At 62.2% G+C, this 53,913-nt stretch carries 66 protein-coding genes, 1 tRNA gene and 2 pseudogenes (2 of these 69 running past the window's edge); 59 read left to right on the forward strand and 10 right to left on the reverse strand.

The features are described 5' to 3' along the window. On the forward strand, positions 1–1,169 hold the 3' portion of the coding sequence (gene ybaL, locus ASG87_RS10165; protein ID WP_056004607.1) for a YbaL family putative K(+) efflux transporter. 541 nt of this gene lie to the left of the window's left edge; 1,169 of the gene's 1,710 nt are visible here — the last part of the coding sequence; its start codon lies beyond the left edge, outside the window; the stop codon is at positions 1,167–1,169. 18 nt (positions 1,170–1,187) lie between these two features. Here the strand turns inward: ybaL and ASG87_RS10170 are convergent, their stop codons facing one another. After that, positions 1,188–1,448: a hypothetical protein gene (locus ASG87_RS10170; protein WP_056004609.1), complete on the reverse strand. Its 261-nt coding sequence runs from the start codon at positions 1,446–1,448 to the stop codon at positions 1,188–1,190. Positions 1,449–1,689: 241 nt separating this feature from the next. On the opposite strand from ASG87_RS10170, the gene ASG87_RS10175 reads away from it, so the two are divergent. Both ASG87_RS10175 and ASG87_RS10180 read left to right on the forward strand, forming a co-directional pair. Then, positions 1,690–1,917: a hypothetical protein gene (locus ASG87_RS10175; protein WP_056004611.1), complete on the forward strand. Its 228-nt coding sequence runs from the start codon at positions 1,690–1,692 to the stop codon at positions 1,915–1,917. A 798-nt stretch (positions 1,918–2,715) separates the two neighbouring features. Beyond that, a complete protein-coding gene (locus ASG87_RS10180) occupies positions 2,716–4,305 on the forward strand; it encodes an MASE1 domain-containing protein (protein WP_056004613.1) in 1,590 nt (529 codons plus the stop codon). On the opposite strand, the gene ASG87_RS10185 is transcribed toward ASG87_RS10180, so the two are convergent. The 5 genes and pseudogenes from ASG87_RS10185 to ASG87_RS10190 all read right to left on the reverse strand — a co-directional run bounded on the left by ASG87_RS10185 (position 4,298) and on the right by ASG87_RS10190 (position 8,384). Beyond that, positions 4,298–4,708 (reverse strand): hypothetical protein, encoded by a 411-nt coding sequence (locus tag ASG87_RS10185; RefSeq protein WP_056004615.1) that lies wholly within the window; start codon positions 4,706–4,708, stop codon positions 4,298–4,300. The genes ASG87_RS10180 and ASG87_RS10185 overlap by 8 nt on opposite strands. Positions 4,709–5,231: 523 nt before the next feature. After that, a complete protein-coding gene (locus ASG87_RS20045) occupies positions 5,232–7,247 on the reverse strand; it encodes a hypothetical protein (protein WP_157511012.1) in 2,016 nt (671 codons plus the stop codon). A gap of 71 nt (positions 7,248–7,318) precedes the next feature. Then, complete coding sequence (locus ASG87_RS20050) at positions 7,319–7,606, reverse strand: hypothetical protein (protein WP_157511013.1); 288 nt, start codon at positions 7,604–7,606, stop codon at positions 7,319–7,321. A 230-nt stretch (positions 7,607–7,836) separates the two neighbouring features. Beyond that, positions 7,837–8,146: pseudogene (locus ASG87_RS20915) on the reverse strand (Arm DNA-binding domain-containing protein); the annotation flags it as partial. Between the two features lie 162 nt (positions 8,147–8,308). Then, positions 8,309–8,384, reverse strand: a tRNA-Phe gene (locus ASG87_RS10190). 275 nt (positions 8,385–8,659) lie between these two features. On the opposite strand from ASG87_RS10190, the gene ASG87_RS10195 reads away from it, so the two are divergent. From ASG87_RS10195 to ASG87_RS20075, 19 genes are all read left to right on the forward strand, one after another. Continuing rightward, positions 8,660–10,291 carry an integrase family protein gene (locus ASG87_RS10195; RefSeq protein WP_056004618.1) on the forward strand — a complete coding sequence of 544 codons (1,632 nt, stop codon included), beginning with the start codon at positions 8,660–8,662 and terminating at the stop codon, positions 10,289–10,291. A 174-nt stretch (positions 10,292–10,465) separates the two neighbouring features. Next, positions 10,466–11,617 carry an MT-A70 family methyltransferase gene (locus tag ASG87_RS10200; protein ID WP_056004620.1) on the forward strand — a complete coding sequence of 384 codons (1,152 nt, stop codon included), beginning with the start codon at positions 10,466–10,468 and terminating at the stop codon, positions 11,615–11,617. After that, positions 11,614–12,111, forward strand: coding sequence for a hypothetical protein (locus ASG87_RS10205; protein WP_056004621.1), 498 nt, complete (start codon positions 11,614–11,616; stop codon positions 12,109–12,111). Before ASG87_RS10200 ends, ASG87_RS10205 begins: the two co-directional genes overlap by 4 nt. Before the next feature lie 146 nt (positions 12,112–12,257). Then, positions 12,258–12,992, forward strand: coding sequence for a hypothetical protein (locus ASG87_RS10210; RefSeq protein ID WP_157511014.1), 735 nt, complete (start codon positions 12,258–12,260; stop codon positions 12,990–12,992). A 171-nt stretch (positions 12,993–13,163) separates the two neighbouring features. Continuing rightward, the gene (locus ASG87_RS20055) at positions 13,164–13,367 is read left to right on the forward strand and encodes a hypothetical protein (protein WP_157511015.1); all 204 of its coding nucleotides are present in this window, start codon (positions 13,164–13,166) and stop codon (positions 13,365–13,367) included. A 62-nt stretch (positions 13,368–13,429) separates the two neighbouring features. Then, positions 13,430–15,145: a phage/plasmid primase, P4 family gene (locus ASG87_RS10220; protein ID WP_082582898.1), complete on the forward strand. Its 1,716-nt coding sequence runs from the start codon at positions 13,430–13,432 to the stop codon at positions 15,143–15,145. A 584-nt stretch (positions 15,146–15,729) separates the two neighbouring features. Beyond that, positions 15,730–16,374, forward strand: coding sequence for a type 4 pilus major pilin (locus tag ASG87_RS10225; RefSeq protein WP_056004629.1), 645 nt, complete (start codon positions 15,730–15,732; stop codon positions 16,372–16,374). Between the two features lie 15 nt (positions 16,375–16,389). Beyond that, positions 16,390–16,746 carry a hypothetical protein gene (locus tag ASG87_RS10230; RefSeq protein WP_056004631.1) on the forward strand — a complete coding sequence of 119 codons (357 nt, stop codon included), beginning with the start codon at positions 16,390–16,392 and terminating at the stop codon, positions 16,744–16,746. A gap of 282 nt (positions 16,747–17,028) precedes the next feature. After that, a complete protein-coding gene (locus tag ASG87_RS10235) occupies positions 17,029–17,451 on the forward strand; it encodes a hypothetical protein (protein ID WP_056004633.1) in 423 nt (140 codons plus the stop codon). 52 nt (positions 17,452–17,503) lie between these two features. Next, positions 17,504–17,818 carry a hypothetical protein gene (locus ASG87_RS10240; RefSeq protein ID WP_056004635.1) on the forward strand — a complete coding sequence of 105 codons (315 nt, stop codon included), beginning with the start codon at positions 17,504–17,506 and terminating at the stop codon, positions 17,816–17,818. A gap of 27 nt (positions 17,819–17,845) precedes the next feature. Continuing rightward, the gene (locus tag ASG87_RS20060; protein WP_157511016.1) at positions 17,846–18,040 is read left to right on the forward strand and encodes a hypothetical protein; all 195 of its coding nucleotides are present in this window, start codon (positions 17,846–17,848) and stop codon (positions 18,038–18,040) included. Between the two features lie 132 nt (positions 18,041–18,172). Continuing rightward, positions 18,173–18,448: a hypothetical protein gene (locus ASG87_RS10245; RefSeq protein WP_056004637.1), complete on the forward strand. Its 276-nt coding sequence runs from the start codon at positions 18,173–18,175 to the stop codon at positions 18,446–18,448. A gap of 23 nt (positions 18,449–18,471) precedes the next feature. Continuing rightward, positions 18,472–18,981, forward strand: a complete 510-nt coding sequence (locus ASG87_RS10250; RefSeq protein ID WP_056004639.1) for a hypothetical protein — start codon at positions 18,472–18,474, stop codon at positions 18,979–18,981. 79 nt (positions 18,982–19,060) lie between these two features. After that, complete coding sequence (locus tag ASG87_RS10255) at positions 19,061–19,681, forward strand: AAA family ATPase (RefSeq protein ID WP_162258352.1); 621 nt, start codon at positions 19,061–19,063, stop codon at positions 19,679–19,681. Continuing rightward, positions 19,678–20,337 (forward strand): hypothetical protein, encoded by a 660-nt coding sequence (locus tag ASG87_RS10260; protein ID WP_157511017.1) that lies wholly within the window; start codon positions 19,678–19,680, stop codon positions 20,335–20,337. The genes ASG87_RS10255 and ASG87_RS10260 overlap by 4 nt, the downstream gene beginning before the upstream one ends. 236 nt (positions 20,338–20,573) lie before the next feature. Next, complete coding sequence (locus ASG87_RS20065) at positions 20,574–20,903, forward strand: hypothetical protein (RefSeq protein WP_157511018.1); 330 nt, start codon at positions 20,574–20,576, stop codon at positions 20,901–20,903. Positions 20,904–21,109: 206 nt separating this feature from the next. Continuing rightward, on the forward strand, positions 21,110–21,403 hold the full coding sequence (locus tag ASG87_RS10265) for a hypothetical protein (RefSeq protein ID WP_056004642.1): 294 nt from the start codon (positions 21,110–21,112) through the stop codon (positions 21,401–21,403). 73 nt (positions 21,404–21,476) lie between these two features. Then, a complete protein-coding gene (locus ASG87_RS20070; protein ID WP_157511019.1) occupies positions 21,477–21,653 on the forward strand; it encodes a hypothetical protein in 177 nt (58 codons plus the stop codon). Then, positions 21,641–21,934, forward strand: a complete 294-nt coding sequence (locus ASG87_RS20075; protein WP_157511020.1) for a hypothetical protein — start codon at positions 21,641–21,643, stop codon at positions 21,932–21,934. The genes ASG87_RS20070 and ASG87_RS20075 overlap by 13 nt, the downstream gene beginning before the upstream one ends. Before the next feature lie 14 nt (positions 21,935–21,948). Here the strand turns inward: ASG87_RS20075 and ASG87_RS10275 are convergent, their stop codons facing one another. Beyond that, positions 21,949–22,569 carry a hypothetical protein gene (locus ASG87_RS10275; RefSeq protein ID WP_056004644.1) on the reverse strand — a complete coding sequence of 207 codons (621 nt, stop codon included), beginning with the start codon at positions 22,567–22,569 and terminating at the stop codon, positions 21,949–21,951. A 222-nt stretch (positions 22,570–22,791) separates the two neighbouring features. On the opposite strand from ASG87_RS10275, the gene ASG87_RS20080 reads away from it, so the two are divergent. The 8 genes from ASG87_RS20080 (at position 22,792) to ASG87_RS10300 (ending at position 27,575) form a co-directional block, all read left to right on the forward strand. Next, a complete protein-coding gene (locus ASG87_RS20080) occupies positions 22,792–23,262 on the forward strand; it encodes a GNAT family protein (protein WP_235499626.1) in 471 nt (156 codons plus the stop codon). A gap of 281 nt (positions 23,263–23,543) precedes the next feature. After that, on the forward strand, positions 23,544–23,774 hold the full coding sequence (locus ASG87_RS20085) for a hypothetical protein (RefSeq protein ID WP_157511022.1): 231 nt from the start codon (positions 23,544–23,546) through the stop codon (positions 23,772–23,774). Between the two features lie 43 nt (positions 23,775–23,817). Next, positions 23,818–24,339 carry a helix-turn-helix domain-containing protein gene (locus ASG87_RS10285; protein WP_056004646.1) on the forward strand — a complete coding sequence of 174 codons (522 nt, stop codon included), beginning with the start codon at positions 23,818–23,820 and terminating at the stop codon, positions 24,337–24,339. Further along, the gene (locus ASG87_RS20090; protein WP_157511023.1) at positions 24,336–24,818 is read left to right on the forward strand and encodes a hypothetical protein; all 483 of its coding nucleotides are present in this window, start codon (positions 24,336–24,338) and stop codon (positions 24,816–24,818) included. The genes ASG87_RS10285 and ASG87_RS20090 overlap by 4 nt, the downstream gene beginning before the upstream one ends. Positions 24,819–25,802: 984 nt before the next feature. After that, positions 25,803–26,234: a DUF6573 family protein gene (locus tag ASG87_RS10290; protein WP_056004647.1), complete on the forward strand. Its 432-nt coding sequence runs from the start codon at positions 25,803–25,805 to the stop codon at positions 26,232–26,234. Positions 26,235–26,573: 339 nt separating this feature from the next. Then, positions 26,574–26,861, forward strand: coding sequence for a hypothetical protein (locus tag ASG87_RS10295; protein WP_056004648.1), 288 nt, complete (start codon positions 26,574–26,576; stop codon positions 26,859–26,861). Positions 26,862–26,930: 69 nt separating this feature from the next. Then, a complete protein-coding gene (locus tag ASG87_RS20095; protein WP_157511024.1) occupies positions 26,931–27,170 on the forward strand; it encodes a hypothetical protein in 240 nt (79 codons plus the stop codon). 33 nt (positions 27,171–27,203) lie between these two features. After that, positions 27,204–27,575 (forward strand): hypothetical protein, encoded by a 372-nt coding sequence (locus ASG87_RS10300; RefSeq protein WP_056004649.1) that lies wholly within the window; start codon positions 27,204–27,206, stop codon positions 27,573–27,575. Between the two features lie 68 nt (positions 27,576–27,643). Here the strand turns inward: ASG87_RS10300 and ASG87_RS10305 are convergent, their stop codons facing one another. Next, complete coding sequence (locus tag ASG87_RS10305; RefSeq protein WP_157511025.1) at positions 27,644–28,051, reverse strand: GIY-YIG nuclease family protein; 408 nt, start codon at positions 28,049–28,051, stop codon at positions 27,644–27,646. A gap of 35 nt (positions 28,052–28,086) precedes the next feature. Continuing rightward, a complete protein-coding gene (locus ASG87_RS20100) occupies positions 28,087–28,881 on the reverse strand; it encodes a hypothetical protein (RefSeq protein WP_157511026.1) in 795 nt (264 codons plus the stop codon). Positions 28,882–29,684: 803 nt separating this feature from the next. On the opposite strand from ASG87_RS20100, the gene ASG87_RS10315 reads away from it, so the two are divergent. From ASG87_RS10315 to ASG87_RS10440, 29 genes and pseudogenes are all read left to right on the forward strand, one after another. Continuing rightward, on the forward strand, positions 29,685–30,065 hold the full coding sequence (locus ASG87_RS10315; RefSeq protein WP_056004652.1) for a hypothetical protein: 381 nt from the start codon (positions 29,685–29,687) through the stop codon (positions 30,063–30,065). 10 nt (positions 30,066–30,075) lie between these two features. After that, entirely contained in the window at positions 30,076–30,507 is a 432-nt protein-coding gene (locus ASG87_RS10320) for a hypothetical protein (RefSeq protein ID WP_157511027.1), read from the forward strand. Positions 30,508–30,533: 26 nt separating this feature from the next. Beyond that, on the forward strand, positions 30,534–31,178 hold the full coding sequence (locus ASG87_RS10325; protein WP_056004654.1) for a hypothetical protein: 645 nt from the start codon (positions 30,534–30,536) through the stop codon (positions 31,176–31,178). A 65-nt stretch (positions 31,179–31,243) separates the two neighbouring features. Continuing rightward, positions 31,244–31,468 carry a hypothetical protein gene (locus ASG87_RS10330; protein ID WP_056004655.1) on the forward strand — a complete coding sequence of 75 codons (225 nt, stop codon included), beginning with the start codon at positions 31,244–31,246 and terminating at the stop codon, positions 31,466–31,468. Between the two features lie 86 nt (positions 31,469–31,554). Then, the gene (locus ASG87_RS10335) at positions 31,555–32,235 is read left to right on the forward strand and encodes a hypothetical protein (RefSeq protein ID WP_056004656.1); all 681 of its coding nucleotides are present in this window, start codon (positions 31,555–31,557) and stop codon (positions 32,233–32,235) included. Further along, positions 32,235–32,402, forward strand: a complete 168-nt coding sequence (locus ASG87_RS20105; RefSeq protein ID WP_157511028.1) for a hypothetical protein — start codon at positions 32,235–32,237, stop codon at positions 32,400–32,402. The genes ASG87_RS10335 and ASG87_RS20105 overlap by 1 nt, the downstream gene beginning before the upstream one ends. Continuing rightward, complete coding sequence (locus ASG87_RS10340) at positions 32,399–33,343, forward strand: hypothetical protein (RefSeq protein ID WP_056004657.1); 945 nt, start codon at positions 32,399–32,401, stop codon at positions 33,341–33,343. The genes ASG87_RS20105 and ASG87_RS10340 overlap by 4 nt, the downstream gene beginning before the upstream one ends. Then, a complete protein-coding gene (locus ASG87_RS20640; RefSeq protein ID WP_200949062.1) occupies positions 33,340–34,071 on the forward strand; it encodes a hypothetical protein in 732 nt (243 codons plus the stop codon). The genes ASG87_RS10340 and ASG87_RS20640 overlap by 4 nt, the downstream gene beginning before the upstream one ends. A gap of 62 nt (positions 34,072–34,133) precedes the next feature. Continuing rightward, entirely contained in the window at positions 34,134–34,424 is a 291-nt protein-coding gene (locus ASG87_RS10345) for a hypothetical protein (RefSeq protein WP_056004658.1), read from the forward strand. Positions 34,425–34,438: 14 nt separating this feature from the next. Further along, a complete protein-coding gene (locus tag ASG87_RS10350) occupies positions 34,439–37,012 on the forward strand; it encodes a type IV secretion system DNA-binding domain-containing protein (RefSeq protein WP_056004659.1) in 2,574 nt (857 codons plus the stop codon). A gap of 184 nt (positions 37,013–37,196) precedes the next feature. After that, complete coding sequence (locus ASG87_RS10355; RefSeq protein ID WP_056004660.1) at positions 37,197–37,850, forward strand: murein L,D-transpeptidase catalytic domain-containing protein; 654 nt, start codon at positions 37,197–37,199, stop codon at positions 37,848–37,850. Next, the gene (locus ASG87_RS10360) at positions 37,847–38,311 is read left to right on the forward strand and encodes a hypothetical protein (RefSeq protein ID WP_056004661.1); all 465 of its coding nucleotides are present in this window, start codon (positions 37,847–37,849) and stop codon (positions 38,309–38,311) included. Before ASG87_RS10355 ends, ASG87_RS10360 begins: the two co-directional genes overlap by 4 nt. A gap of 50 nt (positions 38,312–38,361) precedes the next feature. Continuing rightward, entirely contained in the window at positions 38,362–40,245 is a 1,884-nt protein-coding gene (locus tag ASG87_RS10365) for a DUF262 domain-containing protein (RefSeq protein WP_056004662.1), read from the forward strand. Positions 40,246–40,256: 11 nt separating this feature from the next. Continuing rightward, positions 40,257–40,790, forward strand: a complete 534-nt coding sequence (locus ASG87_RS10370) for a hypothetical protein (RefSeq protein WP_157511029.1) — start codon at positions 40,257–40,259, stop codon at positions 40,788–40,790. 83 nt (positions 40,791–40,873) lie between these two features. Next, the gene (locus tag ASG87_RS20115; RefSeq protein ID WP_157511030.1) at positions 40,874–41,074 is read left to right on the forward strand and encodes a hypothetical protein; all 201 of its coding nucleotides are present in this window, start codon (positions 40,874–40,876) and stop codon (positions 41,072–41,074) included. Further along, positions 41,028–41,969: pseudogene (locus tag ASG87_RS10380) on the forward strand (zincin-like metallopeptidase domain-containing protein); the annotation flags it as partial. The gene ASG87_RS20115 and the pseudogene ASG87_RS10380, both read left to right, overlap by 47 nt. A gap of 107 nt (positions 41,970–42,076) precedes the next feature. Continuing rightward, on the forward strand, positions 42,077–42,484 hold the full coding sequence (locus ASG87_RS10385; protein ID WP_056004666.1) for a hypothetical protein: 408 nt from the start codon (positions 42,077–42,079) through the stop codon (positions 42,482–42,484). Further along, positions 42,481–42,930 carry an ankyrin repeat domain-containing protein gene (locus tag ASG87_RS10390; protein WP_056004667.1) on the forward strand — a complete coding sequence of 150 codons (450 nt, stop codon included), beginning with the start codon at positions 42,481–42,483 and terminating at the stop codon, positions 42,928–42,930. Before ASG87_RS10385 ends, ASG87_RS10390 begins: the two co-directional genes overlap by 4 nt. A 3-nt stretch (positions 42,931–42,933) precedes the next feature. Further along, positions 42,934–45,078 carry a type IV secretion system DNA-binding domain-containing protein gene (locus ASG87_RS10395; protein ID WP_157511031.1) on the forward strand — a complete coding sequence of 715 codons (2,145 nt, stop codon included), beginning with the start codon at positions 42,934–42,936 and terminating at the stop codon, positions 45,076–45,078. A 212-nt stretch (positions 45,079–45,290) separates the two neighbouring features. Beyond that, the gene (gene mobF, locus ASG87_RS10400) at positions 45,291–48,344 is read left to right on the forward strand and encodes a MobF family relaxase (protein WP_056004669.1); all 3,054 of its coding nucleotides are present in this window, start codon (positions 45,291–45,293) and stop codon (positions 48,342–48,344) included. 98 nt (positions 48,345–48,442) lie between these two features. Then, positions 48,443–49,135 (forward strand): hypothetical protein, encoded by a 693-nt coding sequence (locus ASG87_RS20120; RefSeq protein WP_157511032.1) that lies wholly within the window; start codon positions 48,443–48,445, stop codon positions 49,133–49,135. Positions 49,136–49,258: 123 nt separating this feature from the next. Continuing rightward, positions 49,259–49,573 carry a hypothetical protein gene (locus ASG87_RS10415; protein WP_056004672.1) on the forward strand — a complete coding sequence of 105 codons (315 nt, stop codon included), beginning with the start codon at positions 49,259–49,261 and terminating at the stop codon, positions 49,571–49,573. 2 nt (positions 49,574–49,575) lie between these two features. Further along, a complete protein-coding gene (locus ASG87_RS10420) occupies positions 49,576–49,824 on the forward strand; it encodes a hypothetical protein (RefSeq protein ID WP_056004673.1) in 249 nt (82 codons plus the stop codon). Further along, a complete protein-coding gene (locus tag ASG87_RS10425; protein WP_157511033.1) occupies positions 49,821–50,126 on the forward strand; it encodes a hypothetical protein in 306 nt (101 codons plus the stop codon). The genes ASG87_RS10420 and ASG87_RS10425 overlap by 4 nt, the downstream gene beginning before the upstream one ends. Beyond that, positions 50,123–50,305: a hypothetical protein gene (locus ASG87_RS10430; protein ID WP_056004675.1), complete on the forward strand. Its 183-nt coding sequence runs from the start codon at positions 50,123–50,125 to the stop codon at positions 50,303–50,305. Before ASG87_RS10425 ends, ASG87_RS10430 begins: the two co-directional genes overlap by 4 nt. Further along, a complete protein-coding gene (locus tag ASG87_RS20125; protein ID WP_157511034.1) occupies positions 50,302–51,234 on the forward strand; it encodes a hypothetical protein in 933 nt (310 codons plus the stop codon). Before ASG87_RS10430 ends, ASG87_RS20125 begins: the two co-directional genes overlap by 4 nt. Beyond that, complete coding sequence (locus ASG87_RS20130) at positions 51,231–51,812, forward strand: hypothetical protein (protein ID WP_157511035.1); 582 nt, start codon at positions 51,231–51,233, stop codon at positions 51,810–51,812. Before ASG87_RS20125 ends, ASG87_RS20130 begins: the two co-directional genes overlap by 4 nt. A 70-nt stretch (positions 51,813–51,882) precedes the next feature. Next, a complete protein-coding gene (locus ASG87_RS19410) occupies positions 51,883–52,242 on the forward strand; it encodes a helix-turn-helix domain-containing protein (RefSeq protein ID WP_082582902.1) in 360 nt (119 codons plus the stop codon). Then, positions 52,239–53,549, forward strand: coding sequence for a type II toxin-antitoxin system HipA family toxin (locus ASG87_RS10440; protein WP_082582903.1), 1,311 nt, complete (start codon positions 52,239–52,241; stop codon positions 53,547–53,549). The genes ASG87_RS19410 and ASG87_RS10440 overlap by 4 nt, the downstream gene beginning before the upstream one ends. 45 nt (positions 53,550–53,594) lie before the next feature. Here ASG87_RS10440 and ASG87_RS10445 read toward each other — a convergent pair whose 3' ends face one another. Next, on the reverse strand, positions 53,595–53,913 hold the 3' portion of the coding sequence (locus ASG87_RS10445; RefSeq protein ID WP_056004678.1) for a hypothetical protein. 56 nt of this gene lie beyond the right edge of the window; 319 of the gene's 375 nt are visible here — the last part of the coding sequence; the start codon falls outside the window, past its right edge; its stop codon occupies positions 53,595–53,597.

Genomic DNA, 53,913 nt, shown 5'->3' on the forward strand with positions numbered 1-53,913 from the left:
GCGTCGGCCAGGTGGCCGGCACGCTCGGGATCACCATCGGCAAGGTCGCGCTGTTCGTCGCGCTGATGCTGGTGGTCGGCAAGCGGCTGATCCCGTGGACGCTCAAGGTGGTCGCGCAGACCGGCTCGCGCGAGCTGTTCCGGCTGGCGGTGCTGGCGATCGCGCTGGGCGTGGCGTTCGGCGCGGCGGGGCTGTTCGGCGTGTCGTTCGAGCTGGGCGCCTTCTTCGCCGGCATGATGATGGGCGAGTCGAAGCTGGCGCAGCGCGCCGCCGAGGAGACGCTGCCGCTGCGCGATGCCTTCGCGGTGCTGTTCTTCGTCTCGATCGGCATGCTGTTCAACTACCAGATCGTGCTGACCGACCCGTGGGTGGTGCTGGCGGCGCTGGCGATCATCGTGATCGGCAAGTCGCTGGCGGCGCTGGGCATCGTGCTGGCCTTCGGGCGCCCCCTGCGCACCGCATTGACGATCTCCACCAGCCTGGCGCAGATCGGCGAATTCTCGTTCATCCTGATCGGCGTGGGCGTCGCCCAGGGCATGGTCTCGAAGGAGGCGCAGGACGTGCTGCTGGCCGCGGCGATCGTCTCGATCCTGCTCAATCCGCTGCTGTTCATGCTGCTCGACCGGGCCATGCCGAGGCTGGACGAGCGCGAATCGCAGCGCAAGGCGGCGGGCGAGCCCGGCGGCCAGCCGGCCGAGGCGCCCGACGCGGTGGCGGCGCCGACCGACCTGTCCGGTCACGTGGTGGTGATCGGCTACGGCCGGGTCGGGCAACTGGTCTGCGCGAAGCTGCACCAGGCGGGCGGGCCGCTGCTGGTGGTGGAAATGGAAAAGGAGCGGGTGGCGCAGTTGCGCGAGCAGGGCTTCGAGACGGTGAGCGGCAATGCCGCCAAGGACGAGGTGCTGGCCCTGGTCAACCTGCCCGGGGCGCGCTCGCTGGTGGTCGCCGTGCCCGACGCGTTCGAGGCGGGCGAGATCGTGCGCGTGGCACGCCTGGCCAATCCGCAACTGGACATCGTGGCGCGCGCCAACACCGACGCCGGCGCGGCACACCTGCGCGAGCAGGGCGCCAACCTGGTAGTGCTCGGCATCCACGAAATGGCCCAGGGCATCCTGGACCACCTGCATGCCGACGCGGCGGACACGGCGGCGAGCCAGCCTGCGGGCTGAAAAGCGGCGAGGCCGGCCTCAGCCGGCCAGGCGCCACCCGGGCATGGCCTTGTGCGCGCGCCGCGCGGGTGCCGCGGCGGGGCCGGGCAGGTATCGCCAACGATTGAGCTGGCTGGGCAGCCGGGCCGCCGGCCATGCGCCGAGCAGGTCGTCCAGTGCCGATTCGGCCGTGTCGTGCCGGCCCTGTTCGCGTTCGCCGAGCAGGCTGCGCCAGCGATGGCCGTGCCGCACGATGCGGAACAGCCCGAGCTTGGATGGATACACGTACTGAGCCAACACGGCAGCGGTCCCGGGGAGTGCGCGCATATCCTGGCGACGGCGGGTGACCGGCCGGTTATCGCTTTGCGGCGCGACGATGGCGGAAAAGGGCGTGGCCCGGCGCGCGGCCGCAGGGGCGCCGACAGTCGGTGCACCGAATCGCTATAGGGGAAGGACTACACGACGAGAAGCCGCCAGCCGCTACGCCGCAGGCACGCTCCGGCGCACCATGCACGCGATCAATGCATCGGGATCGGGTTACATGAAGATCGTGTTCTCGCTCAAGGAATGCGCCGGAGGGCAATGGAGCGTCTGCCGCGGTTCGATCACCCTGTTCAGCCAGTTGCGGCTCGGCCCGGCGATCCGGCTGGCGCGCGAGGTGGCCCGCGACGAGCACCTGCGCTCGGGCCGCAGCGTCAGCGTCGAACTGCCCGGCCCGACCTCGGCGATCGAGCTTGCCAACTACGTACGGGCTTCCGTCGCCGCCTGAACGCGGCCGCGCTCAGTCATCCGGCGAAACGCGCGTGATGCGCGACTTCCGTTGCCGGTGATGGCTGAGAAACGTTCCGGTCGAACCGAACACGACGTACAAGGTGGCGCGAAAAGCCGCCGTCACCGGCGAGCAGAACCAACTTCGTATTTTTCGATACGCCCACAACCAACCGCGATCCCCCTGACAAGCCGTGCTATCCCTAAGCATGGTGATACCCATGTCTTTGTCAGTCCGCGGATGCTTGCACAGGCGTATTGCAGCTTGGTGAGTGCCCCATGAACAGTCGTCCCTTCGCGAGGCGCCCGATGGCTTTCGCGCAGGCACGTCGCAGGCTCTCCGTGCGCGACTTCCCGCTGTGCGTACGGCGCAGTCGAGCGCATCCCCTGTGCTCCGGACAGGACGTACCTGCGCTCCAGGCGGGACGCAGCGATGGAAGATGAACGGGGCGATCCCCGCTCGCCGCGGCCGGCGGCCCTGCCGGAGCGCGGAACGGCGGCGGCATGCGACCCCGGGCCTGCCGCTACGGCATCCATACGGGAGCGTCTGGTCGATGCGCCAAGCGTTGCGATGAAGGTGGCGGTGTAGGACCATCGGGGCGGCAGAGTCTTCCCGGGCAGGCTGCTCCGTGTGTGACGTCGCAGTTTCTTTACCGTTTCGCGGGCATGATCGCGCGTGTGGGCTTTGCCAGCCTCGGCGAGGCCGGGGGATATCCGATCGTCTAGGGGTCTGCGGATGAATCAAGGATCACGATGGAACGTATGGCTGCGGCATGGTGCGATCGCCGCGGCTTATGCCTTGGGTTACGTGTTGCTGCGGCAGGTATCGTGGTCGCACTGGATACTGTTCGCCGGCTATCGCTTCGCGGTGCTGCTGCTGGTGCCCTACCGCTACTGGCCGGCGCTGCTGGCCGGCGAGATGGGGCCGGTGGGCTATGCAAGCCTTTCCTGCCTTGGGGACTTCGGCTGGGTCTGGTCCGCGCTGATGCTGGTGCCGCCGCTGGGCTTGGCGATGCCCATCGTGCGGTTCGGCCGCGAGCACCTGAAGATGGTGCCTGCCACGGGGCCGGTGCGCGTGGGCGCGGTCATGGCGTGCACGTTGGCGGTGTCCGCGGTCTGGACGCTGGCCTATGTGGTCACGCTGTCGACCGCGCGCGTTCCGGCCTCCCTTGAGCCGATCGATTACGGCGTCGAGGCTGCGCGCTGGTTCATCGGCAACTACCTCGGCATCCTCACGCTGGTCCCCCTGGTGCTCCTGGCCTGGGAGCAGCGCGCGAAGTGGATGGCGAAGCCGCGGGCCGGGTTCGCGCGCGCGATGCAGAGCCCGCTCGCATTGGAAACGGCGACCTTCGTGCTGCCCGCGCTGGCCATGCTGGTCTGGCTGGGGCTCGCGGCTCCGGGCGAAAGCTCGCGGTCGCTTGCGCGCCTGCTGATGTTCGCGCCCGTGGTCTGGCTGGCCCTTCGCCATGGCTGGTACGGTGCGGCCATCGGCGTCACCGCCGCGAGCGTGTCGGTGTCCCTGACGATGCCGGCGCTCTACGACCCGACGACGCTGCGTGCCGAGGTGCTCGTGGCATTCGCGGCCAGTTCCATGCTGCTGTTCGGCGGAAGGATCGCGGTGCTGCGCCGGCAGGCGGGCCCGGAAGGGCGGGGAGGGCATCCGCTGGCCCTGGCCCGGCGGATCCAGGCGCAGTGCGAAGCCCAGTTGCGCCAGGGCGCGCTGGGGGTCGAGTCGGTCAGCAGCACGGTGCACGCCACGGAGGAACTGCTGTTCGACCGCCTGCGGGAATACCGGCCCCTGATCGATACCCGTGAACTGCGCCGCCGCACCACGTTGACGCGCGAGCAGTTGTTCCAACTGGCCGACGGCCTGTATCCGGCCTCCCTGCGCGAGTACGGCCTGGTCGCGGCGTTGCGCCACGGCGGCCTGGCTCGGGCGCTGAACGCCCATCGCATCGGCTACTGGTGCCAGATGCGCGGCGCCATCCAGCAATTGTCGGAGCCGCTCCAGCTCACGCTGCACCGCCTGGTGTGCGAGGGGGCCAGCTACCTGTGCGCCAGGCACAGCGTGCAGGACGTCACCGTGTACCTGCGCCATGGCCAGCGCGACGGATGGCAGTGGGTGGTGGTCCGGATCGATGCGCTGTTCTCCGACGATCCCGGATTGCAGATCCGCGGGGAATCGCTGGCGCAGCGGCTGGCGGCCACCGGCCTGGGCGTCGAGGCGATCCGCGACCGTGCGGCGCTCTACGAGGGGGTGACGCACGTGCGTTCTTCGGCGCACGGCGAATGCATCAGCGTCCTGTTGCGCGAACCCTGCGCCAGCCAGCCGCAGCGGGTGGCGCCGTTCGAGCGCGCCACCCGCGGGGCGATGCCTAATTTTAGTTGACGTGCGTGGTGCATTCGACCGGGTTGGTGCAGGTCGCCTCCGCCTTGAACACCATCGCCCCGTCGTCCTGCGGCATGGCGGTGATCTGGACCGAACCGTCCTGGTAGATCGCGACTCCTGCGGCGCCGCCGGTGGCCGTCGTGCCGTCCTGAGGCGTCTGCAGCAATTTCGCGCTGCGTCCCATGGGCAGGGGCAGGAAGATGCCGTTGGCCGTCGCCACGGCCACCAGGACGTTGCCGGCCGCATCGTTGATCTGCACGTATTTCACGCCGGACTTGACCCAGACGTAGGCGTGGAAGCCGGGTGCGAGGCTCACGTCCGGCGTGTCGGTGGGCCAGGTGCTGCCCAGTCCGGTATTGAGCTGCTGTTGCGCGAAGGCAGGTCCGGCGAAAGCGGTAGCCATCAACCCCGCGAGCATGGCTTGCCGAACGGTAGATCCAAGACGTTTCATCGGTGCATCCCCTTTTCGTCGGTGGTCGAGACCCGAATGTAGCACCGCCCGCCGTAGGCGAACGTGGTATGGGGCGACGTTCCCCCACCTTTGAGTAGCACAGTGGTTTGTAGTCCAATCCCCCATCCGAAGGAGATTGGACGGGTTTCGGCATCCGCTCGATCACAAACCTGGGCGGTGAAAGCCTCCTGCTGCTCGATTGGCCGGGCATGGTGTTGCCCGAACGCCGACCGGCTTTCGTACCGGCGAAGTGGACCTTGCTGGCTGCAGATCGCCTAACGGCGGAGGCCGCGGCGAATGAGCTGGAGCTGTTAAGTCAGGTGATTGCCGAAGTAGCTCTAAGTTATAGCAATTGCAAATTGCTGCAAGCCGCGACGAAAAGACTTCTCACAGGTCGCATAGCGTTGCAATTTACTTGTTGGCATACAGTGATCACTGCCGTGAAAGTAATCGGAAGTTTGATTGTCTCCTGCCATCATGTCGGGCAATGACGCGCCCTATCCGGGTAACCGCAGATGCCACCATTGCGCGGGAACGGTCTAGGTTGCGTGGGGCGAGGCATAGATGTCGACGAATTGAAGTTGCGCGTTTTGTCCATGACCGGGTCTTTTAACGGATCGATGACGTACGCTTGTAGCCAGCTCACATCGGCACACAAGACGCCATTTTCGTTTGCTTCGCACGCACCTGATGACTCGGGGAATATTCGCCCGTATTTTATCCATCCGAGAATCGTATTTTTCCTACGACAAAACAAAGAAGAGCAATTGTCCGATTTTTCTGCATTATCCGAGGGGGTATCAACGGCGAATCCCTGCGGGCTGCCACAATCTCCATTCGCCACACCTTGCATAGCATTCCGCTTTAGACAAAGCGCAACCGCCATGCCCAATTCGTCGGCATTCCAGTCGACGTTGTCTTTCCTGAAGGGCGCTCGAGCCAAATAGTCATAGTACGTGAGGGCGTACCCATCGGGGCTCATCGCGTGATTGAGCTCGCGAAGAGCTTCCGGAGGAGTGCCGGCGGACTTCAGCGTCCATGTAACCTCATTGTTCAAAACAGTCCAAGGTCCCTTCAATACCTTCCCAAAGTCGCCTCGCGCCAAAGACTGCCCATCGCTGCCCGCATCAGCATTTCGAGCTTGTTTTTGAAGTATTTCCATGAGCTTCGAGCCTCTCGCTACATCGCTTCCGGGAAGCATGGCCAGGATGCGTGTGAGTTGCTCTGGCGTGTAGGCGATGCTGTTTCGACCCCCTGTCAGAGCCGACGCTGGGCAGAGCTGTGGCACGGTGCTTTTGGAAAGCGCCGTGAAGTCACATTCGCCTGTTTCACGACACTGGAGAATAATCTGCTCAAGACAGCGTCGAATGGTTGATAGAGCTGTGTAGTCATTTGACAGATCTGGAATAGTCGAATAGGGTAGATAGAATGAAGCGGGGTCTCTCAGTGCGGCATTATAGACATTCTCTAATTTCTTGGTCCTGGCGATGGACGCAGAAAGGGAGCGAATGTCATCGGAGTGCGTATCGACGAGGTTGGCAGACGGAGCTACAACTAAATAAGGCGTAACGACGATCTTATATGGAACTGCTTGCGTTGGAGCGAAGTTCGCGTATGACTCTATGTGGGAAATGGCGGCGGCCATGTTCATTGGGATATTGAGATCGCCGCCGCTTTGAAAGACGTGAATATCGAAATTGTCTGCAGCCAAGGTTTTTATTTCTTTAGTCGTAATGTCCACGCCGCCGCTCGCACCCCAACCCGAAGCCGAGGCGCTTAAAGTGAAGGATTTTCCATCAGTGTTATTTAGGGTGCGCTGATCAAAGAGATAGCTCAGCTGGCCGCCGATGCGGATACTAGAAACAAATCCATCGCCGCATGCCTGAAGAAAGCGTTTAGGGCCTTCCAACGGATCGCTGTCAAGAATGGCTCTCGCAGTATTTGTGAGTCTCAGTGGCACCTTGCCGTCCGTGATGAAGCTGGCCCCCTTGTCAACATGTGCAAGACCAAGAATATGCGTTGTGGTTCGGTCATTCGTGTTCCACGTCGTGTAGTTTGAAGACGCATGCGCGCCGAAGGCGCCGACGCCGTATCCTCCGTGCGCAGAAACACTGAGCAGACTTTGTAACTGTTCTGAGTCGAAGACGTAGTGGTACTCAATGGTGGCTGAGCCGCCCTGCTGCGTTTGCTCACTGCCGACGACGCATTGATTCAGAGTTCGAGTCCCGAAACCCCTGTTCCAACCTTGGCCGAGTACGACACCCTCAGGTGGATATTCATCCACCTCCTCGCCAAAAATATCCCGAACGGTACGACCTACGGTCGATGCTGGAACTGGCACTTGGCGATTCCTCCATGCCAATGCATAGCTGGATTCATCGCTTAAGGTGGACTGAGAGCCCGACGGATTATCGGGGCCTTTTTTTCCGCACCCGAACAACAAGATCGAAGAACTCGCAAATGCGAATAGCAAAAAATTGGCGCGAAACATAGGTGTTCCCCCTTAGCCATACGAGATGGACGAATGACTTTACGGCAATTTTTCTATGATCGGAGCGACGGCTATTCGGTGACGAAATCGATGTGGGCTTCGCCTGTGCGCATATCAGGAAAGATTGCGCCGAGATCTCGGCCACTTTTATCCGCATCTAAAGTGAACTTATCGCAGTCGATCGTTCCGCTGCCGACATCAATCTGTGTCTCTTCAGCGACAGTTCGCCACGTGCCGGTTTTATGCATGTCCAGGCAGGGATACTGGTCATCAGTGGACCAAGTCCCGTCTTCGTCCACTGAGAGCGGAAATCTATTTCCGTCTGGATCATGGAAAGTTAGGTGTGCAGCCTTGCCCATACGCTTCCCCTCGTGCGGCAATTGACTACTACTTTCTTGTGCAAGTATGCGCGCGCCATTGAGCTCAAATCAATGGGCGGCGAACTCCAGTCTGCCGCGCCCCTCCAAGGTGGGGGAGCGTCGCTCCCTATATTCTTCGTACCAGTGCGTGAAGATGGGCTGCTGAATGCTCGTGTGACGGTGGCCAGTTGCTTAGGCAAGGTCGCTGCACCTCACTCGGAACCACCCACGGCCACGACCTCAAAGCTGTTCGTGGCCTGTTCCATGTCCGCTGCCCTTTCAGCCTTTCCGGGGTCGGTTCCCGCTGCCAGCAGCTTGCGAGCTTTATCGCGCTTCGCGCGGGCATCGGCCAAACCGGCATAGGGGGTAAACGCCGAGACTAAATGTGTTGTGCTTGCCAGTGATGGGGCGGCGATTGTCCATGCGCCATCAGCACGCGCCATCGGGGCGCAAGAGTAGGTACAGGCCACCGCCATCGGTATGCTTGATGGGCTTGTCTATGGGCTTTGCCTTACGGATGGCTGCGTCAGTAAGTGGCATGACAGTAACGGGTTTGGCCGTGGGCCGGTTAACGTCATTGTTACCGCCATGGATCACCGGATCGCCAGGGGCGATCTCGGACAGTGGTGGACCGCAGATAGCAGAAAACCCGCATCTCTGCGGGCTTTACTGGACAACTCAGGACAGCTTGAGTTTGCAACATGGTGGCCGAGGACGGAATCGAACCGCCGACACGGGGATTTTCAATCCCCTGCTCTACCAACTGAGCTACCCGGCCGATGAACTGGGTTGAGCCGTCAATTAAAGCGGAATCGACCTGTTTCGTCAAGCACTGATTTGACCGTCTCGCCGCGCCACGCTTGGCGCCAGCGCTCATGCGACCTGGGCGAGAGCAAAACGTGAATTCGAGAGGACAGGCGGACTGCCGGGTGGGGCGGATTTGGCTGAATGAACCGCCAGGAACCGCCAGGAACCGTGGTGAAGGGGGCCGCACGGGGGCCGCAAATGGGAGTATCGTCGGGGCCGCAGCATTCGCCAAGCCGGGGAGCCACGATGGCCGTTCAACTCGAACTTTCGCAAAAACTCGTCGACAGTCTGACCTTCGAGAACAGGATCGTGGGTGTGTCCAAGACGGGCCAATACCTCTACGAAAAAACGCCACCGGATGAGACCGAGTGGACCGTGCGCGATGGGGGTAAAACTGGCGTGTCGGGGTTGATCCTGCGCATCCACCGCTCGACGAAAACGTGGGCCTTCCGGCGCAAGTGGGGTGGCAAATCCCGGCGCGTGAAAATGAGCAGCGCCGACGTGATGAGCTTGGCGCTGGCACGGCAACGGGCCAGGGCGTGGCAGTTGTCATACGACCAGGGGCATGATCCGCAGCGGTTGATTGCTGACCACCGCGACGAAACCCTGCGTGCGGAAGACCAGCGGCGCCTGACGGTCGAGGTGGCGATGCAGAACTTCATCGAATACAAGCGCAAGCACAAGACGAAGCTGGGCGACGACGGGCGCTTGGACATCGGCGTGGGCAAGCGCCGCAAGGTCGATCCGAAATTGCGGGACTCGTCGACCGAGGATCGGATCAAAGTCCAGCGGTGGCTCACCGGCTCGCCCATGTGGCGCGTGTCCATCGTCCAGCTGACCGAGGCCCAAGTGGCCGAGAGCCTCACCCCGCTGTTGCATCTGGCAGCCGGCAAGAAAACGGCGCTCACGTGGGGTCCGAAGTCCGTGAGCAAAGGCACGATGGACAAGATCTATGTGCACCTCGATGGGGCGTGGTGGCGAGCGGCCAAGCAGCTGAAACTGGGCGTGCTGCGGGAAGAAGGCCCGATTCAAACCTGGCGCCAATCCCATAACAGCGATTGGCCGGGCGACAAGCGTGTGGAGAAGGCGCTCGATACAACGCAGGATGCGCACATTGTCTGGCTGAAAGCTTTGCTGGCGATGCAGACCGCCGCGCACGATCCGGCCGTGCTCGCGAACCGGCCCGACCCGCGCAGCAAAGCGATCAAACCCCATCTGTCCGTGCTCATCGACTTCTATTTGATCCTGACGCTGTTTGGCACTCGGCAGACCGAAACGATGCTCCTGCAATGGCCCCAGGTGGACTTCACCAAAGGCTTGGTGTGGCTCTCGGATGACACGACGAAGAGCGGCGCGCAGGACGTCATCCCCCTCACGCCTTGGGCGCGGGACATCCTGGTCGAACGCAAACGCCTCAACGAGCTCTGGCGGCCGGACGAACCCGGCACCTTCGTTTTTCCGTCGCGCGAGCATGGCCGGCCGATCAACAGTCCGCGGAGCGTCCTGGTGGCGTTGGCCGAAGCCACCGGCATCACGATCACGGCGCATGACTTGCGTCGATCGCTGGCCCGCGAAATAGGCAGTGAAGCGGATTTGCTCCGCACGGCCAAACTCCTGGTGAGCGGGGCCGCCCTCCACCACGGGGCTGGGCGTGGGGGCAGCAAAGTTGCCGGGGCCACGCAGCGCTATCTCCCCGATCAGGCCGAAATCCTCCGGCCGCTCTACCAGCAGCGCGAAGATCGGTTGCGTCAGCTCGTGGGGTTGCCCGTGGCGGCGAAGCCGGAAAAAGACAAAAGCGAAGCCCGCGCGATGATCGAGAAAGTGAAAAACGACCCCGCCTTGCGGGAGGATTTGATCAAGGCACTGCTGGGAACCTGAACGAAAAAAGATAATTGCAGCCGAGCGTGGGCGGTTCCTGGCGGTTCCTGGCGGTTTTTGACGGTTCGCCACGGTGCGTCAGTAAATCCAATAAACCTTAACAGATCAATGACTTACGATTGAATTAAGGGTCAGACCCGGCCTATAACTGTCTCCCCATCAAAGGAGACAGCCATGACCCACAGCACCGATTTCACCTCTTCCACTTCGCAGGCCGCCCGCTCACCCGAGCCGGTGGCCGCTACCCGTGGCCTTGCCAACATCAAGGCCTCCCACCGTCGCCGCTCGCGCAACCCCCAGGCCTCACCTCAGGTCCTGCCGGTGCGCCAGCGGCCGCGTGCCTTTGCGCACCATGCCCAGGCCACCACGGCTGATGAAGCCAACGCGTCCCTGATCCAGTTCGCTGAGCAGCACGGGCTTTATGACGTCATTTTGCGGGACGACCCGGTGGCTTACGGACGTCGCACCGAAAACATGAACCACAACGCGTCCCCGTCGAAGCACTACCCCACGATGAGCAACCAAGCGTTGATGGACTTCGACGTCCGCCACGTGTGCGCCCCGAACTGCATTATGGGGATGTGGACCCCGGCGAGCCAGCTGCCCTTCGCGATCAAGCGGATGGAGCGGGTCGGGTTCCAATTCATCACGGCGATCGTCTGGCACAAGTTGCTGCCCTCAGGGAAGCCGGCCCATTGCGCGACGAAGAGCGCCGTGCTGCCCGAGCATGAATTCCTGCTCTTGGGCCGGCGTGGAACCGGGGTGCCGATCCCACGGGCCGGCCAGGGCGCGGATTACATCGCCCGGATCCACGGGGTCATTGCAGCGGTTCGCGGGGCGCACTCGCAGAAGCCCACGCTGTTTCACGACGAACTGATGCGGCTGTTTCCCACCACGAAGGAAGGCCGGCCGTGCAGGTTCCTCGAACTGTTTGCCAGGGCAGGGGTGCCCGGCTGGGACGCGTGGGGCAACCAGGCGCCTGGATCGGCACCGCTGCCAGAGCCGGAGTTTGTGCGGGCAGCTCAGCCTGCGGCGGCCGTGGAGGCCACCGTCAAACCGGCCGGTTACATCGTCGTTGATCGACGAAGCCGGCGCATCGTCATGGGCTGCTCGACGCTGGCCAAAGCCAAGCAGTGGCTGATGGCTTCGCGGGTGTTTCAACGGCCAGACGTGGAAGTGCTTGCGGCCGAGGCTGAACTGGTGCGCCACGGGACGACAGGCCGGTGGCCAATCTGGCATGGACGCCGCGTGTCGATCGTGTGGCGCGGCGAGACGGTAGCGGTGGCCATCGCCGCACGCCAAAACGACGATGGAGAAGAAGCATGAGCGCCGCCAAAGACACCAATCAGCGCAAGGCCCTCCTTGCAGCTGTCACCACCGGCGCCGGCGCTACTGAGGAACGCTGCCAGCTGATCGGGCAAGTCACTCAACGCTGCAACCCCCTTCGGCCGGAAGTTTGGACCCCCGAACACATTGCCGCGGCGAAGGAAGCACACACGTGCGGCGAAGAGTTGTGTCGGGTTTTTGTGGGGGCGCCCCTGCACTGGTCGCAAGAGCGCGTCGATGCGTTCGACGTCGCGGTGAATCAGAAAGATTGGGCGGACCTCCTCGAGAGAGTGGACCTGGACCTCCTTCGTGCGAAAAAAGGGAATTGGTCCCATTGGTCCGCGACCGGGCAACACTTCATGGGCACTGAGGCCGCGTTCCTCATCTGGAATCGGATCTGGGTCGAGGGCAGGCCGGCCCTGGAACTGCTCATCACTGCGGTGGACGCTGAGAGCATGCCGTTCCTGGACGTCCTCATCGAAACGACCTCCTGAGCAACAGATACGTCAGAAGAAGCGTCGCTAGTCGCGATCCCCCGGCAGTTCCGCCCACTCGTTCCGCCCATTCCATCGCCCCCGTTTCCAAACATCGCTGACGACAGCGAGGCGGGGGAGTGTTGCCCACATTCAAGGAGACCACCATGAAACATCCCTTCACTCCACCCGAACTCAACACGCCCGCCTTCCACGCCTTGCGCAAGCGAATCGGGGGCCAGCACGCGAACTTCGAGCGACTGGTCTATGGCAGCCTCGCCGCCTTTGGGCGATCGCCCGAACTGATGTTCGCTGCCCGCTACCTCGCCCACGTAGACCTGGGCGATGAAGAACGGATTGGCCAGCTCTTTGCTGACGCTGATTCGTGGCGGGCAGACATGGGGGCTTATCTGACAGCGGTCTGTTCCTTGCCGCCCTGGACCGATCTGCTCGGCGTGCTTCATGCGGAGGCGACCGCAAGGGCCGATCGGGACGCCAGGTGCCAGCACTTCACACCCTCCAACCTGTCGGATGGGGCCGCGGCGTTCTCACCATCGAGGGGAGAAACACCACAGCATGTCATGGATCCTTGTTGCGGATCTGGTGCACTGATCCTGGCCCACCTGCGCCGGAGCCAGAGCGTCGCGGCCATGACGATCCAAGCCAACGACCTGGATCCACTCTGCAGCGCGATGACCGCTTTGCAGATCCATGCCGGCGGTTTTGTGCAGGGGCGACAGTTTCCTCGGCTCGTTGTGGTCACCCAGGTCGATCTGATCCGTGAGTATTTGGAGACCAAAAGGCCGATGTGGATGTGTGAGCGGATGTCGGACGAAGACGCCGAACAGGTCCAGGAGCTCGTCGCAATTGGGAAACACCTGAGCCAGAACAAGGCCGCTTAAACACCTGACAATTTCTAGGTTTCTGCATCGCCTTCAACCCCAAGCGTGGCGCCACTTTCCAGCCGATTAGTGGTGCGTGGCGGAGCCTTTTATCCGTGGATGGGCTTGCCTGAAATGCGAACCGTCCTACAACAAATTACCGCACAGAATAAATCACAACCGGAGCAACCCATGTCCAAGGACACCCCCATCACTCGCCGTCGCGTCGGTCGCCCGGCCGTCATCCACCGCAAGGAGTTCCCGGTGCATGCACTGCTCGATGCTCAGACAAAGGCGGCTGTCGAGCGCGTGACTTCGCGCCGACAGGAAAGCCAGTCCTGCTTTCTGCGCCGAGCAGTGTTGGAACTGCTGCAACGCGAAACGCAAACCGCATAAACGACGAAACCCAATCCTGGCCGGGACTGGGTTTCTGAGACCACAACAGTTTGGAGACTGATATGCCATTTCTAAGCGATCAACATGATCGTGTCAAGGTCCTGACGGAAGCCCGTCGGATTGATGGCACCCTCATCAACCCACCCGCCCCGGTGACTTCGATTGCGGAACAACGCAAGAAGACCAAGAGCAAAGCGAATACGCCACTGGTTCCTGACGTCGAAAAGCCCGAGGGTCCCAGTTTCGAGCTGCGCTACTCGCTCGATCGCGCGAAGGATCCGAACATTTGCGTCGGCGGTCCGACCGGCGATGCCGATGGCCGCATCGACTGCACGGTTTACCGGTGGTCCGTGGAAGCCGACGGAAGCGCTTACTGGCACATCAAGGATCCGAAAGGCCTGGAAGCCGATGCGTTGAAATGGCTGGAAGACTTCGCACCGCACAAGGCCAACAACAGGAACGCTAAGGAAGCCGCGGCCACGTTGACGACCCTGCTGGTGGGTCGTGGCCATGAGAAAGCGGTGCCGATGGCCGACCCGAAGCGCAACCTGGTTCCCTTGCGTGGTCAGTATTTGTCGATCAACGATCAGGGCGTGATCACCTGCCTCTCGCCCGATCCACGCTATGGCGTGACGTATTGCGTGGGCGCCTCGTTTGATCCGCGCAAACTGGCCGGTGGCGTCTACACCCCGCAGCCGGTGCGCCCGGACAGCCACTTTGGCCGGTATCTCGCGACCACCTTTGCGGATGATGACGTGCGCGACTTGGCGCAGGAAGCGTTTTCCACCGTGTTGATCAATCGGTGTTTCGAGAAATCCATCTGGATGTATGGCGAAGGCGAGAATGGCAAGTCCGTGATGCTCCACATCATGACCGCCGTGGTGGGTGGCCGCAGCGCGCCGGTGAAGCTGGCCCGCCTGGTGCGCGATCATTTCGGCACAGCCGCGCTCCATGGTGCTCGCCTGGCCACCGTGGCCGAAGTTCCAAAGGCGCTGACGAACGAAATGCAGGACACGCTGAAAGAGCTTTTCAGCTGGGATGAGCAGCCATTGGAACGCAAAGGCCGCGACGCTTTCACTTTCCGACCGAACGCGGTGTGGATCCTCGCTTCCAATGCCTTCCCGCGCGTGAGCCAGCAAGAGCACGGTTTTTGGCGAAAGATCCTCACGCTTCCGTTCACACAGCGCGTGCCGCAAGAGATGAAAATTGCAGACTTCCACAAGCTCATCGTTGACAACGGCGCGGAGATGGCCCAAGTCATCGACTGGCTGCTCATCGGCGCGCAGCGGTTGATCCGCCGGGGCGGCAAGTTTGGCGAACTGCCAGCTGCCGTAGTGGCTCTTGCGCAACAACAGCGCATGGAGAGCGACCCGGTCGTGGCGTTCCTGGACGACAGTGAAGCGTTGGCGGACAGTGGAACCTGGACGTCCAAACTGGCGGTCTATCACGCTTATCGCGAGTATTGCGACGAGCGTGGCAAGCAACCGCTGGGCGAGCCGGCATTCTGGGTGGGCGTGCGTGGGGTGTTTCAGGGTGTGGATCTGGAAGGCCGCAAAGGGCCGAGCAAGAAGGGCAAGCGAGAGCGGTATGTGCAACTGCGGGTGTCCGGCGTGCAACCGCTGGACCGGACGTTGGTGCCGCACTCCTGGTCTGGGCTGGGCCTGGTCGTGAGCAAGCCCGCCGCACCCGTGAAGCCGGCACCCGTGGCGTTCGTTCCGAGCGTGCCGGATGTGCAGGAATGGAGCAGCGACGCGCTGGACGACGCGATTCATTTTTGAACCGATTCATCCGAAGAGTGCAGCGAAGGGGCGGGTTTTCCGCCCTTTTTCGTGTCTGAGCGGTGATGTGTCCGGGTGCCCGGTCATGGGTCGGACATCCACCCGGACAGCCGCAGCCCTTGTGCCCCAACGGTTTCCAAGGATCGGGGGTCACTTGTCCGACCGGACCACCCCCAAACCTGTTGGTCTATATCAGGACAGAGAGCACGAGTGTCGATGTAACGCCATACAGCGCTTCTAAAAGCGTTTTGCTGACTGAAATCGACAGGTTTGGGGGTGGTCACCCGGACAAGCTTTTTTAATGGCTGAAAAACCGCACAACCATGCGGGCTCCCGCTGTCCGACCCCTTGACCGACCCATGACCGGGCACTCGGACAAGTGTTTGCCGTAGGTTGCGCAACCTTGGCGCCTCCCGGCGCAGTTCAATGCCAAGGGCAGGGCGAAACCGCGCCGCGTTGCGGCCATTCGCAATTCATGATCGTCATTGCCTGACACACCTAGGCGGACCATCCCTCGGGTCCTGACCTTGACACCGACAATTTATCGACCATCGTCAGGGTATCCCGACCAGATACATCTCGCCATGAACGCACAATCGCATCGCACCCACACCCGCGGCTTCGGTCTCTTTGAAACCATCCTGACCTTTGCCATCCTGATTGCCGCCAGCGCCACGGTGTGGGCATTGGCCGCACCCGCAGGCGTCACGACTCAGGTTGCCGCCGAGACCACGCGCCTCAGCACCCTCGTGCAAAACATCGATGGCGCTTTCGCCAATGCCGGCGACTTTGCCGGGGTCACGACAGCCAACGGCATCCGCGACGGCTGGCAGGCCCCGGGCATCTCACCGGTCGATACCGCCTGGGGCACCTTCGACCTGGCCCCGGCCACCGTGCACGCGCCAAACGATGCGTGGTCCGCCAGTTATTCCACGGTCCCGCCCGAAGCGTGCGCCCAACTCACCGCCCAGGCCCTCCATTCCATGGCCTGGCTGGCCGTCACCGTCGATGGCACGTCCGTCAGCACGACCACCGCCCAGAGCGCGTGCACGGATCCGCAGCACCCCACGCACGCTCTGGTCTTGGTGCGCTACGTCGGCACGAAGACCGGCCCGACCTCCGGCCTGCAACCGCTGTGCTTCGATCGCTACCGCAAAGACCCGCGCGGCTACGAAACCGGGTGTCCGCAAAACGACTCGGCCTATGCACCCGCACCCCACACGCTCTGAGCGAAGGGCTACATCATGACCACATCCATCCGCTTCCTCTTCGCCGCCGCGCTGGCCACCAGCCTCACCCTCACCGTCCATGCGCAGGAGCCGCCTGGGGCGCAGGTGCTTGGGCCATCATGGATCGGCCAGCAGATCGACGTGCGCGGGTTCGTCATCGCGTGGGATGGCGACTGCCGCCAGGTGGCCGTTGAACGCGACGGGATCGAGGGCGCCGGTGGGCGTGTCTGGGCGTGCTATGGACCTGGGATGAGGGCGCCGGAATTGAGCGAAGAGGCGCACGTGCGTGGTGTGGTGAGCGACACACGAATGACGCGCATGGGTCCCCGGTGGCGCGTGGTGCCCGTGGTGCAACTCCACGCGAAGCGGTGAGTGCTTTTCCCGGGGCTTCTTGCCATTGAGCCAGGCGCCGAAGGCGGCTGAACATTGGGGAGATCTGGGCGCGTGGGTGGAGCAAAAGCGCTGAATGGAAAAGCAGAAGAGCAGTGGCGCAGCGTGGCTCGGCCACGCATGAAGGCGCCTTGATCGTGTAGGGAAATCCTGACCGATCGTGTCGCAAAAATAGATCGAAAACGGCCTTGCGCGGCGGGAAGTTTCGTCTATGTTGGACTTACAGGGAGCCCAGACAGGGAGCCCAAATCCCAGGAGAAACCCATGAGCACGAAGACCATTACAAACACCACCGCAGACCTCCGCGACCAGTTCGCTATGGCGGCACTGACCGACTTGCTGGCGAGTGAGGAGGGCATATCTAGCCATTGGGCAGCTGACCGCGCTTATGAAGTCGCGGACGAGATGTTGTTTGCTCGCGACCAGCCGCGTCAGGAGAAGAATTTTTGCATCCACGCATGCAACTTCATCTGCATGGAAACCGGTGCTGACAATGTTTCGCGGTGGAGTGTGAAAGTGGCAGATGGTGGCCGGGGATTTGAGCTCGAAGTCAAAGCGGATGCGGAAAAGGATGAGCTTTTCTATGACGCACCTTTCGCCTTCCTCTATGACGAAGAAGAAACCTTGTATGACAAGGTCGGCGATGCAATCAACATTGCCATGGGCTGTTCTGCGGCAAGCGTTTGAACCCTCGACCGGCCACGGACGGCTCTTCCAACACCCCACCGAGACCACACCCATGAAACCCGAACCGCTCAGCAAAACCTACATCACCGACGTCGACGGCAACGAACTCCCGATCGCGGCCACGCGGAATCCGAACGCCGCGTTCCACTTCGCACAAGTGGGCGTGGTCCCAGACGGCACGGTGTGGCGCTGCGACGCCATCCAGGGACGCGCGATGACCCACCGCCTCACGTTCACCTCTTACTACGCGCACGCCAGCCGCACCGGTCACCCCATGGGCTGGTTGCTCTTCCGCCAGATGCTCGCACACGAAGCCACGGCCAAGTGGGAACGCGAACTGGAAGCTCAGCACGCCCTGGCCGCCTAACCTCACCACACATCCCGGAGAAACACCATGAACACTTCAACCACCGCCGATCGCTCTGACCTGCAAAACCTGCCGACTCAGGTTGCCCTTGAAGCTTTTTCCCGGCTCTCTCGTGCGCAATCCCGGTTGGCTCAGACCGACTCAGCGGCCTTCCGCCAAGCGTATGAAGCCAGCGCCCGCCAGGTGCTCGCTGAGCTGAAAGCCCAGAACGGCGCCGCTTGAAAAACCCCCTGAACCCGCCTCAACTTTCTCAACTATTTTTCGCCAACCCACTTGACAGCCCCGCACGTTCGACTATGTTCAAAGTATGGGGAGCCCAGACAGGGCACCCGTCATATCCCCCAGGAGCCGACCATGATTTTCCATAGCCACACCCGCATCGCTGACGCTGACCGCACCCTGGACGGCTCCCCCATCCCCGTCGCCCAGGAACCCTGGCCGTTCCGTTCCGATTTCGTGCGCAACCTCCTGGCCGACGCCGGCTACTCCGAAACCAGCCTGCGCGCCATCGAATACAAGGTCGCGCACCCGAGCGAAGTGGAACCCGACCTGCGGCTCTTCGACTTGAACCTGCGCGCCTCCGCACGCGGCTACGCCGACCCCATGCCGCTGAGCATGGCGGTTGCCTGATCCCACCCATCGAGACCACGACCATGCCTCTCTTTCAGCCTTTCATCCCCAAAGCCGCCATCGACGTCCAGCCGGAAACCCGGCCCATCTTCCAGGCGATCCTCAACAGCAACGTCGATGCCGTGGTGGCTGCCATGGTGGCCGGCGAAGACCTCAACGCTGCCAGTGCCTTCCGTCTGACGCCCTTGCATGTGGCTTGCCGCGTGTATGGAATGAAAGCCGGCCCCGGTTTCTGCCGTCCCGCGGACGCTGAGCTGATCATCAAGATCCTGCTTTCCGCCGGTGCGTCCCCGCTCGCTCGCGATGCCTTGGGCCACATGCCCACCGAGTATTGCGAAGGGCATTCGCCGAAGTGCCTGCGTGATGCGATGCAGGAACTGGCACGCCAAGGCACCTGGCCCGAACCGAACCCGAGCGGCTTCGATTACGAAGAAGGGGACGTGCGACCGGTGAAACGTGCGCGCAGTGCCACCCATGTCCCGGTGGGCGGTTACGTGCCATGGCGCGAACGCGTGCGCAAGGCGGCCGCGTGAACGCCGTCGACCTCTTCCACTTCCTCAACAAGCGCATGGGTCCACAAAGCGGCCTGCGCTTCACCGGAGCAAAAAAACGATGAACCCCCACCGCGTTCTTCACTGCTACTCGCCAAAGGGCGGCAGTGGCAAAACCATGCTGGCCCTCACGCTTGCCGGCGCCCTCGCTCAACATGGGCGTGTCCTGGTCGTCGATTACGACCCGAACGGGAACGATGGGGGCGCCTTGCGCTGGGCCGCCCAAGCCCGTGACTGCGATCGACCCACCAGTTTCATGGTGTCGCCCGCGATGCCCCGGCGCCCGGAGGATTTCGACGTGATCCTGATCGACCATGCGCCTGGGCGACCGGCACGGGTGACCGACGGGCAGGTGATCATCCCCACGACCCTGGATCCTGGCACCTATTTCTCGGCTCGCCGGGCGCTCGACGTGCTGCGCAAGCGCAAACCGGTGTTGGTCGCCAACAGGGTGCGCCTCGATCGCGCTGAGCCCCGCCGCCTGCTGGCCCAATTGCCGGGCACCCTGGCGCTGAGCGATCGCGCCATTTTTGCCAGCGCGTATGGCGTGGGCGCCACGATCTGGGACGAGGACGCCGGGCTGCGCAACGCCCAGGCCGCGCGGGCCGAGTTTCAGCCGGTGGTCGACGCCGTGTTGGCGCGGGCAGGGTTCCCTGTTCGGGTTCCCGGGGAGGCCGCATGAACGCTATCATCGACCCCATGGCCACGACCAAAAAAACGACTGCGAAGCCTGCCGCGAAGAAAGCCGGCGCCTGGATCACGAAGGCGGCTGCGGCCCCGGCAAAGGATGGGCGCACGCAACGGCCCACGAAAGCTGAGGCGCGCCCGATGCCGCCCGGTTCCACGTTCCGGTTTGAAGTCTCCGGGGGCGCGGGCCAAGTGATCATGGCGGCCCGGATCCCGACCGCGACCTCCCGTGATGGTCAGTTCTCCCTGCCGCCGAACCTGGAACGGCAGGCGCGGGATGCGACTGGCGAAAGCAACTGGTCTTCGGCGATCATCGCACTGGCCGACTACGCCATCGACGTGCTGGAACAGACGCCCGGTGCGGCCACGATCACGCCAGACAGCAACGCGAGCGGCGAGGGCAAGGTGTGCTCACGACTGTCCGTGGAGCCGGGCAAAAAGTTGACCATCACTCTTGCGGCACCGCTGCCCGCCTGGCACAAGCAGGGCCGTCGCCGCATCGGTGTCCCCGAGGACATCCGCGCGCGGATCAATGGCCTGATCGTGCAGGGCAGTTTCACCGGTGTGCTGTTGGGCCTGGCCCAATTCGCCCTGGAACACCTGCGCAAACACAAGAAGCGGCTGCTGGTGTTGCCGGCCAACCTGGACTGAGCGCAGCGGTGGGGCAGCGCCAGGTGGGCCGCTCCCGCGGCCAGCTTGGTGTGAAAAGCGGAAGAGCAGGGACGCAGCGTGGCTTGGCCACGCTTGAAAGGCGCCGGATGTGTAGGGAAATCCTGACTGATCTTGTCGCAAAAATAGATCGAAAACGGCCTTGCGCACCTGGATTTTTCCTCTATGTTGGACTTATAGGGAGCCCTGACGGGGCACCCATAACCCAGGAGAAACACATGAGCAGAAAATTAAGCGTTCTTTCCATTGAAGAGCTGCCTTCCGAGGCGCGGTGGTTTGTCATGCGCACGTTTGCGATCAGTTTCATGGATTCAGGGGACACAAAAATCGTTCGAGCACGCCTGAGCCGATCGGGGTATGTAACTTTCGAAGAGAGCTTTATTTCACTTATGACTCCGATCCAGATGTGCCAAGTTGTGGCACTGGTTCAAGTCTTGTTGTGTGATCTGCTCAAAGCACCTTATAGCGAAGGCGGTGCAGGTGGCTTCAAGAGCTGGCGTGAGTCAGCGGAGCATTGGGAAGCCGTCATCAACGCCAGCTTGGTGTGAAAAGCGAAAGAGCAGGGGCGCAGCGCGGGCAAGCCGCGCCGAGAGGCGCCCCTTGGCGTGTAGGGAAAACCTGGCTTCACGCGTCGAAAAAATGAGGGCAAATATCTTGTCTATTTTGGTTAAATGGGCTTGCGCAGCTCTTATTTTTCGCTAGATTGTAGACATAGGGAGCCCAAACGGGGCACCCACAATCCAGAGGAAACACCATGTCTCACTTCGATAACCGACTCAATGATGCCGCCGCGTTCCTGATCCCTCACATGGAAGGAAACGACCACTTCCAAGATTTCAGCTTGGCCGATCGCATCAAGGATCCAGATGGCCTGTATGCCATAGAAGCCGAAATGACCGACAGCGATGATGAGCTGACACATAGCGCAATCGTGCGCGAGGCAATGGGGTTGATGGCAGCGGCGACTCCGGCAGAACGCTTGGATCTGTTCAAGGCGTATTCGCGGAGGGACCAAGACGAGATCGCCTCAATCGAACTTGGCGCCTAAACGGGCCCAGATGGGGCTGGGGAGACCTGGCCCTTCCGCCCCCACGATCACTCTACCCATCGCGAGACCACCCATGACCATGACCATGACCATGACCAAGACCTTGACCCAACACCGGCGCGCCGCTGCTCAGACCTACCTGGAAGGCCTGGCCGCCTTCGAGAAGAACATCGGCAACAACCCCCGATCTTCCATGACCCCAACGCTCAGGCGGTCGATTACGAAGCGGCCGCGTTCATGGGCATGCTGATTCGCCAGGACCAAGCCCTTCTCAACGACGACGATGAGGTGACCGATGAGGCCGCAGAATTGGCCACGTGCATGCACCCCATGGATCCAAACCTGCTCATCCGCACGGCTTACGTGCTCGCAAGTCGGCATGAAGAAGTCCGGATGAACCTTGAACTGAAAACCGCTGACGCAACCGACGATGAGCTGGACCACATCGCCCGGCTGAATGGGGAACCGGCCAGCTTTGATGCGGCGGCCGGTCCGGGTGCGCCGTTTCCAAGCTCGAACAGCCGAAACTGAGGGATGCCTTCCGCTTAGCGCAGCTGGGAGCGGCGCATTTTGTAGCGATTGCGTGGGGCGAAGAACTGGCCCGGCGGCAGCGGCACCTCAGGCACATCGGCGCAGGTCCATTCCTTCGTGCCCAGGTTCCACATCGAGTCGATGGTGTAGAGGAACGCGTGCTCCGCTTCCCCATCCAATCCAAGGATTTCCTGGAAGTCGCACTGGTGCCCGATCCGCAGGTTTCCTTTGCCGTGGTCATACATGCCCAATCGCACGTTCCAGAAGTCGCCCACGGCGCCGGTTAAGGCCTCAACGCGTTTCGTGTAAGCCTCAACGTCAATCTTCCAATAGGTCCGGGCCGCCAGGATGACCGTGAGGCTGCCTTTGTGCTCCCCTATGAACTGGACACCCGGCAACAGGCCGGCCATCAACATTTCTTCAATTACGGCAATGATGCGGGTGTCATGGTCATCGTCCCAGATCACTGCAAAGTCGTGGATATGGGGAAGGTGCGTTGGGCGTTGTTCGACATCACGTGAGTCGATGGCCCGAAACACGGAAAAGGCGCCGTAGAACCGATCACCAGGCCTGTCCGGCTGATCAAAGAGGCACTGGAAAAAAGACGAATACGTCTGCAAGGCGCTGGTGGCCATGTGGGTCTCCCATTTCGTTGGAGAACAGTGGATTCCTCCACGTGCGGCTGAGCTTTCGGCTCTGCCGGATTCGCCCTCAGTTTCACTCAACACGGGCGCCTCGATCAAGGCCTTGGGCTGCTACTGCATTTGCGCCCGGTGCGGCGACATGGGCCTTGTCGGAGTGGAGAAAATGGGCGAGGCTTCCTCAGACCACTGACCAAGGAGACGGCCGTGCCTGCGATGACTGATCCCTATGCTGCCCTGACCTCGTTTCAGCAAGCGCTGAGCCAAGGCGAGATTGCCGTTCAACCCGGGGCGCTCAATCCCGATGTCTTTGTGCATGCGGATCAACCGAACGGCGAGATGCGGCTCACGTATGTCCAGGTGGATGGTGGAACAGTGATCGCTTTTGCCACATTTGTGGGCTGCGATCCCGTCGAAGGACGGCCTTGTTTCCAGATCGGATATGCGGTGCCAGACACGCGTAGAAACCAAGGCCTGGCTACGTCCCTGGTCAAAGCGGCGATCGCTGAAATGCAACACGGTTTCACACGTGCGCGCCTCACGCCGTTTTTCATTGAAGCGATTGTTGGGGTGGACAACCTTGCTTCCCAGCATGTGGCCGCAAAGACACTTTCAGCGGATCGCGTCGAAGTGACGGATCGACAGTCCGGCCAGCCCGCCTATCAATACCTGCGCAAAATCGAATGATCAGGTAGGCGGCTTGGACCTGGCGGTGATTGGGAGTGTGCAAGAGGTGTGGCCGCTCCCGCGGCCAGCTTGGTGTGAAAAGCGGAAGAGCAGGGGCGCAGCGCGGGCAAGCCGCGCTTGAAAGGCGCCGGATGTGTAGGGAAATCCTGACGCAACGTGTCGCAAAAAAAGATCAAATTATCTCGACTATTTTGCTGAAAAGGGCTTGCGCAACTCTTATTTTTCGTTAGATTGTAGTCATAGGGAGCCCAGACGGGGCACCCATAGCCCAGGAGAACACCATGTCATTCACTCTAATTTCTAGCACCAAGCTTGATCACAACGACGACCTCGACCGCGATGTTTCGAAATGGAATGTTGTGGTCAGCGATGGCGAGAATGAATTCGAGATCGAAGTCTTCGTCAATGATGACGACAACTCGGTTGAGTTCGAACAACCGGAGGGTCTGGAAGACTTCGAGCAGGATGAGCTGTTCGTCCTGCTCGCAGATACAGCGGCCAAGGCGGCCTGAGGAAAGAAGCCCCGGGCAACCGGGGCCTTTTTGGGAGGCGAACATGAAGATGTATCACCCGAATGGCCACGCATGGCGCGAGCACCACGGCTTTAAGCATCTGCCGCGCATGCCGGTCGACGGCTGGGAACGCTACAAAGACCTTGACCATGAAACCCAGCGTCAGGTCAAAGGCATCGTGAAAGGGCGGATCCGCGGCGGCGACTTCCCGTCGATCAGCGAAACCGTGGGCCTGAGTGCCCACCACGTGTCGCACTACATCCACATCCTGCGCATCCCTACAACCAACGCGTTTCGGATGCGCAGGCTTGCCAAGCTCTATTGCCAGGGCCTCAGCGCGCCCGAGGTCGCCCAGCGCATGGGGTTGACCGTTCGCGCGGTGAACGTCCTGCGCGGCCACTTGCGTCTTCCGCCCTTTCCCCGCCAGAAGCATCGGATGAAGCTCAGCGTGCCGGGGCACCCTGGCCTGACCGTGCGCCAGGTGGCGGAGAAGCTGGGGGTGTCCCGGCAGACCGTTTACAACAGAATCCCAGCGGCTCAGCGTTCCATCGAGACAACACCATGAACAACTTAATCAACGAACTAACAATCATTCACCATCAACGGCGGCGCAAGCATTGCAAGAAAAGACGCTATTTGACGGAAGAGGTCGCCAACATCGGATTGAATGAGGTGAGAACCTATCGAATATCAGAAGGAGAGCCGGTAGGGGCCGGAAAATGTGGTTATGAAGATCACGCTTACCAATGCCCTTCCTGTGGCTATTGGCATCTCACCAGCATGACTGACCAGGCGTATGAGGAAGCGGTGCTGACCAAAGCCCTGGCACCTTCGGGCTTTCCAATCCACGCTGATACCGCGGGTCGAAAGATGTTTTGGAAGGGTGGATTCACTCCGGCCGTGAAGCGATACATCGATAACTCTTTTGACAAGAAAATGAGAGTTCGCGAGGAGGCTGACCACACGCATAGGAATGAAAGGCGGCGAGACAGAGGAGCGACGAAACGCGGCAGCCGTAGAAACTGGCGCCTGGACGAAGGATAGAATTGCCTGCCGTTGCAAACGATCGCTGGATGCTGCGGTGCCAAAGGAGCTGACCGTGCCCGATGCCTTCGGCACCGCAGGGACAGCCGGATGGACGACGCATGGATAAGCCCTTGGCTTACCCACCCGATCGCCCACGCGCCTGACCCCACTTCGCGCACTGGCAGATCACGAGCGCAGCCACCACCAGGCCCCAGCCTCGCTCGGGCTGGGGCGCTCAATGGCCAATTCTTATCGGACGCCGAGGACAGCGCCGCTCAGGTGCGCGGTGTTCGATCCTGGCCGTTGTCCGGCACCCACGCCGGCCCAAGTTTCCCCTGGTCCACCGCACCTTGGCGGCCCGCGCATTCGGGGCAATAGCCACCGATGCTCACGGATCCGTAGATCACCCCGGCGCACCCCCGGCAAAGAATGCCGTCTTCCATCGCTTCTGACCAATCGCCCATTTTCGTGTCTCCTTTTTTCTTGTCGTGAGGCCGCCTCTTTGGGTCGGCACGCGCAGACTAGGCACCAGGGGCGCACGAGCGCAAGGCACACGGCAACAAAAAAGGACCCCTGATCGCTCAGGGGTCCGGCCGCCTTTGCGGCGGTGCGCTGGATGCTGACAGGGGGAGCAGCCCCAGCGCACAAACAGATTAACGCCGACCATTCTCACGGATTGCGACGGGTTTTCCTGCCTTGCTTATCACCCAGCGTTCTTGATCTTCGCCGGCCAACGGCCGGCCCCGCGCGATGCGATCCCGCGGCACAACAAGAGCAAAAGCAACCCTCACGCTCGGCTTCTCCGATCAAGAGTCGATCAGGGCCCGTGTCAGTCGCCGGCACCGAGCCGCTTCGCGTCCGCACCAGCCGGCTCCATCCCGCGCCAAGCCCCTCTCTTCTGCTCTTGACCGCGCCTCTCTCCGGGCGGGCGGTCTGCCATCGGCAGCGTGTTCGCACCCGCTGCCCTTTCAGGGCCAGCAACTACCGAAGAGGAAACAGACCATGACCGACCGCAGCAACCCATTTGCCGACATGCCCACGATCTACGCTTACACCCGCGCCCAGGCGTTGGAAGATGGCGTGCTGGTGGCCGTTCCCCGCGCCCAGGCCATGGGCTTCAATGTGCCCGTCGTGGTGACCGAAGCTGTCTGGAATTCACTGATCGATTGGGACGAGACGGATCCGGGCTTCGCTGAAATCCAGGCGATGCGAGAAACCGCCGTGTTGACCGCCGCGCTTCATGAAGCCAAGGCCCTGATCCGCAGGCAGGGGCAGGGGAACACGGACGAGTCGGGCGACCGGATCTATTTTGCCGTGGAAGCGATCGCCAACGATGGCACCGGCCGCATCATCGAAACCGCACTCTGGATGCTGATTGGGCCGGGCGACGACGCTGAACCCGTGGGAACGATCATGCTGATCGGGGAGGACTGAGACCAACAGCGCCGCTTGAAAAACCTGTCGCTGGTCTGGCCACCGTGCCGGCCGGCGACTTTACTTTTCTCGCGAGCGAGAGCGAGAATGGAGCCGCAGCGTGGTGGATGATTGCCAGCTCGCTGCCTTCACGGCCCACGCGCCGAACCGTCAAACCTTGTCGCCACGTTCCACGCGCTGCAGCGCAACCCGGCGAATACTCCCCACAACTGACCGCCATGCATCTGACCCCACGTCGGAGGTGACCCGATGCCTCAATTTTCGGATTGAACTTGTCAATCCGCCGCGTGCTTCAAGCGGGCAGGAGCCACTGTCCGTCAGTCCCTATGAGGATTATTTATGAGTCTGTTTCTTGATCCGCAGCTGCACTGGGTGGCCCGTCTCGTGAACCAGCGCAACGACCCGGCCAACATCGACCGGGACATCCGTTTCATGCATGACAAATACATGCTCGTCTCCGATCAGCATTTCAATGCATTCGCTCATGACGTCCGGGCGTTGTGCGAATTCGAGCGCAACCGGGCGCTCGACGTTCGGTCGTTCCAGGTGGTCAGCGCGGCCGGGTTGAAGATCGACTCGGCCTTGGGCCGCGTGTGGGATGATCAGCTGGACAGTCTGCCCGCATAACCAGTGAAAGAGAGAAGGCGCTCATCCGGGCGTCTTCTTTTCCAGGACAACCGTCAATAGGAGAGTGACGTGATTCATGGTGGCAAACAATGGGCGATTCATCAAAAAGCGACCTGCTCGCAGGAAGATTGTGCTGACTGCAAGCTCGCGAACGGTCTTATCGCTGATGCTTCCGCGATGGAAAACAAGGTGCAGAAGTGGATTGGTGAACAGAAGATATTGGACGTTAAGCCTGAGACCAAACTACCCACCTCCGCTGAAAAGAAGGGTGGGCGCAAGCGGAAAGACATAGCGGATGGGGACGCCTGACCCACAAGTTCAATCGATTGTTAGGAGAATGAAATGCCCACATACAAACTCGAAATCAGTGAACTGGTGCACCGCTCAACAGAGGTCCTGGAGATCGAGGCGGACTCGTTGAAGGACGCGATGGCGGAGTTGGCGGAGCAAGTCCAGTCGCCCGGTTTCTATTGGAGTTCGGCCACGCGTGACCTGATGGTGATGGAACTTTCAGTGGATGATGAAGTGATCTTGGAGGACACGCGAACGCGAGAGAACGGGACCCTGTTTCAGATGTGGCCTCTGGACATGGTCGAGGATGGGCGGGTCTGGGAAGGAGATGGTGACGACGGCGGGGAATACTTGATCGAGGACTTGCCCCGTTGCGTGAAAGATTTGATTGAAGCGGAAGAGGACCAGGACCAGGGGGAATAGACCCCTAGCCACGAAGACCATCAACACGCATCCGTGATCGGCGTGGGCACCCGCCCAAGGGTTCCGCATCACCACACCACGCGGAGCCCCATCACCACGCCCGCCACGGCTCCCCCTTGCCACGCGATCCAGTTCCAGAACCACGCCCACGGCCGCCTCATGCGCAGTTCCCTGGGCCAGCGCAACCGCCTCACGATTGCCCAACGCGCCTCATCCATGCGGTTGCGCGTGTCTGTCACGACAAAGGTTGCCCCAGCCCAGGACTTCGCGACCACCACATAACCGGCGCTGGCGGCCCGGTGGCGCCACGCATATTCGTGGTCTTCCGCCTCGCGTTGCGTCCCTGTCATTTCTTCCAGTTGCGCAAACCGGAACGGGGCCGCCCAGGCTCGCCGGTGTTCTTTTTCCCGTCGCTTCGCGTCCGTGGTCTGGCCGATGTAGACCTGGCCGGCCTCGAACAACAGCGCGTAGAGCACACGCGACCGCCGTTCGTATTTCTGAGCCCGCCCGCTCATGCCGCCGCCTGCCGGTGGCCAAATCCCGTGCGCGCTTTCGCCGGCCGTCCGCGGGCCGCCTGCTGCACCCCATGAAACAGTTCATCCCAGGCGCCCGGCCCCGGTTTCCGCTCCCCATTTCCCGCGGTTGCCTCAGGCTCCGCCACACCGGCCACGTGCACCCGCCTCAACAAGGCGCCGCGCTCGATGAGCGTCCAAGCCAACCCTTCCCACTCAGACGAGTCCACCGCCAGCACGCTGGGCAGCAGTTTCACCGGATGCGCACCGGCCGCCCTTGCGCTTAACGCCAGCGTGGCCCAGGCCATCCCTGGCGTTGCCGCGATCGGGGCCAGCCAAGTTTCCTCATGCGCATGTAAACAAGAAACCGCGACGCGTGGATGGCGCCACCGGTGTTCGCTGAGCCAGTCGGTGCACACGGCCACGGAGCGTTGAGCGGCCCCGGGCACGGCATGTTGGGCGGCCGGGGCCAGTGCATCCAGCCGCTGCGCCTGATGACCTTCGGCAAGCGGATTTCCACCTTCCCATGACACCGACAGCGGGTCCTGATCGAGCAAAAGCACACGACAGGACGAGCACACGGCCGCCAGATTGCGTTCGGTTTTCTGACCGCCCAACGCGGGCGAAAACAGGGGAACGACCGCCAAGGCTTCCTCGCCGCACAGCCAACAATGGTTCCCTGATCGCGTGAGCACGCGCTGACGCAACCACGTTTGAACCGGGGGACCCTTCGCTCGGAGTGCGGCGGTGGCGTCCATGAAGGCCAGCAGGTGATCCGGCGAAAGCGGGGTCATGGGGTGCCTTGCGTGCGGTGGGCCGGGGTTCCCTTTGTGTGTGAAGCAGGGAGCGCGGGCGTGCGGAAACGGACGCCATGTTGCCGTTCGAGCAGGCGGACCCTCAGCACGATCTGATCCGAAAACTCAGAAGCCAAGGCGAGGCAACCGGCCACATAGGCCGCGCGCGAGAGACCCAGGCGCTCAGCCTCGTGATCACATTCACGGACGATGGGCAGAGGGAGCAACGCGTTCAGAAGGGCGCGATCCTTGCCTGTGTGATTGAGGCGCCAGTGTTCCTTTTGCGCGCGGGACTTCAAGAGAGCGGGGGAGGGAACGGAGGGTGTGGGCATGGGGGAACCTTGCGAGTTGAGTCGACTTAACCAAAAGCGTAGAGGAAACCTTTGGGACGTAAAGGCCTTGGAAAATTTCGACGCAAGAGCCTGAGACTGAAACTTTTGGACCTTGTGCGTTCTGGCCGCTCCGAGACTATTGAAGCTTTGGTCTCTGATCTTGTGCCAGAAACAAGGTCGATACACCTGACGCTCCCTTGGAGGTGGCCGTCAGGGTGCCCCTGCGCACGGCAAACAGCCTGCAAACCCCACCGCCATGCGGTTCCGCGTGGGTGGCCATTTCTGCGGAAACGGGTAGCCATTCAAAAGCGCGTGGGTGGCCGCACCCCACGCTGATTCCGCACAAACCCTTGCGCGGCCTCATTTTCAACGGGTGGCCACCGTGGCCTTGACAGTCCTAGGAATTTTGGGAGGTTGAAGGTATCCCAAGCGATCGCTTCGGTTCCTTTTCCCCTTCGAGACCTCATCCACATGCGTCGTCAGAACGGCATCCACCTCCGCCTCGATCCCGCCACGATGCAACGCGTCGAAGCGTTGGCGAAGGGCGAGCCGTCGAACCGTTCTCGCATCCTGCGCGAAGGCCTCGACCTCCGGCTGAGCTTTGAGAGCCACGCTGCGCTGATGCGTGAAGTCGTCGAAAGCATCACCGCCGAAGCGATGACCGCGTTGCGCCTGGAAGCCACCTCACTGCTGCGCGGCCAGGTCGCGGCCTCGAAGGCCGCCGACGAGCTGAGCTGTCAGCGCATGGCGGATTTCATTGACGTCATCGGGGCCGCGGCTCCGATCGAAACCAAACCCACGAAGTCAGCCAAGGCGCCGCGGCTGGCTGATCTTCCACGCGGCGACCTCTGAGGAACACACCATGAACTTCCTTTCACGACTCATCCGAAAGCCCGACGTGCCGACATCGGCCGAATACCAAGCGATGCGCGATCTTCTCGCCGATACAAATTCATACAGTTATCAATCAGCGAAATGGTTTGTGAAAGTGCGGGACGTCATCGAGACGGCACCGGTGGACACGCGAATTGACCGTCTGCGCGTGGTGATGAAACAGAAGATGACTACCGAGGTGGGCAACAACGTCACCATGTTTTCACTCGAAGCCGCGCGCATGGCCCATGAACGTGCTCGGTTGCTTGGCCCTGTCACTCCCGACCGTGAACTCACTATCAGTGAGCTCACCCTCCGCGCGGACATTCTCTCGCCGTTCGCCTTCGACGTCATTTGGCAAACGATCATCCCGCGGGTCAAGCAAAAGCTCGCCGAGCACAACGACCCTTCCCAATCCTGATCCCTCCCATCGACAGGACGCACGCCATGAACAAGCCCACAAAAAGATTTCTCACCTTCTTTCTCGGCACCCACAAGTTCGACCGGGCCAAGGGCTATTACGTGATGCGGGACTGGGCGGTTGAGCCACCTCCGGCTCCGACCTTCCTGGACCTGGTTTTTCAGGCCGAGTTGAAATTCTTTGCGGCCCTCGCGGCCAATCGTGTCCTCAGGGAGACCGCCGACGAGGCCGCCACTGAGACCTTGGTCGAAGCTTGGGACCGCCTCATCGCATTGCTGCGTGAAGGCTACCCGGCCAAGTGCCAAGAAGAGGCTGCTGTGCTGCGCGACGAGATATTCGCCGCGCTCGATGCCGGTGCGGATCCGAAGTTTGTGGACGCGCAGAGCTTCATTCAAGGGTTGAGCATCATGCGCGTCCTTTTCAGCGACGGTCCGATCACGGGCTTCGCGTTGCTCACCGCACTGGTTGAAGCCGGCTACTCCCTTCGTGGCGAAGAACTGGACGACATCACCAAGTCGTTCGGCCAAGAGATTTATCGGCCACTGACCGGACAGGAATGGCTGGACACGCGGGGTGATGGTTTCCATCTGCGGATCCACGACAAGCCATGGGCGCCAGATGCCGAAGTTCAGATCATGTCGTTGAGCGATCTATCTACGCAAATTGACTGATCTCTCCGTTCCCCATCACCCGCTTCAACGCTCTTCACTTTCACCTCAAACCAAGGACACACCCCATGAAACTCACCGCCCTCACCGCCCTCACCATCGCCAACGCTTTCGTCCTCATCGCCGGCCTGGTGCTCTCGCACCTGGGTCTTCTGGACAGCACTTTCAACATTCCGCCTTCCGGCTATGGCGCGCTCGCCGCCTTCGTGTTGTTGGGCGCCGCCGTGGATCTGGACCGGCGCAACCGTGAAGCCGCCGACCGCGAAGAGTTCTACCCCGCGGATTGCGCCTGAGCCATCCCGCACTCAAAGCCTGATCCCCAGCAGGCCAGCTCCACCGCTCCTCCTTCCTCCACTCATATATAGATAGGTATCCCCACATGAACCACCGCATCCCCTTCCGCGCCACCTTGGCGCTCACGCTCGCCGCCGCTCTCGCTGTCACCAGCGGTTGCGCGTCGATGGACACCGCCACGCAAAAAGTGGGCGGCCTCTTCGGATCCAAGAACGACACCACGAAGTCCGCCACCGGTGGCGCGATCATCGGTTGTGCCGGTGGCGCTGTCCTCGCCCGTTTCATGGGTGGCGGCCACGACATGTTGCGCGGGTGCGCGGCCGGTGCCGTGGTCGGCGGTGTGGCGAGTGTGCAAATTCACAAGCACTTGCTCGCCGAGGCGCAGAAGACGAAGGCCGAAGTCGAGCAGACTCCGGGCGTGGTCGCCACGGTTGCCACGAAGGAAGTGGCCGCGAAGAACGACACGACCGGAAAGACCGAGCAGGTCCAGGCCCTCGATCGTCTGACCATCGACTTGCCGGCTTCCAAGGTCAAGGCCCACGCCGCCGACATCGGCCGCGTGCTCGACAAAGCAACAAAGCTGGCAGACCAGGCGAGTGAGCCGACAACCATCACGGTGCAAGGTCCCGCGAGCTTGCGCACCTGGATTGCGGCTCGGGTGCACGCCGGGTTGAAAGCTGGATCCACGGTGAAGGTGATCGAGGCCGATGCCCGCACGCCGGCCCTGGTGATCAGTCCCGTTCCCGCTGTCGCAGGAGCCAAGTGATGTTTGCGCTCAGTCTCGCCGTGCAAGTCAGCCAGCAATGGTTGCCGTTCCTGCTCGATGCGACCGAGCGCGAATACGCGTTGCTCATGAACACCATCGCCATTGCCGACGACCAGGGGCACTACGTGCGGCCCTTGGCGCCGGCCCACCAGGAGCCGCAACCGTGAGCCAGCCCACGCGCACCGATGAAATTCAGCTCTATGCCGCTATGCGGGCCGCGCAATCGGCCACGAGCTTCTATATCGATGCCGCGCCTCATTGCGGGGAACTGCGCATCGATTTCAACAGGGGGAAATACCTGCTGGATAAATGGAGTCGCAAAGGGTGGTGGGTCAGCCGAAACGACACGAGCGGTGAATTCACTGCGGCGGCGCCCATGGCGCTTCCAGCCGCCGAAGACGTGCATGATCGCGGCAAGACTTCCTCGATCGTCCGTCCCACCGTCCAGGTGGACGAAGCCGCTACATCAAAGCGCGAAGCCGAACGCATGGTTGCCCGCTGGGTGCGCGAGATCAACGATCCCGAGTCCGTCTCGCTGGATGACCAAGGCCTGGACGACTTGGTCGATCTGGTCGCTCTGCAAGCGCACAACCACGAGTCGTTGATCGTGTTCAACACGAACGGCTCCTCCAACCCATTGGATCCGGCGTGGCTCGACGACATGCTGTCGAACGGTCCCCGCGGCCAGGGCCTGTCCGTCAGCTGGCTCATTCAAGCGGTGTATGCGCAAGCCCGCATCCTGGCCAGCCGCTCCGGCATCACCGTGCGCGAAGCGATCGGCCAGGCCGCTGAGCAACTGGACACCGCCGCCCGCGCTCGGCCGACGTGGACCCGGAAGCACGAGGCCCAGTTCGCTTCGATGCGCCGTGTGGTCACGAATTTCTGCGAGCGCCCGCGCGATGACATCCGCCAAACGCTGGCTGAGCATCCGCGCCAGGCGCTGGCGGTGGCGGTGCATACCGGGATCGCCACCCAAGTCTCCGAAGCCATCGTGGCGGCCGCCGAGGCCGCACGCCCACACCCACCCACCTCATCCGCTCGCCGCTGGTTCGCCCGGCTTCGGCACGCCCTCACACATCCCGCCTCCCAAGAAGGTTTGGCCTCATGAACAGCAACCCATTCGACGATGATGACTTCGCGCCCGCCGCTCCGGCGCCGGTGGTGGCCCCTCCCGTGAGCTCGGCCGTGGACGATGACGATTGGTCCACGCCTGCTGGCACGCCCGTCTCGGCCCCAGCACCCGCAGGACTGGTGAGTGAGGAGGCCAAGGCCGCCGCCAAAGAGGCGACTCAGAAGGCCAAGGCGATTGCACACGCCCGCGCCAAGCAGGCTGGCCAGGCCGCCTCAGTGGCCGCTGCGGGGTTGAAGACCCGGCTTGCGGGATTGCGTGGCCAGACTGTCGGCAAAACGTGTAAGCAGGTGTGTGCCTGTGTGGCCGTCGTGGCGGTGCTCGCCTGCGCCGGCATCGAGTGGCGCGCCCACCGTTCCATCATCCCGCCCGAAGTGGCCGCGGCTCCGGCACCCACTCTCGCTCCCGTGGAAGCGGCTCCCGTCGCCCCCGTGAAACCAGTGGTTGAGGCACCCGTGGTGGCCGCTCCGGTGCCGGCGCCTCCGGTGGCTGTGCCCGTGCCCGTGGCACCGGCACCAGTGGCTCAGGTCCAGCCGGTGGTGAAAGTCCCGCCAGTGCGCACGAAGGCCGTCGATGGCCCGATGAATCACTTGAAGCCGAAAACCTTCAATCCGATGAACCCGAATTACAAGCCTGAAAAATCGAAATGGGAAAGCGAGCAGGACCAGAAGCTCAATGACTATTTCAAGAAGAGCCAAGGCCACTGATCGGCGGCCTTGACAGTCACAAGCAGACGCCTAGATTTTTTGTATCGCCCAGGAGTTCTCTCATGTCCACCACCTCACTCACTTCCAAAGTCTTGCACCGGCTCGGCTGCTTCTTCATCGGCACCCCCGAGTCGATGAAAATGCCACCCGATTTCTACTTCGAGAAGGGCGACCGCCAGGTGCCCACCGTGGGCGAGATGCAGCAGTTCGTCACGCAGCGCAATCGACTCATGGTCGATGCCGTGCGCCGAGGCCTTCTGGTGCGGCTGGGGATCCTGACCAGCGTAGCGACCGTGGTCATCGCCTTGGTCCTGCTTGCGGGCCTCAACCCCATCTTCCACGCAATTCACTGACCCGGAGCGCTACCATGTCACTCGACGTCATCAAAATGGGCTGCTGGCTCGGGATCTCCGAGCAGATTGCTCGCGCAAAAACCGAAGCGTTGAACTTGGCCACCCGCTGGGATGTGCCGCAGGGTCAGCGCAAGCCGGACCAGGATCCGGCTGATAAAGAGCTTTATATCGAGGCCAAGAAGGGCGTGTGGGCGGTGTTGGCGCATGACATGCGCGACATCAAAGGCCGCTTCTATCGCACCAAGCCGGATCCGATCACGGGCCAGCAGGGGCGTGTGGCCGGTCACATGCTGCAAGAGGATCTGGTGTTGGGTGCGTTCCCAGCCAGCATTCCGCTTTTGTTCGGTCTGCTGTCCCTGCTGGGCGTGCTCAATGTCCTCGTTGCCCACACCTGGGTGACGCTGCCCATCTCAGCAGCGATCTTGGCCTTGGGGGTTCTCATCGCCACGGCGACGGAAAAATTCACGTGGGGGTGTGTGGCTGTATTCCTTGCCGGTGTCTTGCCCGCACTCGGCTACACGATGGCGGCGGTTCGCGTGATGCAGATGATCAACAGCGGCGGCCGCATACCGCTGATCATTGGCGGTGTCGTGGTTGCATTGGCGGTGTTGTATGGCGGTTTGCGCGGCGCTCGGATCATGGTCGGCTCGCTTGTGGGGCTCATGGTCGTGTTGCTGATCGCTGCCCACGTGCCGGCGATTCTCAAGCCCGTCGTGTTGGCGCTTCCGGGCGCACTGTTGCCCGCGTTCTGGGCGATCAGCGAAGACCTTCGCCGAGCCAAGCGCTTGGCTGTGCAGGGGCGTCATAGTTTCGAGTTCAGCTCGCTCCCCTTGAAGCACATCGAAGGTCGCGCCGCTCAGGCCAAGCGTGCGTCGCTCGACGCAAGCCCGCTGATCGTTTACGGCACGGCCCAGGGTGAGTTCACGGGTCGCGGAGACGCGTGGGCGCCGGATGCTGGGCTCCCGATGCAACAAAGCGTCAATGACATTGCCACGCATTTGCTGGTGCTGGGCTCGACCGGTCGCGGCAAGACGTCTTCGATCATCCGACCCGTGGTCGTCGCGTGGATCAAATCCAAGGTGGGCGGAACCTTGATTATGGACGGCAAGGGGAGCCTCGCGCTCGAATTTGCCGGGCTGAAAAACTACCTGCTCGTGGATCCGTCCATCCCAGGTTGCATCGTGGGTCTCTATGAAGGGATGACGCCTTCGGACGTTTCGCGGACCCTGTCGCAGATCTTCATTTCAGACAGCACCAAGGGCGACTCGCGCATGTGGGCGGACTTGGGTTATGACATGTGCCGCCACTCGGCCGTGGTCTTGCGCGCCCTGGTGGACATGCAAGAAGCTGAGGAAACGCCGGCCGAGCGGTGTCAGTGGCACTGGACGCTGCACAACCACTTGCACGTGGCCGTTATGGGCCTGGCCGGTGCGGATGCACTGGCCGACGAACCCTCGAAATTCGAGGACCAGGCCGCCGCGGCCGACGCAGACAAGTTCGCGCGCAAGGACAGCAAGCAGACTCTGCAAGTGTTCCTCGATTACTTGAAAGCCAATCACCCCAAGGGTGAAGAAGGCTTGCTGGCCGAAGCGCGTCACTACTTCCTGTCCCAGCTGCCCGCGCAGCCGGCGAATGTCCGCGGTAGCATCTTCACGACGTTCAGCAGTTGGTTGACGGTCGTGCTGGGTTCGGAAGAGCTCCTGGGCTGGGCGCAGGCCGAGCATGGGGTGAAAGTGGAAGACTGCCTGCACGGCCGTCACGTCGGCATCAACTTGCCCGAAACGCGTTTCGGTCGCTCGGGTTCCGTCGCCACCGCGTTCCTGAAAAACCGCGTGTTCAACGAGGTGCGGCGCCGGGCCGATGGTGACTGGCGCAAAGCCGATCCCACCGCCAAGCCCTTGCTGTGCGTGATCGATGAATGCCAGATCCTGCTGTCCGATGCGGAAATGGAGATTTCGAGCATTTCACGCCAGCTCGGCTGCTACTTCGTGTGCTGCTCGCAGACGATCGAGTCGATCCGCCAAACCTCGACCAACACGAACAAGACCGAAGCCTTCCTCGACAGCTTCCAGTCCTTCATCGTCTTGAAGACCAGTTTTCAGACGATCGAATGGGTCAGTCAGCGAATCGGCACGACTTGGCAATTCGGCTCGACGGATGGCTCGATCGGCATCGACTTCGCCGCTGGTGCGATCAAGTGTCTGGAAAGCCCGCTGTTCGAGCAAGCGCATCCGTTGCGTCGGTGGATGCAGACGTTGTTGCGTCGGGGCGCGGGTGGGTTCCGGGATGTCGGTGGAATCCCCCTGGACCGCACGATTGAGCATGACCTGGGGTTCAACCCTTGCATCATCGGCGGCAGTTGGGAAGAGAAGCCGCTGCTCTATCGGGCCGACTTCGCCACCCTGACCTCGATGCAGGGCGTGGCGCTTGTGCAGGTGATGCGCGCCGGTTCGCCACGTCGCGACTTCATCTATCTCGACAAGGTTATGGATGAGATGCCAGCCGAGTTGATGGATCCGGATTACGTGCCGGCTCAGAAGAAGTCGGCCGTGAACCTCTCCAAGGAAGAGGAGGCGATCGCCGCCTGACGAGTGGGCGCCCATCGTGGCGCCGCTCTTCCTTCCGCTTTTCCACTCAACAGGGCCTCGCAAGAGGCCCGTTTCTTTTGGCCCAGGGAGCTCCAACAGGGCGCGCCTTGACAGCACTGCGATTTCCGCTTGAATGAAGGTAGGGGGTGACCTGACCCGCACCCCATTCACTGGACCATCGACCATGTTTCCCATCCTCGCTCAGATCCATCAAGCCGCCCCGGCTTTGCCGCCGGCCATTGCGCAACGCGCCCTGGACGCCGCCACCTGCGCCGGCCGCAAGGCACGCCATCTCCTGATCGCAGACATGTCCCAACCGAGCAGCCACCCGCGCCTGTGGGTGCTTGACCTCACCAACCGTAACCAGCCCGAACTCATCGCCCGCACGTTCGTCGCGCACGGCGCCGGTTCCGATCCGACCAGCCGCGGCGTGGCCCAGAAATTCAGCAACATTCCAGACAGCAACGCGACCAGCTTAGGCTTGTATCAGGTGGCCGAAAGTTACGTGATGGCGCACCACCCCAAGGGCTACCGCCTGGACGGTCTGACCACCGGCTGGGACGACCAGGCCCGCACGCGTGGGGTTGTGCTGCACCCCGCCAGCTACGTCAGCCTCAGTGGCAACGTGGGCCGGAGCAACGGCTGCCCCGCGCTGAATCCAACGGTCTTCAACCAGCTCGACAAGGAGGGTGCCCTCGCGGGGAGCCTCTTGTGGATTGATGGTCCCGGCGCCCCCACGATTTCCTGCCCGGCTGCGCAATCGCCCTGGCCCGTGACCGTGTCGCCGGTGTGGGTGGCCGCCGCTGCACCCGCCTGTTCTCCGAGAGAGCCCTCATGAGCGCCTTGCAATCCCAATCCACGGTCTGGCTCTTCGTGCCCATTGATCCTCGCACGTGCGAGCCGCTTGAAAACGAAAGCGCCTTCCTCGAACTCTTCGCCGGCACCCTGGCGGGCATCATGCTGGGCACCATGGGCCTGGAACACCTCGCCCACGCGGTGGACCTCGCCGAAAACTTGGGCGACCTGCAAACCGCCTTGCGTCCGCAAGTCACCGCCCAAGCCACGGCCCGCGCGATCTACGCCTACCAGCGCAACCCGAAGCCCTTCGCACCAGGCGAAATCCCGGGTGTGTGGGTGCCGGCGCAGGTGCCCACCGCCAAGCTGATGATGGAACTGCAACGGCTGGGCGTGCGGCCTGCGACCGGTGGGGTGGTGCGACCTGTTGCTACGAAGGGCGAGGTGCCCTGGCGTGTGATCCAGCGCAGCCGGCCCGTGCCACGCTTGAGGCCCCGGTGGTGATCAGCGGGGACGTCGTATCATGATGCTTCCAATCAGGGCAGGGGAGCCACATGGAAGCGAACGCGCGCCATCTCGAACGCATTTTCGATCAGACCATTCAGTATCAGATTCCGCTGTTCCAGCGGCCTTACGTCTGGACCGAGGAGCGGAACTGGACACCGTTGTGGGAGGACATTGAAGCCCTGTTGAGCAAGCAGCTCCGGGGCGACAAGGTTCACCCTCATTTCCTTGGCGCCGTGGTGCTGGAACAGTTGGCCAACCCCACCGGTTCCATTGAGAGCCGCCAAGTCATCGACGGCCAGCAGCGTTTCACCACTTTGCAATTGTTCCTCATTGCAGCGCGGGACCATGCCGCGCTCCAAGGGTTGCCGAAATACTCCGAGCGGCTGGGTGACCTGGTCGGGAACCGGCGCAGCAAAATTGATCACGACGATGAAGCGTTCAAGGTTTGGCCGACGAACAGCGATCGCGCTGCGTTCCGTCTCGTCCATGAGGCGGGATCCGAGGCTGCCCTGAAAGCCGCGTTGAAGAGCCACCCTGGCCTGACCAGCAGCAACATCGTGGGGGCCTATCGGTTTTTCTACGCGAAGCTGGGTCAATGGCTTTCGGGCCAGTTGGACGATGAGGAGGACGAGGCGGCCTTGTCCGTCGCGACGGGAGAGACTCGCATGGAGGCGCTTTGGCAAACGGTCAAGGCGGCGCTGCAAGTCGTGGTCATCGACCTCGACAAGAACGACGAGACCCAGGTGATCTTCGAAACCCTCAACGCTCGCGGTGAGGACCTGTTACCGGCCGATCTGATCAAGAACTTCCTGTTCCGCCGGGCTGTCGCCCTGGGCGAGGACGTGGAAAAACTTTACGAGAAATATTGGCAGCGCTTTGATCAGCCGTTCTGGCGCGAAGAGATCAAGCAGGGCCGGATCACCCGGCCGCGCATCGACGTCTTCATCAACTACTACCTCACGCTGATGACGCGCGATGAGGTGAAATCCGCCCACCTGTTCAACGCCTTCAAGGCCTTTGCCGAGACCACCGCCTCGCCGGAGGGTTCGTTGATTCCGGTGCCCACCACCCCGGCTGAACACATCGAGCAACTGTCGCGCTATGCCGATGTGTTCGAGAAATTCACCCGCCCCGGCGATCATCCACGCCTGGCGTTGTTCCTGCGTCGACTGGAAGCGGTGGACACCACCACGGTGTATCCGATCCTGTTGCACGCTTACGCTGAACTGATGCCCGAGCGTCGGGACGAATTCGATGCCCTCCTGGGCGTGGTCGAATCGTTCCTCATGCGCCGCATGATTTGCGGCATGACGCCCAAGAACTACAACCGCCTGTTTGTGGATCTGATCAAAGCAGTGGAGCGGGACAGTGAAGTGTCCGCCGCCACCGTGGGCGCTCAACTGAGCAAGTCGCTGGCCATCACCAGCAAATTCCCCACGAACGACGAGCTGATCACGGCCATCTTCCAGATGCCGCTCTATGGCCGGCTGGCCCAGTTCAAGGTGCGAGCCATCCTGGAAGCCCTGGACACCTACGAACAACACCGCAAAAGCGAGGTGTTGCCGCTGCCGGACAAACTCACCATTGAACACGTCATGCCGCAGCAATGGCGCGATCACTGGCCTTTGCCGGCAGAAGTGGCCGCGGATCCGGTGGAGGCGCAAAAGGCTTCCGGGGCGCGCGATGTGCTGCTCAACACGCTGGGTAACCTCACGCTGATCACCGATTCACTCAATCCGGCGCTCTCCAATTCCGCGTGGTCGGTGAAACGACCGGAGTTGCTGAAATTCGCCAAGCTCAACCTCACGCGCTATTTCCACGAGCCGCAGGCCGATGTGTGGAACGAGGAAGCGATCAGGGCCCGGACAGAAACGCTCTTCCTCCAACTTGCGAAAATCTGGCCCGCTCACACGCCGGTCGCATCGGCATGAGCGGGGCTCCCTTGTTCGCGCTGGTGTGGACCACGATGTGGGTCGTGGGCACGGTGGCTTTGGTCGCCTGGACCCAATACCGGTTGCGCTTCAAGCAAGCGTGGTGGTGGGTGGCCTTTTTCGGCCTCTTCATCGGAGCATGTGTCCTGCTGGGCGTGCGGCGCGGACCGGTCGCCTGGGTGGTGGGCAACCTCATTGCTTGGTGTCTCTCAACGGATCGTTTCCAGAACTGGCTGGATTGCCGACGTGCGGGCAAGCGACTGGCTGCGGAAATTGGCATCAAGCCCAATCTGCTCTTTACAGCCATCGAACTGGCTTTCGAGCGTAGCGGGCAGAAGGGTGCGTCCGTGTTGTTTTTCGCTGGGCTCAACCGCAACCCCGACATGCCGAAGGACGAAATCTATCGGACGATCATGCCGGGGCTGGTGATCGGTTTTGACATGCTGGAAAACCGATTCGGGCCGCAACAAGGCATTGAGGAGGCGAAAGCGAGGATCAGGCCATTGGTTCGTCAATATTGCGACGATCCACCCGATTGGGCTTAACCGCGCCTCCCTGCTACCTGGCCTTGACGGCGCGAAGGGATCGGCTACTTGTGTAACGGACTCCCCGTTTACAGGTGCCCGCCATGGCGTTCTTCCGTCGAAAGCCTCACACCCCCGATCTGACCACCGCCCGCGGCCGCGAGCGTCAAGCCGAGTGGGAAACCATCGCTGTTTCGCCAAAGATCCTCTATCCGGATCTGATGGGTGCGTTCCACGAGGACGCCCTGGACCTCGCCGATGCCCGCACCGCGCGCGATCGGTCGGAGGATCCGAGTCATGGCTGATGGCGCACCCAAACAGTCCTACGCGGAACGCGTGGCCGGTCAGCTCATCGAACAGCTGGAAGCCGGCACGGCGCCCTGGCAGAAACCCTGGAACCCGAACGTGGCCGGGTCGAACATGCCGCAAAATCCCGTGAGCGAAAGGCGCTACCGCGGAATCAATGCGGTTTACCTCATGGCGCAGGGCCACGTCATGGCGCAGGGCCACGACGACCCACGGTGGTGCACGTATAAACAAGCCGAGGCCCAGGGCTGGCAAGTGCGCCGCGGAGAGAAGGGCACGAGCGTCGAATACTGGCAGTGGGAGAAGGACGAAAAAGGACCCGATGGCAAACGCCTCACCGTGAAACTGGATCGCCCCAAGGTTTTCTGGGCGACCGTGTTTCACGCCTCGCAGATTGATGGCATCCCCGAATACGAGCCACCCGTGCGCACCTGGGATCCGAATGAGCGGGCCGAAGCCCTGCTGAAAGCCAGTGGGGCGTGGATCGACCACCGCGATGGCGATGCCGCGTTCTACTCACCCGCTTCCGATCGGATCATTCTGCCGCTGGTCGAATCATTCGCGACCGACGATCGCTATTACGCGACCGCGTTGCACGAGCTTGGTCACTGGACCGGGCACCCCTCACGCCTGGCCCGTGACATGACCGGCACGTTCGCGAGCGAAAGCTACGCCAAGGAAGAATTGCGCGCCGAAATCAGCAGCTTGATGGTGGGCAACGAGCTCGGCATCGGCCACGACCCGGGCCAACATGCAGCATACGTGAAGTCGTGGATCAAAGCGTTGAAAGAGGACCCGCGCGAAATTTTCCGCGCGGCCGCCGATGCGGAGAAGATCCATGGTTTCGTCATGGCCTTCGATCGTCAATACGCGCAAGAGCAGGAACAGCAGAAGCACGATCAAAACCGCCCCACGGCCAAGGTCCAGGAGGAACATCAGGCCCCGGCACCCGTTCCGGCGGCCCGGCCCGCTCCCGCGCACCGTCAGCCGGAGATGGCCCGATGACCCTCCGCCTCGTTTACTCCCGCCCATGCACGTCCGACGTGTTGCTCACGGCCTTGTGCAAGGCCGCTCATGAGTTGATTTGGGCGGACGAAGATGCCAACTGGCATCACCACCTGCAGGACGCTGCCGAATACTCGCTGACACGACAGAAGGCGATGGCCCGTGTCGAACGGATCCTGGTGCACGCGGAGCGGTGCCACATCCTCACCGGTCCCGGTGTCCGCCGGCTCATGACTGCGGTCTTCGATGCGATGGTGTGCGCCCGGTGGCGACACGCGGCGAAGCAGATCCCAGGCCTCGATGCGGCATCTCAGATCGCGGCCCTCCCGCGCACCCTGCGCCAGGTGTGGCGCCTGGGCCGCGTGCAGTCCGCCGTCACCCGCACATTGAGGCTCGCGTCATGACCGCGGAACAAATCGAACAGGCCCAGGCGAAACTTTTTCAAGCAGCGGCCCGCGGGGACGTGCTCCAAATGAGGAGCGCCCTGGTCGCCGGGGCGAAACTGGACGCCCCTCGCGCAGGCATCGGCGACACCGCCCTGAACCTCGCGGCCGCCATGGGCCAGGAACAGTCCGTCGTCTTCTTGCTCGAAGCGGGCGCCGATCCCGACATGCAGAACAGCTCGGGCCGCACGGCACTGCATGAAGCCGCGTTCTTGAAGACCCCCGCCATCTGGAACCGTCTGATTGATGCCGGGGCGAGCACGGACATCGTGAGCGTGAACGGGCAAACGCCGATCAGCTTGCGCGACACCCTGGCGTTCGGTGCAGCGATGGTGGAATACAGCCAGGAGCAGGGCCAACAGGCCATGGGGCAGCCCCGGGAACGCGAACTGTCGCGCGGGCGGTGACGCGTGGCCCGTCACGTCCTCAATCTCTTTTTCCAGGGCGTCCCCGCGAACCATCCGCCGGCGGTGTGGATCCGTCAGGTTGATCACGCGTTGCTCGCGGGCCTCGCCACATTTTTCGCAGTCGCCCTGGGCCTGGGTTGGGTGGCCTGGCGACCCCTGTTGGGGAGCCCCGTGCCCGATGGTGGTTTGCTGGCGCAGCTGTTCGGCTACCCGTTCCTGCTGCTCTCCCAGCTCAGCGGTGGCCACTTCTTCCGCCATGCCGCGGTGGACAACCCCGCCGCGTTGTCGCTGTTCGCTCTGCACGTCCGGCTCTTCCCCATTTGGCTGCTTTCGCTTTCAGCCGGCACCGCACTCTTCATCTCAGGGCTGAAACCCTGGCGCCGGATGCGGCACCTCGAAGGACCGCAGCTGCTCGACGGACAGGAAGCGATCGACGCGGCCCAGCGTGAAGCCGCCAAGGAGCTCGGCGGCCAGGAACCTTTCATGTGGCTGGGTCCGTATTTGCCGCTCCCGAAAACTCGCTGGACGCGCGGCCTCATCCTGTATGGCTCGCCTGGCTCCGGTAAAACCGTGGTGCTGCAAGAGATCGTGCGTCAGCTGATCGAGGCCAATCACCGGGGATTTTTCTACGATGTGAAAGGAGACCTGTCGGCGTGTTGGCTCGGCATGAACGGCACCGTGGGCCTCCTTTGCCCCTGGGACAAACGCAGCTTGGTGTGGGACGTCGGCCGAGACGTGCGCAGCCCGAGCCAGGCTCAGGTTTTCGCCGCCGCACTGGTGCCCGATGCCGGCGGCGACGGAAAATTCTGGGCCAGCGCCGCCCGGCAGTTGCTCGAAGGCACGCTCATCTCCCTTCAAAACGAGCTCGGCATCAACTGGGGCTGGCGCACGCTCGCTGAGCGCCTGGCCGTGGATTCCGTGTTCATGGCCGAGCGCATGGCCAAGCACTCGCCGATGGCCGAACTCCTGGTGAAGGACCCGACGTCCACCACCACATCCAGCGTGTTGGCGACGCTGGTCGGTTACACGAAAATGGTTCAGGACCTCGCCCGGGCGTGGTCCGATGGCGAAGATGAAGCCGGCAACTTTCGCCCCTCCATTTCCTTCACCGCCTGGGCCAAAGACAAGTATCCCGCGAAAATCCGTCAGATCATCTTTCAGGCTGGCCCGGACCGCAGCATGACCACGGCCCTGGCTTCGGCCATTCTCAACGTGCTCACCCCGGAACTCTTGTCCGCCGCATTGCCCGATGACGAGCTCGGCCGCACCATCGCACTCGTCCTGGACGAGGCCAGCAGCCTGGGTCCCGTGCCCTTCCAAGGCTGGATCGAACGTGGCCGCTCCAAAGGGCTGATTGTGTGTTTGGCCGTCCAAACGCTCGACCAGATCAAAGAGGTGTGGGGCGAGGAAACCATGCATGGGTTGGGCGCGATGATCGGCACCCATCTGGTGTTCCGCGTCCAGCAATCCGTCAGCCGCGACACCATTGCGGAGCAGTTCGGCAAAGCCCGTTGGTCCGTCACCGGGGTGTCCTCGACGGCCAATGGCACGAGCACGACCGTGCACGAGGAAAACCGCGCGGTGGTGCAACCCCATGAGTTGTCCGAGCTGGGCAAAGTGACCGGCAAACGCTTCCCGATGGGTTGGGGCATCCGCGCCATGGTCGCCTTGGGCGGCGACGTGCTCACGCTGGATTTCCCAGGTGTGAGCCCACCCAAACGGCGCACCCCGCACCGGCCCGCGAAGTGGACCCGCGGCCCCGCACGGCCGGGCATGACCCCTGAGCAAACGCCCATCGAACGGCTGATGCTGGCGAAGCAGAAGGAAATCGAGGCCAACGCGCAAAAGGAAAAGGACAAGGCCCAGAACGCGGCGGCGCTGGCTGAGATGAAGGCGCGCCAGGACGAGCGCCGCGCCAAGGCCCGGGAACAAGCCCGCGAACGCGTGCTGAAACAGACCGAAGACACGGGGCCGATGTTTCCGTATGAAGCAGCCACGGAAGCCGAAGAGCGCGATCACATCGCGTGGGCCCTGGCGCGCACCCAGCCCGCGCACCCGGATCACGATCCCTTCGAGCCCGACAGCACGCCATTGCAACGTATCCATGCTGGGGCGAACCGGACCACCACGGACACGCCGGCTCCCTGAAAAAGAGAAGGCCCCGCGAAGGGGCCTCCCGTCCAGCACGCGCCCGACCAAGGTTCGTGCCGGACTTGTCAGCGCCAAGCGCCCATCGAAGCACTGGCCCAGGAGAGGGATCGCTGACACCTCGAAGCATGGCGCAAAGCGTGTCGCTGTCAAGGCAGGCCTCGACAGTCCGAAGAATTCGCCTAACGTAGTCGGAGACCCGGAGAATTCTCATGCTCAGCATCGCCGCCATCAAAAACACTTCCGCCGATGGATCCGGTGGAGGGATGCCAGCGTATCTGAAATCGACTGAGTATTATCTGGACGCTACGGGCGTCGAGCAGAGCTCATCCAAATGGTGTGGACGAGGTGCCGATGCGCTCGGGCTGACGGGACAGACCGTCACCGAAGAGCTCATGGACAAACTCGCCGACGGCTTTGCACCGGACGGCACGAAGCTCCGCCAGAACGCCGGCCGCAAACCCGAGTTTCGCCCGACCCTCGACCGTAACGGCCAGCAACGCCTCGATGAGCAGGGGCAGCCGATGGGGGTGTGGGTGGGAGAAAGGGTGGGCTTTGATTGCACGTTTTCCGCGCCCAAGTCATTCTCCATCGCTTTTGCTGCCGCCGATCCCGCGTTGCGTGATCGCATGTTGGACACGCATCACAAAGCCGTGGAAACCGGCCTGCGCATGATGGAACTGCACGCGGCGGAAACCCGGCGCGGCCACGGCTCGAAAGACGTCATCGAAGTGGATGGCCTCCTGGTCTCTCGCCACACCCACTATGCCGCTCGCGAACACGACAAGGTCGACGGGACGCCAGGCACCGGCATCGACATGCAAGTGCACACGCACGCCCTGGTTTACAACGTGTGCTTGGGGAAGGATGGCAAATGGGCCACGCTCGAACCGCGTGAAATGTATGCCTGGAAAATGGCGGTGGGTGCAATCTATCGCGCCGAGTTGGCCAAGGGCCTGCAAGCGCTGGGTTTCGGCATCGAAGACGACATTCGCTTGGATGAAAATGGCCAGGTCAAGGACCGGTTTTTCAAGGTCAGCGGGGTGCCCGACGAGCTGGTGCGCGAGCGCTCCGGTCGCAGGAAGCAGATCGAGGCCTTCATGGAAGCCAACCCCGAGGCCTCCGCGCAGGAGGCCACGATGGCCACGCGAGCCGGTAAGGATGAGCCATCGTTTGGCGAGCTGGTCAACAGCATCTGGAAGGATGAATTGAACGACTGGCGGGCGCGCAACCCGGGCCAGTTTCCGCAAGACATGCGCGAATTGTTGAACCGCCCGTTGACGCCCGAGCAGCAACAGGAACAAGAGCGCCAAGCCCAGCGCACGCAGCAGGAGCAGGACAAGGAGATCCTGGACGAGCTGCACGAAACGCAGAGCGTGTGGTCGCGCAAGGATTTGACTCGGGCGATCGCCGAACGCTCAGCGGGCAAACGCGACGCCGCCGGGATCATCCATGAAGTGTCCCAGTTCCTTGGCCGGAACGACCTGGCTCTGATCCTGCCGGAAGCGATCCACAAAGACGATCGCGGCGAAAAATTGGCCCGGCGTCACCGTGCGGTGCGCTTTGCGGATCCGAAGGTGGTCGCGCAGGAGCAGACATTGGTGCGTGAAGCACTGGCGCGCAAAGACGAGCAAACCATCCGCCTCGATCCCGAGTCGGTGAAAGTGGCCGTGGCTGAGATGGAAAAAGAGCGCGGTTTCCAGCTCAATGCTGAGCAGCTGAAATCCGTGGATTTCGTGTGCCTGGAATCCGGGGGCGTGGCCGTGGTCGAAGGCCGCGCCGGCACCGGCAAAACCACGTCCGCCGATGCGATCGTTAAGGCTTTCCAGGCCAGCGGCTTCGAGGTGATTGGCGCCGCAACCGGTTGGGATGCGGCGAAAAAACTGGAAAGCGAAAGCGCGGGCGCCATCACCGGCCACTCGATCGCCTCACTCAATGCGAAACTCGACAAAGGCAAAATGCAGCTCAACGACAAGACCCTGTTGATCGTCGATGAGGCCGGCATGGTGGGCACCCCTTCGCTCACGAAACTCATGAGCCACGCCCATGCGGCGGGCGCGAAAGTGTTGCTCCAAGGAGACAAGCTCCAATTGCAGTCCGTGGAGCGTGGCGGCCCCTTGCGCTTGCTCGCCAAGGAACTCGGCAGCGTCGACTTGCGCGACATCCGGCGCCAGCGCCACCAGGCCGACCGGGACACCGCCCACGAATTTTACGCAGCCGGCGACGACACCTTGCGCAGCCGCGGACAAAACCTGGCCGCGGGCACCGCGATCCTCCAACGCATGGAACAGCGCGGCCAACTTCAAGGCTACGCCGACCGCGACCAGGCGAAAAAATACCTCGTGCAAGACTACATGCAGTCACCGTTACCGGCCCGCGAAAAACTCATCATTGCCGGCCCCCGCGCGGATGTGGCGGAACTCAATCATCTGGTGCGCCAGGCCCACCGCGATCGCGGTGAACTGGGTCCCGATGTGGCGGTGGACGTGCGCCACCCGCGCACGGACGTGAAGGAAACCGTGGCGCTGGCCGTGGGCGACCGGGTCCGCTTCGGCAAGAAGGACGAAGACCTCGGCCTGGTCAATGGCACCCGGGCCGTGGTGACCGGACTGACGAAACAGAAGGATGGCCACGTGCACATTGAGGCCACCATCGAAAGCGACATCAAAACGCAGGACGGCCGGAAACTCAGCTTTTCGACGGCGGACTACGCGTATCTCGAACATGGCTATGCGGGCACCGTCCACAAGAGCCAGGGGCAGGGCAAAGAACAGGTCTTCCACTGTTTCCACCGTGGCATGACCGATCGGCAACTCTCCCTCGTCGCCTTCACCCGCGCCAAAGATTCGTATGCGATGTATGGCGGTCCAGAAATTCACGACATCGGCATCGACGCCTCATTCGCGACCGACCGCTTGCAAACGAACGCGTTGACCGAGGGCTTGCATGGCAAGACCACGCAGGAGGTCATCCGCGAGCGAGCGGCCGCGCTGGAAGCCCAGACCCGTGCGGACAGTGAAGCCAAACGCCAGGCGCGGAACGAACCCCACGCCATGCGTGAGCAGCCCACGCCTGAGCGGCCCACCGCGGAACAGACGGCTGAGCGGCAACCGGACCCGCGCACCGTGCGCGCCGCGGAAGCCTTCCGAGGCATCCGGGAGCGTCTGGTGGCCAAGGCGCAGGAACGCGAGCGCGAACAGTCCCGGGCGGCCGCACGGGAGCGCAAGCGGACCCGTGAACGGTCCGAAGGCGGGTTGTCGCGCTGAGGCGTTACAAAGTGCCGGTTTTTTCGGTTTGCGCCTTGACGATGCAAAGGTTAGGCCTAGGGTGAGGGTGAGAAACCCCACACACCCAGGAGTGCACCATGGCCGATTTCACCGACGAGCAACGTCAGGAACTGTTCGACAACTTCAAACGCGGACTCACCGAGCGGCGGGCTCAGGAACGGGCGCAGGAACGCACCGTCGAACCGCAACAGGAGGCCGCTCCGGCGCAGGCTGAGCAGGCACAACAAGAACCCAGCGCGGTGCGCGAACCCACTCCGCTGGAACAGGCCCAGCAGGCCCGGGCGCCCAGCCTGGGTGCGCAACGGCCGCCCATGCCGCAGCGTGAGCCCGAACCTGCCCACGAAGCGCACCAGGGCCGGAGCCAGATGCCGCCTTTGCAATCCGAGCAAGAGGCCAGTGTCGAGCACTTGCGGGGCGCGAAACTGATGGATTTGCCCCTTCCCGGTCATGCACGCGAGCGGACTCCGACTGAGGATTTCATGTTGGACTCGCAGCGGCGTGCCGCGGTGAAAATGGCGCCGACCTTGGGCCAGCAGGCGCAGGACACCGGTCTCGCACCGAATGCGCCGGATGGGGTGGAGCAAGGTAAAGAGCAGGGCCAGGGCCAGGGCGAAGGGAAGGCGGGCCAGGAACGGCCGAACGATCCCAGCTACTACACCCAGTTTTCGCAGACCGTGGCCTTGCCGAAGCGCGACGAACAGTCGATGGAGAAACAGGCGGCCCGTCGTCAGGTGGATCGCAGCCGCAGCCGTGGCGGCATGGGCTACTGATCCGCCCTGCATTTCCATGAAGCCAAGGGCCGCACACGCGGCCCTTTCCTTTTTCGTGCGTGCACCTTGACAGTCATATGGTTTCTGAGACGTTAGAGGTATCCCGACCACGGATCCATCCACATGTCCGACCTCTCCATCTTTCACATCATTGCAATCGCCGTCGCCATTTACGCCTCCGTGCTTTGCCTTTTGGCGCTCACCCGCCGGGCGCTTTTCCACGCCTTCCTACGAACGGTATTTGATGCATGTGTGGGCATCTTCGCGGGGATTTTCACCTTGCTGGTCTCGGCTGGATGTTTTGGATTGATTCTGGGTGAACATCACCCGCTCGTGTTGATTTGTCTGATCACCTTTCCAGCAGTGACCTGCATGGTCGCCGTTTTTGCAGCTCGTCCCTCGAAACATGCGTTCTCGAACGCAGACGCGGAAGCCTGATCATGACCACCGACGAAACCACTCTCTACACCGCCCTTCGCAAGGCTTCCTATTCCGCCCAGGGCCGGTGCGCCCAAACCCTCACGTTGGACGTTGCCAGCCGTTTGGGGATGCGCACGGTGCGCCTCGATGAGCTGCTGGCCGCGTGGGCGCGGGCGGGGTGGTGGGAAGACGGCGACGAATGGTTTGCAGGGTGCTTCACCGATGCGGCGCCGCGCACCATTGAGCAGTGCGAGCAGGTGGCCGCGTGAACGACTTTCTCTATCAGGTTTCATACAAAACCACGGGAATGCTCCTGGCTCTGCTGATCTGCTACGGCTTCCTTGTCTATCCGCTTTTCACCAGCGTGGTGCTGGCCATCTCGATTGTTGTTGGCATGAGCGTTTGGATCCGCAGCGGTCAACGTGGTGCCGAAGCCGAAGCGGTAACGAGAATGGTCGAAGCCGGGGTGGCTGTGGTGAATGCTTATGAGCTTGGGCGTGAGCACGAGAAAAGCGCCAAACGTCAGGAACAGCCCATCAAGAGCCACACCCACGCAGGACCCACCCCATGACCCCACACAACCTCACGCTGACCGCCGGCCTCTCCCTGTTGGCAGGCGCCTTCGTTCTCCCTCTGGTCGACGAGGCCTACTGGTCGCATGTGGTGATGGGCTGCCTGGCCGGGCTTGCCGTCGTGGTCGTGGGCGCAGTGCGCAGGGGGAAGCGGTGGGATCCGAGGAATTACGCATGAGCACTCTTGATCACCTGGCGCCACCCAGATTGCTCGAAAAACTGGCAGTCCGGTTCTACTCCGACATTGTCGGTCAGATCAAACACCCATATCCGCTCTGGCTTGCCGTCGACAGACTGGCCAAGTTGTGGCTCGTCGTGGTTGTGATTACGCAGTTCGCATGGCATCCCATGACGCACTTACACGGCTTGCAAGCGTGGATGTGGAACGGATCGGTCATTGTGGCGTTTCTGTCCATTCAATGGATTCCCATGGAACGGAAGCGGGCCCGCGCAAGTAAACCAGCACCAATAGAACTTGTGGCCCTGGTTCGGGATGAGTTGGCCAATGAGCCGTTGGTGCCAGAGAAGGACAACGGGCCTTCGCGTTTTCTGCTTCTTGACGAACCTGAGCTCTCGGCTGCTCAAGTGTGGCTGGTTTTGGCGTGGCAAGAATGGGCGGGTCGGCGTGCGCTCATCGAAAACGTGGTCATCGCGGACAGCATTGATGAAGTCAGGCAATGGGCCGATAGCAAGAGCATGGATCCCATCTACATCGTCAGCGAAACCGAGTTGGCGGTTGCGCAAAAACGCTATGGCGATTGGTGGAACTGGGAAAAAAGCACGCGCAAATACGTGCGGCTTTGGAGGAATCGACTGCACAAGGTCCGGGCCAACTCGGGCAATGGAGCGGAGTGGGATGCACGCCACTTCGAGAACAGCGAAGAACGGGATCGCCAGATTGAAATGGAAGGGGTTGGCTTGGAGAAGTATTGGGAGGCTCATGCGACAGAGCCACCTGAATCGAGCTCGATTACCCGGGCGGAATGGATTGCCGAAGTGCGTCAGATCGGGAAGGAGGAATGTGATGCGCGTTTGGCCGAATTTTGCAGTTGGTTAAGTGATCAGGATGAAAGACAGGCCGCTGGGGCGCCGAGGAACTACGCATGAACGAATTAACCTTGGGCTTGGCGCTAATTGCGGTCGGTTTGATGTCACCGTGGATCCTGTTGTGCGTGTGGGTGTGGCGGCATCGTGTGCAGCCCAAGGCACCCACGAACGTGGATGAGGCTTCATTGCTCACTCTCTTTGATGAGATCCTGGCCAAGGACCGCGTGGCGCTTTACCAAGCTGGATTCCAAGTCGGTTTGAAGGAGCCCGAACGCGTTGATGTCGCGGCGTTGTTCGCCTCGGTGCGGCGTCGATTCCACATCGAAGACGAAATGGATGCGGTGGATCCGGCCTATCTCGAAGGGCAAAGGGCGGGCGAAGCCGAGCGAGTAGCAGCTAAGCCTTATCGCCCCATCCTGGGCGAGATGATGCCGCGAGCCCCCGATTTCCACACGGACACCCGCATGTCGGAGCAGGTGGTCCAGGACTTCTTGAAGACCCAGGACATGTCACTGGCCGTGCGACGGGCCCTTGCCAGTTGTCGAAGACGCGGATGGCCAGGTGCAGCCCAGGCAGGACCGCAAGCGGAGTCGGTGCTGATGGCATCACTGTCTAATCGGAGCCAAAATAGTCGATAAAGAGCCCCAAGAGATACCTTAAATAAGGTATCATAAGACACCCCTTAGGGCTTTCGCGGGACGCATCTCCATGAAAACGCTCAACGATCTGGTTTCCTCTCGACGCCGGCAAGCCGTGTCCATCGAGGAATTTCCGCTGGCCGTCGGTGCACGGGTGCGGCGTCAGCGGATCGCCTTTGATTTGCGTCAGTCCGACCTGGCCAAACAGGCCGGTGTGTCCGTGCAGACCATCAAATCGGCGGAGAAGGGCGAAGCCATTTCCTATGAAAGCCTGCTCCGCGTCCTGTTGGCGCTCGGTCACGGTGGGGACTTTTTACAGATGCTGGATTCCCCGAATTTTCCTCACCTGCGCGCACATGAGCGCTTCCTCGAACTTAAAACGAGTGCAGCGCCGGACTTAAAAATCAAACGGGTGCGGCCGAAACCATGAACCTCTCCAAGGAATGGCTGAACAGCCCTGTCCATCAATTGGACGTCGTGACTGAGCACCTGGCCGAGCCAGTCAACGTCGGGCGGCTCAACTACGAAGTGGCCACGGGAACAACATATTTTGAGTGGAGCGCAGAGGCTCAACGCATAGATCTGGACCTTTCTCCGATCATGATGCCGGTGTGGGGCGGGGTGTGGAGCAGCCGCGACGATCGCGATCTCCCGGTTGAATACCAAGGGCTCCCTGGCCTGCTCAACGATGCGTTGCCCGACGGGTGGGGCCTGTATCTCATGGACAAGGCCCTGGCGCGTTTGGGCATCCGGCCCGAACTCATCACGCCGGCCACTCGCCTGGCCTACCTGGGCAACCGGGCTTGGGGCTCGCTGTCCTTCTCGCCCGTGATCGAGGACGAACACGGTGAAGTCATGGCGTTGGAGACGCTGGGTGAGCAGATGGAGGCCACGATCGAAGGCCACCTTGAATACGTCTCCAACGAACTGCTCAGGGCCGGCAGTTCCCCGCAGGGCGCGCGTCCCAAGGTCATGGTGGACTGCGATGCCAAGTTTCAAACGGCGCGTGTCACCACTGGGACACCGGCGCCTGGCCAGCGGTCGTGGCTGATCAAGTTTGCCTCGCGCGACGAGCCCGAAGATGCGCCGCTCATGGAACAGGTTTATATGGACTGCGCCCGCAGCGCGGGGTTGCAGGTGATGGACAGCCGGCTCCTGGACCTCAATGGCAAACCGGCCTTCGCCACGGAGCGTTTCGATCGGCAGCCGGACGGGCGGGTGTTCTGTCACACCTTGGGCGGCTTGCTGCATTTCTCCCATCGCGCGATCGGCTTGGACTACATCAACGTGTCCGAAGCGATGGACGAGTTGGCGGTGCCCGAACCTGCCTACCGACAGGCCTATATGCGGGCCGTGTTCAACGCGGCCATGAGTGTGCGGGACGACCACGCCAAAAACTTCGCTTTCGTGCTGGGGGCGGACAATGAGTGGGACATCTCCCCAGCCTATGATCTGACCTACATGACCGGGCCGGGCGGTTATCACACGATGACTTTCGCCGAAGGCACTGGGCAGGATCCAACGCAAGAGGATCTGCTGAAAGTCGCCCCCCACTACCGTGTTGAGCAAACTGAGGCCAAGCAGATCATTGAAGCCATGGTGCAGGTTGCCCGGCAAGTCGGCACGATGGCCCGCGGCCTGGGCGTTGGGCGGGCCACTTTGGCTCCCATCGAGAAACGCTTGAACGACATCAGCAAGTCCATCATGCCAGCGCGTGATCGAGGCCGTGGCCGTTGACCTCGAACAGCTCGCGCTCAGCTCAGTGGGCTGCTCTCTAATCGACTATAAAGCGATCGGCCGGCTCTCCCGCGTGAACCGTTGAGCCAATTTCTCGAAGCCGTCGATCGCATCGAGCAACGGATAAAATCCGAGCCACCGCAGCTGATCCGCAGGCAGCGTGACATCCACCAGGCCGGTTTCCGTGCGCACCACGGAATGGGGCATGACCCACACCTCGGGCCAGCCATCGGGGTGCATCACCAGGAAACCCCGCACAACCTCACCACCATGCTTGGTCACGTAGGCGGCCGCGTTCTCGTGGCAACGGCCTGGCAACGCCCCATCGAATGCCAGACACGTCAGCGGCTCACCCCGGCGATCC

The sequence above is a fragment of the Frateuria sp. Soil773 genome (assembly GCF_001428405.1).
Taxonomy (GTDB): Bacteria; Pseudomonadota; Gammaproteobacteria; order Xanthomonadales; family Rhodanobacteraceae; genus LMSL01.

Excerpts from the sequence above, each read along its gene's own strand:
- ASG87_RS10245 (WP_056004637.1), top strand. The coding sequence starts at position 18,173 with ATGATTTTCCATAGCCACACCCGCATCGCTGACGCTGACCGCACCCTG.
- ASG87_RS20640 (WP_200949062.1), top strand. The coding sequence starts at position 33,340 with ATGAACAGCAACCCATTCGACGATGATGACTTCGCGCCCGCCGCTCCG.
- ASG87_RS10300 (WP_056004649.1), top strand. The coding sequence starts at position 27,204 with ATGCCCACATACAAACTCGAAATCAGTGAACTGGTGCACCGCTCAACA.
- ASG87_RS10260 (WP_157511017.1), top strand. The coding sequence starts at position 19,678 with ATGAACGCTATCATCGACCCCATGGCCACGACCAAAAAAACGACTGCG.
- ASG87_RS10385 (WP_056004666.1), top strand. The coding sequence starts at position 42,077 with ATGACCCTCCGCCTCGTTTACTCCCGCCCATGCACGTCCGACGTGTTG.
- ASG87_RS19410 (WP_082582902.1), top strand. The coding sequence starts at position 51,883 with ATGAAAACGCTCAACGATCTGGTTTCCTCTCGACGCCGGCAAGCCGTG.
- ASG87_RS10360 (WP_056004661.1), top strand. The coding sequence starts at position 37,847 with ATGAGCGCCTTGCAATCCCAATCCACGGTCTGGCTCTTCGTGCCCATT.
- mobF (WP_056004669.1), top strand. The coding sequence starts at position 45,291 with ATGCTCAGCATCGCCGCCATCAAAAACACTTCCGCCGATGGATCCGGT.
- ASG87_RS10440 (WP_082582903.1), top strand. The coding sequence starts at position 52,239 with ATGAACCTCTCCAAGGAATGGCTGAACAGCCCTGTCCATCAATTGGAC.
- ASG87_RS10205 (WP_056004621.1), top strand. The coding sequence starts at position 11,614 with ATGAGCGCCGCCAAAGACACCAATCAGCGCAAGGCCCTCCTTGCAGCT.
- ASG87_RS10255 (WP_162258352.1), top strand. The coding sequence starts at position 19,061 with ATGAACCCCCACCGCGTTCTTCACTGCTACTCGCCAAAGGGCGGCAGT.
- ASG87_RS10330 (WP_056004655.1), top strand. The coding sequence starts at position 31,244 with ATGAAACTCACCGCCCTCACCGCCCTCACCATCGCCAACGCTTTCGTC.
- ASG87_RS20055 (WP_157511015.1), top strand. The coding sequence starts at position 13,164 with ATGTCCAAGGACACCCCCATCACTCGCCGTCGCGTCGGTCGCCCGGCC.
- ASG87_RS10295 (WP_056004648.1), top strand. The coding sequence starts at position 26,574 with ATGAGTCTGTTTCTTGATCCGCAGCTGCACTGGGTGGCCCGTCTCGTG.
- ASG87_RS10355 (WP_056004660.1), top strand. The coding sequence starts at position 37,197 with ATGTTTCCCATCCTCGCTCAGATCCATCAAGCCGCCCCGGCTTTGCCG.
- ASG87_RS20045 (WP_157511012.1), bottom strand. The coding sequence starts at position 7,247 with ATGTTTCGCGCCAATTTTTTGCTATTCGCATTTGCGAGTTCTTCGATC.
- ASG87_RS10390 (WP_056004667.1), top strand. The coding sequence starts at position 42,481 with ATGACCGCGGAACAAATCGAACAGGCCCAGGCGAAACTTTTTCAAGCA.
- ASG87_RS10275 (WP_056004644.1), bottom strand. The coding sequence starts at position 22,569 with ATGGCCACCAGCGCCTTGCAGACGTATTCGTCTTTTTTCCAGTGCCTC.
- ASG87_RS20065 (WP_157511018.1), top strand. The coding sequence starts at position 20,574 with ATGAGCAGAAAATTAAGCGTTCTTTCCATTGAAGAGCTGCCTTCCGAG.
- ASG87_RS10415 (WP_056004672.1), top strand. The coding sequence starts at position 49,259 with ATGTCCGACCTCTCCATCTTTCACATCATTGCAATCGCCGTCGCCATT.
- ASG87_RS10420 (WP_056004673.1), top strand. The coding sequence starts at position 49,576 with ATGACCACCGACGAAACCACTCTCTACACCGCCCTTCGCAAGGCTTCC.
- ASG87_RS10240 (WP_056004635.1), top strand. The coding sequence starts at position 17,504 with ATGAAACCCGAACCGCTCAGCAAAACCTACATCACCGACGTCGACGGC.
- ASG87_RS10265 (WP_056004642.1), top strand. The coding sequence starts at position 21,110 with ATGTCTCACTTCGATAACCGACTCAATGATGCCGCCGCGTTCCTGATC.
- ASG87_RS10285 (WP_056004646.1), top strand. The coding sequence starts at position 23,818 with ATGAAGATGTATCACCCGAATGGCCACGCATGGCGCGAGCACCACGGC.
- ASG87_RS20100 (WP_157511026.1), bottom strand. The coding sequence starts at position 28,881 with ATGACCCCGCTTTCGCCGGATCACCTGCTGGCCTTCATGGACGCCACC.
- ASG87_RS20080 (WP_235499626.1), top strand. The coding sequence starts at position 22,792 with ATGACTGATCCCTATGCTGCCCTGACCTCGTTTCAGCAAGCGCTGAGC.
- ASG87_RS20090 (WP_157511023.1), top strand. The coding sequence starts at position 24,336 with ATGAACAACTTAATCAACGAACTAACAATCATTCACCATCAACGGCGG.
- ASG87_RS10195 (WP_056004618.1), top strand. The coding sequence starts at position 8,660 with ATGGCCGTTCAACTCGAACTTTCGCAAAAACTCGTCGACAGTCTGACC.
- ASG87_RS10225 (WP_056004629.1), top strand. The coding sequence starts at position 15,730 with ATGAACGCACAATCGCATCGCACCCACACCCGCGGCTTCGGTCTCTTT.
- ASG87_RS10325 (WP_056004654.1), top strand. The coding sequence starts at position 30,534 with ATGAACAAGCCCACAAAAAGATTTCTCACCTTCTTTCTCGGCACCCAC.
- ASG87_RS10365 (WP_056004662.1), top strand. The coding sequence starts at position 38,362 with ATGGAAGCGAACGCGCGCCATCTCGAACGCATTTTCGATCAGACCATT.
- ASG87_RS20050 (WP_157511013.1), bottom strand. The coding sequence starts at position 7,606 with ATGGGCAAGGCTGCACACCTAACTTTCCATGATCCAGACGGAAATAGA.
- ASG87_RS10335 (WP_056004656.1), top strand. The coding sequence starts at position 31,555 with ATGAACCACCGCATCCCCTTCCGCGCCACCTTGGCGCTCACGCTCGCC.
- ASG87_RS10320 (WP_157511027.1), top strand. The coding sequence starts at position 30,076 with ATGAACTTCCTTTCACGACTCATCCGAAAGCCCGACGTGCCGACATCG.
- ASG87_RS10250 (WP_056004639.1), top strand. The coding sequence starts at position 18,472 with ATGCCTCTCTTTCAGCCTTTCATCCCCAAAGCCGCCATCGACGTCCAG.
- ASG87_RS10235 (WP_056004633.1), top strand. The coding sequence starts at position 17,029 with ATGAGCACGAAGACCATTACAAACACCACCGCAGACCTCCGCGACCAG.
- ASG87_RS20120 (WP_157511032.1), top strand. The coding sequence starts at position 48,443 with ATGGCCGATTTCACCGACGAGCAACGTCAGGAACTGTTCGACAACTTC.
- ASG87_RS20085 (WP_157511022.1), top strand. The coding sequence starts at position 23,544 with ATGTCATTCACTCTAATTTCTAGCACCAAGCTTGATCACAACGACGAC.
- ASG87_RS10200 (WP_056004620.1), top strand. The coding sequence starts at position 10,466 with ATGACCCACAGCACCGATTTCACCTCTTCCACTTCGCAGGCCGCCCGC.
- ASG87_RS20125 (WP_157511034.1), top strand. The coding sequence starts at position 50,302 with ATGAGCACTCTTGATCACCTGGCGCCACCCAGATTGCTCGAAAAACTG.
- ASG87_RS10350 (WP_056004659.1), top strand. The coding sequence starts at position 34,439 with ATGTCACTCGACGTCATCAAAATGGGCTGCTGGCTCGGGATCTCCGAG.
- ASG87_RS20130 (WP_157511035.1), top strand. The coding sequence starts at position 51,231 with ATGAACGAATTAACCTTGGGCTTGGCGCTAATTGCGGTCGGTTTGATG.
- ASG87_RS10175 (WP_056004611.1), top strand. The coding sequence starts at position 1,690 with ATGAAGATCGTGTTCTCGCTCAAGGAATGCGCCGGAGGGCAATGGAGC.
- ASG87_RS20070 (WP_157511019.1), top strand. The coding sequence starts at position 21,477 with ATGACCATGACCATGACCATGACCAAGACCTTGACCCAACACCGGCGC.
- ASG87_RS10290 (WP_056004647.1), top strand. The coding sequence starts at position 25,803 with ATGACCGACCGCAGCAACCCATTTGCCGACATGCCCACGATCTACGCT.
- ASG87_RS10345 (WP_056004658.1), top strand. The coding sequence starts at position 34,134 with ATGTCCACCACCTCACTCACTTCCAAAGTCTTGCACCGGCTCGGCTGC.
- ASG87_RS20075 (WP_157511020.1), top strand. The coding sequence starts at position 21,641 with ATGGGCATGCTGATTCGCCAGGACCAAGCCCTTCTCAACGACGACGAT.
- ASG87_RS10185 (WP_056004615.1), bottom strand. The coding sequence starts at position 4,708 with ATGGCTACCGCTTTCGCCGGACCTGCCTTCGCGCAACAGCAGCTCAAT.
- ASG87_RS20060 (WP_157511016.1), top strand. The coding sequence starts at position 17,846 with ATGAACACTTCAACCACCGCCGATCGCTCTGACCTGCAAAACCTGCCG.
- ASG87_RS10430 (WP_056004675.1), top strand. The coding sequence starts at position 50,123 with ATGACCCCACACAACCTCACGCTGACCGCCGGCCTCTCCCTGTTGGCA.
- ASG87_RS20105 (WP_157511028.1), top strand. The coding sequence starts at position 32,235 with ATGTTTGCGCTCAGTCTCGCCGTGCAAGTCAGCCAGCAATGGTTGCCG.
- ASG87_RS20115 (WP_157511030.1), top strand. The coding sequence starts at position 40,874 with ATGGCGTTCTTCCGTCGAAAGCCTCACACCCCCGATCTGACCACCGCC.
- ASG87_RS10220 (WP_082582898.1), top strand. The coding sequence starts at position 13,430 with ATGCCATTTCTAAGCGATCAACATGATCGTGTCAAGGTCCTGACGGAA.
- ASG87_RS10230 (WP_056004631.1), top strand. The coding sequence starts at position 16,390 with ATGACCACATCCATCCGCTTCCTCTTCGCCGCCGCGCTGGCCACCAGC.
- ASG87_RS10210 (WP_157511014.1), top strand. The coding sequence starts at position 12,258 with ATGAAACATCCCTTCACTCCACCCGAACTCAACACGCCCGCCTTCCAC.
- ASG87_RS10315 (WP_056004652.1), top strand. The coding sequence starts at position 29,685 with ATGCGTCGTCAGAACGGCATCCACCTCCGCCTCGATCCCGCCACGATG.